Here is a 57,671-nt window from a genome sequence, read left to right as displayed (position 1 = left end):
CGCTCTGCATCATCATGCAATTGGTGGCCGAAACGGAAGGATTCATAACGACCTCAATCCTGGGTGGTTTATTTCCCAGCCTCCCCATGGGGGAGTGAACGTGACCGACCCCAAGATTTGTTCTTACACTTCCGGGAAGACCGCACCCGGGTTCACTTCCCGAGAGACGGCTCGCGCGGTAGCGGTCTTGTTCTATTTATGCAACGACGGGTGGAGGCCGGGCGATGGAGGGGAGACCGGGCTTTACATGAATGAGGATGATCCCATCGAATCGCCGATCGGCGTCGTGCCTCCGATCAATAACTCCTTGCTGGCTTTCGAATGCACACCCTACTCCTTTCACACCTTCCTGTCTAATAGAAGACTGGCGCGAAACTGTATCGTCATGTGGGTCCACCGCACCAAGGAAGAAACGATTTCCAGGTGGGGTTGGAATAAGGTTGTGCCATGGTAGGGACCGTCGATCCTTCGCTCCGTAGGGTTTGTATCCTGACCGGCGCGGGCGGAGAACTCGGAAACACGTTTTGTAGTCTCTTTGCAGAGCACTACAACATCGTTGCGGTTTGTCGAAATAGGGTGCCGTACGTTTCAACCCAGAAGCAGGCTTTTGTGGACCCTCTTCGCCCCATGGAGGACGTGGCCGAGAACAGCTCTAAAGTCTACGAAGTGCGGGCTGACCTAAACTCGGACAGCGATCTTGAGAGGGTGGTTGAGGCATCGCTGGCGCGATTCGGACGAATCGATCTTGTTGTCAACGCGGCAGCGGATATGGACCATCGATTTTTGGTTGAGTCAGGCAAGTCGGTCGATGCCCTCAAGCGTCAAGCCGCCGTCAACATCGAAGCGCCGCTTCGGTTGGCTTTATTGACGGCAAAGATGTTCTGGCGTGCGAGAGACCTCGAAAACAGTGCCTTAGGGCGAGGAGTCATCAACATTTCCAGCATATCGGGGATGCAGGTGTTTCCCAACATGGGACAATCTTCGTATAGCGCGAGCAAGGCCGGACTTAACTTCCTGACAATGCACCTTGCGGACGAATTTCGTGCCTTTGGGATCAAGGTCAATGCGATTGCTCCCGATGCATTTCCCTCGAGGATTGCGACAAGCAGAGTGGCCGAGGCGATCGTGCGCCTCGATTCTTCCGAAGTGACGGGCAAAATCCTGGTTATCGAGCCGAGCGGCGAGCAGTTAATATGACGGCCGGTGTTTGGGATTACTTGTGGATGATGTCCACTCCCCAAATGTCGACCGAGGATGGGACCCATCCGTAGGTTTCTCGAATTTTGCTCAGCAGGCACTCTGTGCTTTCAAAGACGAGCTGCTTGGTTAGATCTTTTGGTTGACTTGCAAAGCTAACGCCGCCTTTGTGGTGAACGAATGCGTCCATCGCGACGGCCAACCGCAATCCGTGAGTCCGTATTCGCCATGAAAGTTCGAGATCGTCACTGCCAAGAAAGAGGTCTTCGTCCAATAAGCCTATCTGGTCGAGTAAGGATCGTTTTGCCATCACGCAGAGCCCTATCAGAAGCTTCGTCCAGAGCGTCGATCCGGCAAGATTCTCTCGGCAAATGTCGCTAAGGGATGCCGTCGTCAGATTTGTTCCCCGTACATAGTGCCCTACGAACTGATCGCCGGCAATATTGTCGGATAAGGGTCCCGCCAAACCCACTCCATCGAGATCGAGTCGCTTTTGCAATGCCCCCAGCCAGCCATCGGTAACGACAACATCCGGATTGACGAGGGCGAGGTATTCGCCTTTGCTCTTCGACAACCCGAGATTGCTGCCCTTGGCGAAGCCTAAATTCGATGGGCTCCTGATGAGTTGCACGCGAGGGTCCCGATTTGCGAAATTCAAGACTATCCCACAGGTGTCGTCGCCCGACGCATTGTCAACCACGATGATTTCGTCCTGGTCTCCAATCGTGGCCAGCAAAGAAGCCAAGCAAGGCGCAATGGTGCTGGCCGAATTGTAGGCCACAACGATGATGGAAGAAAGGCCCTGCACACCTTCTCCTAGAACGCCGGACGTGGCAAAGTCTATTCTCGGAAGAACTTTTTTGGCCTCATAAATCAGTTGATATGTGTTGAGATTTCGGCGAGAGCTTTCGGCATCGGCCCCCAGCGCCTCGGCTGCGCTGGTGAGGACAGCAATGACTTCTGGATTGGTAATCGCCAATCGGTCCTCGGCGACAATTCCATAGCCGGAGGCAAAAAGCAGGTTGAGAACTGTGGGCGGCGCAAACCCGTGTGGGCCCAGGTCACTCTCGTGCCCATGGCCGCCAGATAGCAATCCGACCACGAAAGACCAGTGACACTTGTTACTAACGCGGCACAATAAGGATCCCGAGGGCCTCAAGTGATCGTGAAGGCTTTCTAAGCAGCGGCTCGGATGCCTTAGGGCCTCAAGAATATCACTGCAGATAATACAGTCGAAATAGTCCTTTGGAAGAGGGAAGGAAGCCATGCGCTCAACATCTCCCACGATGACTCTATCGACACCATTACGACGGGCTTCCGAGGCCATCTCTTCCGATCGTTCGATCCCCCAGATTTCACGATCCGGGCGACCCTCTTTTAACCGCATGGCCAAGGCACCAGAGGCGCAGTCAACGTCTAAAATGCGCTGTGCCGAGCTTGGAACGTGTGCCGCAAGTCGTTCATCGGCTACTTCAAAGTACGAAGGTGGAATGTCTATTCTCATGACCTTATCAACGGCGTTTAGGGGTGGCGATGCAATCAAGATATTTGCAACGGTAATCCTGATAATGATGCGGATTTAGTGAACCTATTTTACACGTTTTCTGCTCGCGACAGAGGGGCGATTCTCAACGGGACGAAGTTCCTCTCACACCCAATCTGTGGGTGCCAGACGTCGTAACGGGCATGCAAGGATTGAGCAGTCCTAGTTTTCATTCACGAAGAGCGTAATCTCGCGCAGGGCTTCTTGGGTCCAGTCGTGATCGGGTATCTGAGATTGAAGATCTTGAATGAGGTTCAGCAGGCTGATTCTCGTGATGCTTGCGCGACGGGCACCAAACTCATGGGATATCCGAGCTACCACTAACGCCGAGGCCAATTTCGGCATGCTTGGGATCATGAGGACGAATCTAGCACCGGCGGCGCTGAGTTCGGCGGCAAACCCCCGGAGAGAAGCGGTATCAATCAGGTTAGAATTGCCTCGTCGAAAGTCCAAGGACGGTTCGCCCTGAACGATGATTAATTGGCAGGCGCTCGCGGGGATGTCTCTCGAACGAAGGCCCAGAGAATTCGTTTGGCCAATGTCGGCTTTGGAAGGGGACTCGTCGGGGAAAAGGAGACGAAACTCCTTAAAGGTCTGATCGCCGCGGCCAACTAAGTGCAAGATTCGATAGGACAAAGAGAAACTTGGCATCTTGGATGGCAAAACACTCACAAATGGGGTCCTTGGTGCCTTGCCCAGCGCCAGGTTGAGCTCTGGAGCCCATTGTTGAGAAGCAAATCTCGCGTCTGCGGCGCCCACGAGTATGGGCCCCGGTATTGAACTTCCCACCACTTCGCGAACGATGCGATGGGTCAAGCGAGATGACCTGACTCTGACCAATTGAGGAAAAATCGCTTCCCACGGCCAAGCCGAATGGAGGGCGTTTGCCACGATCGGCAATCCTTCCTCAGAATTCCCTGGGCCCGAAAGAGCGGTCCTTATCTGCTTTCGGAGGTTCTTTGTCGAACGCAGATTTTGTGGGGCTATCTCCATGATACTGGGAATGATCATGTTATGTTGCTCGCCGCCGACTACAATGGTCGATCCCCAGGACTCCGTAAATTCAGCTTGGGAGGTGCTCGTGATGAAGATGTCGGGGGCACGGGCCGATGCGCTCTTCGTCAGAGCTTTCCTGGTTGGTTTGGGTTGGGTCGCGGGATCCTCCACGGCGTAGCCCAGTATCTGCATCGCGCGGTAGGGATTGTCCACTCGAGCAAGATCGGCCAGAAACCGAGACGGATTCGCATGCGCATTCTTGCCCAGCATGCGCAGAACTGACGGATACTCATTTACATTGCCCAAGTGTTCGAAGACTTGGCGGAGAATGCGATGTGCCACCTGTGGCAGCCTTCGGGCCACAAGGAGGGCTTCCTCACATCCGATCTCGGCAAAGCGAACATAACCGACCAAGTCTTGCCAATAGTCTAAATCCTCGTCACCGACCCCTAAGCCAAAGCGTCTCCACACCACGTTCGCAACTTCGTCGGCCCGATAGAGATGCTTTTCCACATAGGCGCGGGAATTCCACGGTTTAGGGACCCTTATATCCTTCGCCTTTGGGTTTAGCAGATCGATTTCGAACTGGTCGAGCTCTTCATGGCGAATGGCTGGAGCTTCCTTCCGGCGATTGGAGGGCTGGTAGTGGCCATGGTAGGCTTCTGGCACCGGGGCAAATTCGGTGGAGAATCGCTCGTGCCACGAATCGCGCGGTAGAAGGTCACCGTCGATTGGCTCGCCGGTGAGAATCGAGAGCCACCGCAGGTTTTTTGTGGAGTGCGATTCTCTTCTCGATAGATTTTGTTGAAGGACTTCCAGATATCGCCTAGACCGACACGATCCAATGAATTCAAACTGCAACTTCGTGATCCAAAGCCGTTCATCCGTTTCGGCGTGACCTAAGATCCGATCGATGGAATCGCAGTATTGCATGGCTTCAACGATCCCACCATGACGACAAATGTCTCTGCCGATCGATACGTAAAGGGGAGGTACGAGCGAGGCGACCGGTAATTTTGAGTCGTGCAGACCCCAAAACGTCGTCTTTGAGAAGCGCTCACTGTCGGATAGCATGGTCGCATAAATGGCCCGATTTGATCTCATCGCGATCCATAGGGAAGCCAATCGGTCTCCTTCCATAGAGTCGGAGCTGCGGAGTATCGCATTCGACACGGCCTTATGACTCTTCGGACTAGAAGAAGAATTGGACAGTAGTAGAAAGTCCGGAATCCCCAGTGCGAGATGTAAAAGCGTTAAGGACATAAAGTCTTGCGGTGCCGTCCACAAGGAGAGGCTTGAAATTGGCTTAGCTCTCGATATTCGATCCAGAAGGCGGTCCGATTCATGCTTGGCTTCGTCGATTTGATTGGAAAGCATCAATGCGCGGACGGAGCACAACAGGGCAGGAAGCTTCAGCGGATGTGAATCTTCTATCCGATTAGCCCACGCCGCAATCCTCTTTGCTTGCTTTCGCGCGAGCGTTCCCATTCGCAAGCGCTTATCGAGTAAGGCTTCGACCGCGTTGACTTGACTGGACATCAGATGGTCATCTCCTTCGGCTGTAAGTTCAGCGAGCGGATCGATCAAAATATCAGCTGTGAGGACCCCTTCTCCTAAAACGCTTAGCGCGTTGACGGCCGTAAGGCGTAGAGACTGACGGCGGTCGGTGGGGTATTTGTCGGCAAGGTCGTGTACTTCGGTCCAAGCCGATTCGTATTCAGGCGACGAAGGATCGATCACGGCCGCGTAATCGGCCAGGACGCCGGATCGGCAACGATGGTGGGGACCCACCAGGGGCGTTCCCCCATCGTCGTCCAAGAGGTAGGCGGCGATGTTCTGTAAACCTTCTCGGTTACCCTCGCGGGTGAATTGCTCGCAGAGTTGGTCCCAGAGCCGTCCGAACGTAGGGGCTTCGAGCAGTTGAGCGGCGGCTCCGATGGTGAATTTGTCGGCATCCTGGAATCCGTCGTCGTCCATGAGCGATTGGAGATGACTGCGAAGGCGCCTTTCGGTTTGGTTCCGCTCCGTCACCATGAATTGCCTGAAGTAATGTTTCAGTCTTGTTGCCAGACGCGGAGAGATGGAGAGGGTGCCAGCTTCGGGACTGGTGTCCACCCATTCCAAATTCACAAGCTCGGCTTCGACGACATGAGCACGGGCTTCGGGCAAGGCCAACGATCCGATCAAAAATGCACGGTTGGCTTGACCGAGGACGATCAACGCGTAAACGGCCTTCTTGACGTCAGGGTCGTCGATTCGCCCCAGAATGCGGGTGTTGACGTAGGGGTCGATGTCGCTTCGATCGAGGATTTGCGCGGCCGCCTTAGGATCGTCGGTTAGCCAGGACGTATACAAATTAAGATCGAACGGATTGTATCCATTGGTTTTGGGGTCACGACACACCTCTAAAAGTCGCTTGCAGATGGCTGAATTCTTCCCAACTTTGAATTTGTCCAAGTGGCGCTTGTCGAACAGGTAGTTCATGGCCTCGACCTGATCAAACGGTTTGACTTCGTGGAGGCACAGGTAGGGTCGCACCTCGGGAAGAGCCTTTCGATCGGGAGTATTCGCCGTCCAGCGAGCGCCCCCTTGCGCCAGATACCGCCGTCCGGCAAAGAGGACGCGAACGGAAGGGACCATCCTTTGCACTGCCTCCAGAATCGCCAACATGGCTTCTACCTGCGGCAGCTTCTCGGCGCCCAAGCGCAAGCGGGCCAGTTCTTCGCACGTATCCAACACCAAGAGGACTGGCATTTGCAAGCTCTCGAGGAAGTCTTGAAAAGCGTAGAGCAAGCGGCGGAATTGGTCCGAGCGGACAAAACCGAGCGGGTCCTTGGTCGCCTCTTCGCGGCCCCGGGGACTAACATCCCAGTGTTCGAGCCCAGAAATCTCTTGGGTGGAGGCCGACTCGTAAGCCACGCGAGAGTAAGAGCTGTCGGTACTGACCAAGCCGTATCGGTCTTGCAGGTCTCGGGCGAGGGCCAACAGCAACTGTCCGGGCTCAATGACGGGAAAATCGGGGCTGAGGAGATCAAAGTCGATTCTCGCGGCCGCGTACCCTCGCGCGGGCGCCAGCTCGGTGACGACGTGGCGAACCAGCATCGTCTTGCCAAATCCACCATGGCCGATAACGTGCAGAGCCCACTCCCTGGTACCTGGGGCCAGGAGCGAATTGACAGCGTCGATCTGCTGAGCCCGGGGTAGGAAGCATGCCAGAGCCCGTCGTTCCCGAAAGTCGACCACTCGGCGGAGCTGTCTTCGCTTGAGTTGGGCGACTGCGGCTGCACATTCTCCCCCCATCAGTTCGGCGATAGGGCTGGCTGCCGCAATAAGCCTGTCATCCAGTGATTCGTCATCCGAATTGGTTATGAGACGAGACACCACATTGGACGGGGCCAATTGGGCGAGAGTAGCCCAGTCGGCCAAAACTTCAGGGATGTTGTTGGGGTTGCTTGACGCCTTGATGGCACCATTGATTTTGCTCGCTGTGTCTTGCAGCAAGTATGCGGCTAGCCGTTGTACCGCGTCGCCGCCTATGATCCGAATTGCCTCGTGGCGTCCCACGGTGTCAATACTGAGCCATTGACCGTCTTTCTCGATCTTTCCCAGTCCAAGGTAGTGGGCTTGAGCAAAGAATGTCTCGCAGTCTATGCGAGGAAACAGTGTGCCCAGGGTCTCCAAAGTCCAATAAGGGGGAATGAGAAGTCGGTGAAGGATATCCGGACCATAAACTTCGAACAGACCCGATCTGATATCTGCATAGGTTTTCTCCAGCTCTTCCTTAAACTGCAAACTCAGCGATGTACTCATTTCGCCTCCCACATGCCAAGAGCCTGTAGTAATGCGTTCTCTGTCGAACTGGTCATATACTCGGCCGCCCGAGCAACGCGGGCGGCGGCGTAAAGTCCCGGAAGTTTGAGATTTATCAAATCGTGACGGATATGTACGCGAAAGTTATCGCGGACATCATCCGCATCTCCACTAGTATCTGTAAAGAACTTCTCAGTCAATGCGAAAACCTTGTCTGCGTCCTTGAATTTGCAACTGGGTCGATGAAATGGGTTCATCAAGATGCGTTCGTACGCCAAGATGTCTGCATCATCGGCCATTGCGAAGGGTCCAATTTCCACGAAATCACACTTTTCCCCAAACGCAGCACGGTAAACCTTGGCGAGTTCACTCATATCCGATGTCGAAAAGAAAGGAATCGGATTGGTGCCGATTATGGCCCAACCGTTGAGATGGACAGTGCCATTCTCCAGGAAAAGTGTCTGAAGAAATTCCTCCGGCATCTTGTGGAGATCGTCGATGAAGACAATAGGCTTGGATGTCGGTGGCAACAGTCCCTTTTCAATGGCTAGTTCTAATATCCGCTGCAATTCAAATTCAAAGACGGCAGCTACCTTGCGGATCTCCTGACCGCGGTTGCGAAACACGCTTTTCGTTCCGGGCGGTGGCGGTATCTCGTTAATGTTCTGTCTGCTGGCTTGTACCATATATTCGAGTTCGACTTCCTCTCCTATTCCCAAGTCAGCGACGGCAAAGTTTAGTGCCTGTAGAAATGCCCCTGCAATGCGCAGCGATGTGGTATCGGACGCCCCGGTCACAAAGTCTGGCGAAATTCCAATGGCTAAGTGTCCTTCTCGAACAGCTTGTCGGGCAAGCTCGCGCAAGATACGTGACTTACCCATATTAGTGCCTCCAAAGATGTGGAGGCTAGGCAACGCTTTCCCATTCAGCACGTTGGCATAGGCGGCCCAAACATTTTCTCTTAGGCAAAGGTGAGGTTCGAAACGATCTGTTTCGACAAAACGGTCGATTCTCTTTTGCAACCGTTCTTCCTCCTCGGTGACTTGGGCGGAGCCGATCGTGAAGTTCACCGGAACGGATGGGGCGCAAAAGAGGCCGGGGTAGATCCACTCGCCCGATGCGTTGACTTCATTGAAAACTTTCTGTCTGGCCATGCCCGTCACCTCGACGATCGGTTCTCCGTTCACCAGTGCGGTCATGAGGCTTCGGGTGAAGGTGCGGGTGGCCAAATCCGTGATCTTTCCCGCCATCGCCGCCACGATGGGGATGCCACCCTTTACCAACTGAGCCGCAAACGAGGCGGTTTCCCCCGCGCCAAATGGCTGGGTATTTCCAGTTTGGCACGCGCTGAGGATCATCATCGTGGGCAGAATGCCCTTCAGCTCGGCGATGAGTTGTTCGGGCGTAACCCTCATGAAGTCGCTCCCCGGGGTTGGGTCGCGTAGTTGGATCGACGCTCCAGCCGCGCCGAATTCGCCGTGTCCGGCGAAATGGATGACGTGGGGCTCGAGTTCCTTGGCGGCGGCCACGAGTTCGTCCAGGCTGGCGTGCACCACCAACCTGGTTCGAAAGGGGCGCTTGCCCAGGGTGAAGTTACGGGCGATGCAATAAAACTCGGTGCCCGCCTTCACGGCGGGATCGTCGATGGGCGTTCCGGAAACGAAGAGGACTTTGATCGGCCGCTCGAAGGGAACGGGGGCCGGAGCCTCGCTACGAACCAGCCGAGTCACGGTTGCGCCAAGCTGAGCCAGGGTCTTGCTTCCGACCTTGGCACTCAAGACCAATTCCCACGGGATGGCGGCGAGGGGATCGTCGAAATCCATTTCGATGGCGAGATCGACACGAGGTCCAGGGCCGGTGCCAAATACGTCCGCTTGCTGGCCGGGATCGATCAGGACGTTCAGCAGGTGCTGGGCGAGATCGGAACGGTCACCCGAGCCGGACTTCAGTAATTCGAACAGAGAGTCCTTGGCGTCACTCGTAAGGGCTTCGACCGAAGGAAGCATTTCGCCCTTGGACCACTCCTCCTGAATGGTACGGGGGGCAATGGCCCCGCCCGCGACCTTCAGCTCGATATTGTTCTCGACGTGGTGGACCTCGATCTTGATACGTTTCATGCGTCTCGACTCCACAGGTCGTTTGGAATCTCATCAAACGCCTTTTCGATCGGGCTAAACGCGTCCATGTCGACCTTTACCACGGCGCGGACCCCTGATGGAACATTATCCATCACTCGCCGCTCAAGATTCCTTCGGAGGGTTTCCGCGTCGTCGTCTTTGGTGACGTCTTCGACGGCTACTCTGGCTTGGTGAAACAGTTGGCGAATGGTTGCAACCGACGGCTTGGAGAGAGGCTGCTTGTCGTCCCAAAGGGGCTTGGCGAGTGCGTGGCTGGAAAACTCGGCTCGGTCCAGGCCGAAGTGCTTCAGGCACGGGTTCTGCTGACCGACGACATAGTCGACGATTTTGTCGGCTCCATCTAGCTGCTCACCGAGGGCGGCAGGGCAGTATTCAGGTTCGTCCATGAGGGGCAATTTCGCCGTTCCGAGGCCCAACTTCGTGCTGAGACGGTTGGCCAATTGGATTCGAACGATGGCGGGTGGATATTTGGCGTCACCTTTTTGCATATCGTCGGCTTCGCCAAAGACGAAGTCGAAGAGCGTATAGGCCGCGGCGGGTCCGATGCAATGCACCGAATACAGGTCGGCGAACACTTCTTGGCCTCGGTTGTTCCAGTCGGCGCCGGCGAGATCCGTCAGCTCGGCCTGGAACGTTTGCACCATGGACTGGCCGTTCTCATCCGCCCAAATGTGCTGGATTTCGTGGCCGACCTCGTGGGCGACGAGGCACAATTGCCAGGGGGAGGCGACTACCGTTGGCGGAAGGTACAGGATGGCCATGGGCAGGCTCTTGAGAACCTGGTTGACGCGATCTTGCAACTCGGCGGGCAGACTGGCGTTGACGAAATTGCGAGTCATGTCGCTCGGGCGAATGCACGGAGCCACATTGGCGATGGTGGCGAGCGGGGCAGAGCGTCTGGTCCCGGCCCGTTCGGCAAAGGGATAGAAGCAGGCCCACACCAGTTCATCGGCCAATTTGAGGGTTGTCGAGGCGTCGCCCGACGTTCGCTGCTCGAAGGCCACGCGGAAGGGGTCCCAAATGGCCCGAATCCACAGTAGATATCGCTCCTCGGCTACGGCGGCCTTGAAGACTTGCCCGGCGGGCTTGTCCGCTACTATCCGCTCCTGAATTTGATCGACGGCGACCTCAAGCGAACGACCTAAGGCGGCCAGTTGGGTTTGGTATTGCTGGCGGACGTCGCTCACCATGGCCGACTCGAGCCAAGATTGGATCTCGTCTTTCAGCGCCTTCACCTGACGAAGCAGTTCGCGGTGCCTTTGTGCGGCCACGCTTGCTGAGTCAGTTCCACCCATAGGAATTCATGATAGATAGTTTTGGCCTTCCCCGTCAACAATCAGCAAAAATGATCTCGACATTATCAGCCTTCTTGATATAGAATCGGGCACGTGGCGACGCATAACGTTTATGTTCGGGGTGGAAAATTCGAAAAATTTCAGGAGGGTTATTCTGGTCTCAATCAGGCTATTTCTGATTGGGCAAAGGGTAGCGAGGCTCCTTTAGTAGTGCATTTTCACGGTGGATTGGTGAATAGGTCGGCGGGAGAAGGCATTGCCAAAAAGTTAGCGCCTATTTATGGAGAAAAAGGGGCGTCATCGCTCTTTTTTGTGTGGCAATCCGGCTGGGATGAAGCGATCAAATACAATTTAGACGAAGCGATTAGGTCCCTGATTTCCGAGATTGGAACCGACACGGTCAAGGGTGTCCTGAAGAAAGGGCTCAAAGTGGCGGCCGACCACTTAGGAATCTATGTACCCGATGGCATACTAGGCTATTACCAAGAAAAAGTTTCGGACTCCGAAATCGATTCAGAGATCGACGCCCGATTTGCGGCTTTGGAGGATGGTCCTTTGGGGTTTGCAGTGGAGGTTCCGAGCCACGAACCTTTTGAAGAAGCATCGAAAATGGCCGACCGCAAGGCGGATGTAGATGAGGACTTTGTCGCCAGGCTCCAGCAAGAACTCGAGGCCGACCCAGAAGTAGCGGCGCTCGAAGACGATGGGACCTTGGGGTTTGCCCTAAGCTTGAAGGCGGCGGTCGCCATTGCCAAGATCGTGTATCGAACCATCAAGCGGTTTGTTCAGGAGCGAGATCATGGCCTGTATCTCACCGTTCTGGAAGAGACGCTGGTGGAATTGGGCGTGGCGAAAATTGGGCAGATTCTGGAGTGGGATTTGATGAAGCAGGACGCGGCCGACGCGTTTGGCCCGGAGGCGGCAAGCTACCCGGGAACGGCGCTGCTGCAGGCGATCAAGGATGTTGGCATGACCCAAAAGCGACGGGTTATTCTGGTTGGCCACAGCACCGGTGCGGTCTATATCTGCCGACTTCTCCAGGCTTGTCAGGGGGCTATTCCCGACTCGATTCAGTTCGATATCCTCTTTTTGGCGCCGGCGTGCACGTTTCGGCTCATGGACGAGACGTTCTCGGTCGCGGGTGGCCGCATCCGGAGCTTGGGAATCTTTGGTATGTCGGACGAAGTCGAATGCGCCGACCGCGTCGTGCCGCCCATTTACACGCGGTCGTTGCTCTATTTGGTGAGCGGAATTTTGGAGCCGGAGCGAGATATGCCGTTGCTAGGTATGCAGCGTTTCCACCAGTCGACGGCTTATAAGCATGACCCGGCGGTGATGAGTGTGCGCGAACGGCTGGCGCCTTACTGGAAGGTATGGTCCGTGACGGGGGGTACGGCCGCCGCCGGGCAACAGTCGGCCTCGAGATCGCACGGTGATTTTGACGACGACCCGGAAACGCTGGAGAGCTTAGCTCACTGGATCAACGCAACGGCGTGAGGCAGTTGGGAGAAGGTTTGCGCGAATTTGAATGGGTGAAACCGCGATTTCGCTTTGCAAGAGACCGGAGAGGGACCTTATGCCGTCAGAAAGCTGAGGGCTAACAGCTAAAGGCTTTCTGCCTTTGTCCTCATTAATGCCCACCTTTCCAGAAGGCAAAGCCGGTGGCAATCGAAGGTTTGCTCGCGAAAGCAGTCGCCCACTCGTCTGGTCTTTCTTCGGGAAAAGCCTTTTGGTCTATTCAATCAAGACTATGGAAGTAATTTTCCGATTTGGAGTGGAGTCGGCCTTTTGGTGTTCGGAGTGGACATTCAGTTGAGGCTTGCTTTCAGGTCCTGTACATTTGTTCATTCGGCTGAACTATCCCGCGTGATAAGACGTCAAAGATATTGGAGGAGGCTCCTAATGGTTCGGTGAGGAATTTGGACATATTTGGCATAATCTGATAATATAGTTGGAACGTGGACAGATAATGAGGCGTATTGAAGGTTTTGCCCATAAGCTATCGAAGGGTTCGAAGTTTTCGAAGCTTCTGGCCTCTGCCCTTATGATTGTTTCGACGCTATGCGCTGAAGCAAGATTCATGATTCCCGGTAGTTCTCCAGATGGCGCCGCGATCGAAGGGCGGAATGCCCCGGATGTGGCAAAGAATCGACGCAAGCTTTTTGGGCGCAACACGAAGGCGGGTAGCCAGCCTGAAAATGCTTTGGGCGACAACGCGTTGGCAAATCCATTTTCGTCAGAATCGGCTCTGACTCAGCAGAAATTTAAGTTTAAGCAGCCAAAGGGCAATCCTGCGGAGGAACTGCCGGTTTATCCGTTGAATGTGGCGGCTCTGCCAGAGAAACTGGACGAGATCGAAGTTGATGAGGACGATCGATTCTTGTATCGAGCTACCGAATTTACCCACCCTGAGCCCGACGATGATTTTGTCGCCTATGTTCGTGCAAAAGTGCCGGATGTAGATAAAGCGATGGAAGCCTATAATAAATTTTGCTTAAGTGAGTAAAATCCCTTTCTGTGGGGATGGACGGATACGATTTCGAAGAAGAGGTCGACGTTGAGGATGGCAAAATTGGCAAGTTGTACCTTTGGGACTTAAAATGCCTCTTGTGTTTTTTTCGCAAAGACGATACTTACCAGGAATTTCGCGATCGATCGCGTACTGGCAAGCGGGCGTTGACGCTTGAGACTCTTCTCTTCTTTCTTGGAATAGTTTCTTCTCAAGAGAAAACTGCCGAAGAGTGCTTAGAGATGATTCTGAGGCTCAATTTCACGATTGTCAAGTTTAGCTACTTCGATTTTAAGCGGTCGGCCTCGCTGATCGATCGGCTCCATCGAAGAAACCTCGTCGCAAAGCCGCACGAAATCGCGAACGCTGCCGTGGCTCTGAACACGGGGATGAAAATCCTAGTCGTTGATCCAAAGGACTGTATTTACTTGTCCATGTTCGACGATGGCGATCAAGACCTTGCCTAGCGCGTTGAAAAGAATATGGCGAATGACGGCCGTTACGAGAGCATCCGAGCAACGATTAGTAAGGAGTTAGGCCGACTCGTTTCTCTTAGTAAAGAAGACCTCGAAGACTTAGCCTCTGCCTGCCTCCTTGAATACTACAAGTATTCGACTTCGGGAAATCCGGCCCATCTTCAGTTGGCCGAGCGAATCGCGTTAGAGCAGGGACTTCGGCAAGGTTGGCTTCGAAACCGCGTGAACAGTTTTTTGAGGGCTCGTTATCGTCGCAAAGAATTAGCAGACATTGTATCGATGGAAGATATTCTCAGTGACATCCCCGATCAACATGGGCTTGTCCTGCTGGGGGAGAGCGATCTTACGGTCGCAATTCAAGAAATTGTTCGGAAGCTAGACGCGAAATACCAAGATGTCTTTGAGGTCATGCTGAACTCGGCGATGACGGGTAGACCCGAAAAGTATTGGGCGGAAAAGCGTGGTTTTAAGCCGAGCCGCTTCAGCCAACTCAAGCGTGAACTGCTGAAAATCATCCGAGAGCGGCTTGCCTCGTGAGTCCAAGTCGGGTCTAAAACTCGGCGAAACGGCAAAAAACTTGGAAAACTTTCTGAAATGTTAAATTTGGCGGCGCTTCGGGTTGATATATAGAGTGTGAGGAACGATATGAAGCCTACAACAGCGACCACTACTGAAAGTCTCCAGCAGCAAGAGCTGGACTCTCAAGCACTCAAATTTAGAGAATTACCTAACGGGGTAAGTCTCTCCGGCGAAGGGGTGGAGGAAGAATTGGCTTGGCTTTGTACGGCGATCCTGGCGAAGGTCCGCCTTAATGCGACACTAACCGAAAAGGCGAATGCCTTACTGGATCGTATTCAGACGGAGCCCATATTTAGGGCAAGTTTCGAGAACAAATTGGCTTTGCTCGAAAGAGAGAATCGATTTGGATTTGCAGAGCTCGACGCCGAGGACGCAAGTGAAATTCGTCGCTTTATTTCACATCTGTGAATCGTTGTTCCCCGGCTTTGGCCGGGGAATAAATCTAAGAAACCCGATGCTTCTTTGAACATTCGGCAAAGCTCTTTCGGATGATTGCACGAAAACCTTCTTCTGGATTTTCCATCATCGCTTGGCAAGAGGCTTCGCTCTTCATGAGCACACCGAATACTTGTCGGAAGAACTCAAATTCCATGCAATGAATGACCTCATTCGAAAGCGTCCTCTGTTTGACATATTTTGCAAATTCTTCGAGTCCCTTTCGCAGCAAGGCATCGATAAGTTTTCGCTCGAACGGATCGACGGTCTCCAAGGCTTCAAAAAGAGCTTTCGAGTTTAATGTCTCACGACTAACGCCTTTAGTTCGAAATCTTTCGATGATGGCTTTGTATTTTATTATGAGGAATTCGACAAACTTCGCAAGCATTCGGGAAGTGTATCGATTCGAAACAATTATGTCAACCTTCAAAGCCCCCATTTACTAACACAATTATCAGCGCACTGCACTCAAGAAAGGAGGGTGCAGTAAGTTCCACAAAGTGGCTATGTTTTCCGTCGAATATTTGATGCAGGCATGACGATCGAAGGTCTTGGATTCAGCTTCATGCTCGGCGGACCTGGAGAAGGATGTGACGCGGTATCCGTTCCAGCCGCTCGTCGTCATTCATGCCGATAGGGGCGGTTTGCTTGCCTAAATCTTGCTTGACAAATAAGGTAGCGATTTTCGAAGTTGTTCTCGCTGTGCTTCCGGTATCGATTCAGGAAGAGTTAAGTATCGGAGAGAAGGAAGGCTAGCCAAGACAGAGAAGTTTGAGACTTGCGTATTGTATAAGTAAAGTGCAGTTAGGTTGGGCAGTCCAGCCAAGGGAGAGAGATCAAAGACTTGTGTGTTCGCCAGGCCGAGACTCGTGAGAGAGGTCAGACCCACTAATGGAGTGAGGTCCGAGATTTGTGTAGACTTCAGGTACAGTTCGCTGAGGGAAGACAAGTCCGTCAGGAGACACAAGCCACTGTTGTCCAAGTGTGAATATTCAAACGATAACTGTTCGACCTTGGCTCGATGCTCCTTCGAAATCGCTTCTCCATCCTTTAGACCTAGGCTCCGACGGATTGCCTTGTCGACAATCGCCTCCTGATATCGCCGTTCATCGATTCCTATTCCCCGGCTCTCGATCAGGAATTCGCGGGAAGCCTGTCGGAGCTCATCGTTCTCAAACCACGTCCGCCCGATAGCCCTCTTTTCGAATAGATCCAGATAGTCTCCCGCTCGAAACATCAACAATATCTCAGATATGATGGCCGCTATCGAGGGTTCCAGCTCAAGCTCAGGAGCTTCGTACCAGGTTTCGTCGATGATGGAGAGAATTTGGCGTCGTAAGTCCCCACGCACCGTCAGTGCCTTGATCTGCTCCAGTGAAAGCAGGTCTTTCAACAACCGGTTGACGGCCATGCACGCGGCGACCTCCTCCGGACTATAGTTGCCCTTCTTACCCTCGGTGTCTGGTAAAGCAGCAAAGATTTTGGTGTCGACGATGAGGTCGTTGATTCGCCGTTTGGCTTGCCGCGGGCTCGTCTCCGCACTCTTTACGAGGAGGGGAATGAGGCTTTCCGGCAACAGCCATTCGTCCTCGCTGGTGTTGATCACACTTCGAACGAACTCTTCGAATTTCGTCGGGCTCTCGGGGAGGTAAAGCGTTAGTTGCACCAGCTTTTCGAGGTACTTCTTGCCGATTTTTGGGTCGTCGTCGAGGCCGCAATCCTTTTCGTACCGCTTCTGCAGATACTTCTCGAGAATGACGTTGTCGAGGGCGAGCACAAAGACGAAGCCGGGGACCCACAGCAGGTGCTTGATGCTTTCCAAAATGAGGACGGCCTTGTCGGGATGGCATCGGTCCAGGTCGTCGATGAAGACGATGATTTGGTCATCGGGCATGTACGCCTTCTTTGCGTCGGTGAGGATTGCGCGAAGGCCGGTACCGCCCGAATCTGGCGCGGCTTTGACTTCGTCATCGAGGACCTTTTTGGCCGCGCTCGCCTGGTCCAGACTTTCTTTGGCGGTTTTCCCCACCTGCGTGACGGTATCGGCAATGCCAGGTGCCGCGATCGCCAGGGCTGGTGCGCCAAGGGCGATCGCGCCGGCTCCGATCGTCACCATCGTGAGGATTTTTTTAAGGCTGTTGAGGCGTTTATGCTTGTCGGAAGACTCGGTGGAGTCGAGCCTGCGGTCGATGGCGCGGAGGATGTCGGCGATGATGGGCTGAAGCGGGTCGGGGTGCCGCTCGTGCTCCCACGCATTGACGATGAAGGCGTGCGTGTTGGCTATCTCGGCCGCGAGGGCGCAGGCCCCTTGGAGGACGGAGGTTTTGCCGCGGCCCCACGGCGCAAACACGCCAATAGTGAAGGGCCCCTTGGTGCCGGTCGCGACTCCGGCGACGACGTGCGCCCACACGTCCATGCCTAACCCCAGACCCTCTTGCTGGCTAATGGCCTCATCGCTGATCAGTTTTATGGGGCTCACCCTGCCGTCTTCGTCGAGGAGTACTGGTTCTTCTGGCATGGCCTTAAGGGATAAATTCTATCATGGTTTTTGCGGTTTCTGCTATGTTGTTAGGGTTTGATTCTGGGTTGGCTTCGATTGGCTTCTGTCGACTTATCCTCCTTGCGGCTTTATTGCGTTCAGCTTCCCCATGACTCCTGTCTTGTGGTGTCTTTCGTGCGGAGGTGAGTTGAGCTGGACTCAGCTACCCAGTCATCGAAGCAGGCTTCGATTGTCGAAAGCTCAAGCAGGCTTGAGCACTCCCAAAGGGCTGAACTCCAGAGTGCGGAGTGGAAAGTGCAAAATGCAGAGTGGAAAGTACGGAGTGCGGAGTGGAAAGTGCGAAGTGCAGAAAGCTAAATGCTAGAGGCTTTCGGCTCTCGGCTAATCTTCCTCCCTGAAGGCGAGCTCAAACGAAGACCTCTTCTTCGTCGTCCATGCCGCAGGAGGTGTTGAGCATCCGGGTGTGGGCGCAGGCTTCTTCGCACGTGAGGTTGTCGAGGTAGGTTTCGTCGCAGTACAGGATTCGGTATTTGTTGCGGCCGTCGCGGAAGGCGTAGATGGCCGAGAAGGCGACGGCGAAGGGGCCGGACATCAGTAGCCTCGGACCTCGTGCAGATTGGCGATCGCCTCTTCGTGGGCACGGCTGGCGATTTCGATATTGACGGATCGGAGCTGGCGCGAGAGCTCGGCCCAGGTGCGGCGCTCTTGGTTATCGACCTCGTCGGCCGATTCGAATTCGTCGTCGATGGTTGGGCGGGTTGCGAGGAATTGGCGGTAGGCGGCTTTTTCGCGGCGGTCGAGGTCGGCGCGGAGGGATTCGAGCTTGTCGTCGGACAGCTTTTTGATGAGGTCGAGGCGGATCGCCTTGGCTTCCTCGATCGTGTCTACAGTCATGTTGTTACCTCTTTGTGGTGCATGCTTTTTGTGGGGCCGCCATAATGGCGGGGTCGTCCCGATGCTCGGGACTCCTCGGACTTCTGTTGGGTCGGTCTTTTACCCAGCCAGCTGGGCTGGGCTGAGTAAGAACGGGCCTTCAGCCCTGCGCTGGTCGGTGCTCGTGGGGGGGCGTGTGTGGCCATGGTTTGGTTGGCTATCTTTGGGGCTTGTGGCAATCTTCGCTGCGACCCGCTTCGGGGTCGAAAAATGAATGGTTGTCCACCCCGGGTGCAAGCACCCGGGGCTAAGGTCTGTGACCGCTTCGCGGTCATGCGACGTCCCTTCGCCAAGGAATGGTTGGTCGGCGGAGTCGGCCCTCCCCACCGGTTTGCTTCGCGCACCGACTCCACATGAATCCTGCCTTTGTGGCAGGCTCCATTGCGGACCCTCTCCGTGGAGTAGCGTGGTTATTCGGCTTGGATAAAGGTTGTCGTCTATCTTCGTCCCGACTTCGTCACCCTCCATTGCTTGGAACCTCCCGTCGCCGAGAGGCATCTGGATTGGTTGGCTTGATTTCGATTTCGGACTAGCCACGCTACTCCCTGGGGGGAGTCGCTGAACGTAGTGAAGCGGTGGGGAGGATTCATTGTTGGGCAAGAGTTGGATTTTCGGATCTCTTCTCATGGGGCAAAGTGGTTTGGGTGTTGGCGAATGATGTGTCGGCTCCGTTGAAAGTGAGGCTGTCACCTATCCCCCGTCTCGATGGCGCTCTGCTCCTCGCTGCGACCCGCTTCGGGGTCGAAAAATGAATGGTTGTCCGCCCCGGGTGCTTGCACCCGGGGCTAAGGTCTGTGACCGCTTCGCGGTCATGCGACGTCCCTGCGCCAAGGAATATCCCGAGTTGGTTGGCTTGATTTCGATTTCGGACTAGCCACGCTACTCCACATGAATCCTGCCTTTGTGGCAGGCTCCATTGCGGACCCTCCCCGTGGAGTAGCGCGGTTATTCGGAATTCAGGGTTGATGCGGTGCATTACGGCAGCCTTTGATTCTGATGACGACCTTAAGATGCCCCTTGAGGAAGGGGCCGGTGAAATCCGAGGTGCGAGGATTGAACCGGGGGATAGATGACGGCTTCGTCTTTGGGCCAAGCGCTTACCAGTGCCACGACTTAGATTTGGTGGGCAGGATGCCCACCCTCCCAGTGGGCTGAACTCCTTTGATCGTTATTGACAGCGGATTTTCCCCTCCCGTCTCCTGACACAAGTCAGGAGACACCCTCCCCAGATTTCCTTCGGAGAATCTGGAGAGGGAATCACGATCCCAGTTATCGAAGCAGGCTTCGATTGTCGAAAGCTCAAGCAGGCTTGAGCACTCCCAAAGGGGCTGAACTCTTTTGGGCGTCCCAGAATCCTCCCCACCGTTTCGCTCTGCTCAACGACTCCACATGAATCCTCCCCACGGCTTCACTGCGGCCCCTCCCGCTTTCGCTTCGCAAGAAATCGGAGAGGGAAATCGCGCTCTCAGCTGGCCGACTAACTCTAAGATGCCCCTTAGCAAAGGGGCCGGTGAATGAAATGAACCGGGGGATAGATGACGGCTTCGTCTTTGGGCCAAGCGCTTACCAGTGCCACGACTTAGATTTGGTGGGCGGTCCCGATTCGCTTCGCTCATTTCCCTCGCCATGCTCGGCGGGAACTTCGTGACGCTCACCGCTCCCATTGAGCCGACCTCCTTTGATCGTTATTGACAGCGGATTTTCCCCTCCCGTCTCCTGACACGAGTCAGGAGACACCCTCCCCAGATTTCCTTCGGAGAATCTGGAGAGGGAATCACGATCCCAGTTATCGAAGCAGGCTTCGATTGTCGAAAGCTCAAGCAGGCTTGAGCACTCCCAAAGGGGCTGAACTCCAGAGTGCACAGTGCACAGTGCAGAGCCCTTGCCCTAGCAAAGCGCGCCCTAGCGAAGCGAGCCCTTTGCCCTTTTCATCATGAAACCACTCATTTTCGACGGTTACCGCGGCGACCACGTGCGCTCTTTTTGGGACATGAAGCGGGCGGGCATCCAGCTTGCCATCTTCAAGGCCTCGCAGGGGCTGGGTTACATCGACCGCCTGTTCGCTCCGATTCAGGGGATGGACGCTTATCCCGATCGGGCGGCGAGCACCGGAATGCGGGTCGGCGGATACCATTTTGGCGGTGCCGGGAGCGGCGTAATCCAGGCCAAAAACTACCTGGCTTTGCTAAAGCCGGGTTGGCTGATGGTGCTGGACATCGAACGGTATCCGAAGTCGCAGATGACGGTGGCGCAGGCCGAAGATTTCGTGCGAACCGTGCTGGCGCAGACCGGGCGGACGCCGGTTTTGTACTACGGCGAATGGCTGTTGGAGATGGAGGATAAATGCCTGATCGGGCCGAGTTCGCCGCTGCGAAAATGCCCGGCGTGGGTGTCGCGTTATGGCGACCAAGAGCCGCGCGTGATCCGCGGCCACGACCTGAATATGTGGCAGTACACGGGCGACGGCGAGGGTCTGGAGCCGCATCGGATTTCGGGGTGCGACAACGACGCCGACCTCTCGGTTTGGGTGGGCGACCCGGCCGATATTCCGCTGTTTGTGGATAAGCACAGTTTTCCGGGGGTTAACCATGCCTAATCCGCCGGAGCATCAGCCGTCATACGACTTTTTCAACTCCATTTGGGCGTGGGTTTCGGCGCTGGTGGCGGGCATTTTCCATGTCGGCGTCACGTCGCAGAAGTTTCGCCAGGTGGAGGAAAAGGTGGACCGGCTCGAATCGGTTCACGAGGACATCGCCGTGATCAAATCCGATCTCGGCTGGATCAAGGAAAAGCTCAAGTGAATTGGAAAATCCTCGGCGTCGGCGCGCTGGGCGGTGCGCTCACCGCGGCCCGCGTCGACTACTCGTCGTTCAAGACGTGGAAGTCCTTCAAGGACGCCTACGCCTATGATTGGGGCCTGGCCTCGTGGCGATGGTTCCAGGGCGCGGTGATCGGCGCCGTGACCGCCGGAGGGCTCACTCAACTGTTATGAAGCGAATTTTGATGATCGTGATGGCGGTCTTGGCGACCGCGTCGACGTTTGCGAAAGGCGGGCTCGACCTTGCTTTTCGACCGGTTTCGGTTCAGCCGGTGTTGCCGCAGACCTACAATTTTGAGGCGATTTATGACCGGGAGACTCGCTCGGCCGCGGTCGGGGTGTCGGCGTTTTGGAAGACGTTTTCGGGCGTCGGGCCGAAGAAGCGCTCGATCGATGTGTTCTGGTTTGGCGGGGTGGATAAGGCCGGCGTTCCGGTCGGGGCGTTCACGGGCAAGATTCCGGTGACGGTGGCGGACCAGTTGACGTTTTACGTGTCTCCGGCGTTTGAGATCAAGCAGGGTCACAAGGGCGGATTGACGCTGTTCGCGGGTTTTACGCTGAAGTAGGGGTTGTGGGTTTGGTCGCCTATCCCCCGGTTCGCTAGCTCACCGACCCCTTCTACAAGGGGTATCTGGGTTGGTCCGTTGACGGAGTCCGCCTACCCCATCGTGAAGTAGCGTGGTTAGTCGGAAGTCGAGGGTGGGTCGGTTTTCATTTTGACGACAACTCTAAGATGCCCCTTAGGAAAGGGGCCGGTGAAATCCGAGGTATGAGGATTGAACCGGGGGATAGATGATAGCTTCGTCTTTGGGGCAAGCGCTTGCCAGTGCTACGACTAGCTTTGGTTTCTTGGTGGGCAAGATGCCCACCTTCCCAGTGGGCTGACCTCCTTTGATCGGTATTGACAGCGGATTTTCCCCTCCCGTCTCCTGACACGAGTCAGGAGACACCCTCCCCGACTTTCACTTCGCGAGAAGTCGGAGAGGGAATTCGCGATCCCAGTCATCGAAGCAGGCTTCGATTGTCTAAAGCTCAAGCAGGCTTGAGCACTCCCAAAGAGAGAGCAGAGTGCAGAGTGCAAAGCCCTCGCCCTAGCATGGCGAGCCCTTTGCCTTCTTAACTCAATAAGCAGAAGGCAGAAAGCAGAAGGCCCCCGCAACGCGAGCCCATCCAATCTAGTGCGATGAGTGATTATGAGTCGTGGCTAGCGACCAACTTTCCGCGAATCGTGAGCTACCCGATGTCGGCCAGGCATCACCGATTGTGGGAATGGTTCGACAGCCTCAAGTTGGGTGCGTACCAGCCGGCGCAGGTCGAGCCGTGGCCGCGGGGCGGGGCAAAGTCGACCACCAGCGAGCTCGGCATCGTCTACATCGGTTGCAAGGCCGAGTTGCCGCGGCGCTTTGTCCTCTATGTCAGCGAGACGCAGGACCAGGCGGACAAGCATGTCGCCGCGATCGCCACGCTGTTCGAGGCCATTGGCCAGCAGCGCTCGCTTTCGATCTACGGACACTCGAAGGGTTGGAAGCGAAACCAGCTTCGGACGGCGGCGGGCTTCAACGTCGAGAGTCTAGGGCTCGACACTGCGGCGCGCGGTATCAAGCTCGACGAGTTTCGGCCCGACCTCATCATTTTCGACGACATCGACAACCAGGAAGACAACGCGCGGACGACGCGGAAAAAGATTCGAGCGATCACGACTTCGATCATCCCGGCGGGCTCTCGAGACTGCTGCATCTTGTTCCTCCAGAACCTGATCATCGAGAACGGGATCATGTCCCAACTCGTCGATGGCCGAGCCGACTTTCTGCTCGATCGAATCGTGGGTCAGCCGGAACCGGCGGTGCGCAACCTGGTGGTCGAGACCTTCGAGCGCGAGGACGGGCGAAACGTCCACCGGATCGTCAGCGGCGAGCCGACCTGGGCGGGCCAAGACCTGCAGTCGTGCGAAGAGCTGATCAATAAGATCGGGCTTCGGGCGTTTCTGCGCGAGTCTCAGCACGAGGTCGCGGGGGCGGACGGCGTCTTCTTCAAGCCGTCACAGTTGGTGACGGTCGACGAATTCGGGTTACCGACCTTCGAAGAAATCGTCGTGGCGTTCGACATCGGCGCGACGGAGGGCGGCGGCGACTACACGGTCGGGGTGGCCATCGGCCGGGAACGAAACGGCGTCGTGACGGTCCTCGATCTCATCCGAGGTCAGTGGGGATCGGACAATTACGACCCGCGAATTATCCAATTTTGCCTCGCGGTGAGGGATCATCCGGGGTTTCGGACAAACCGTCTGCGAATCCGGATTCCTCAGGACCCGGGTGCGGCGGGAAAGCTGTGGGCCGACGACATGGTCAAGCGAATCCGTGTGAACGGATTGACCGATGTCGAAGCCTATCAGTTGACCAAAAAGAAATCGGTCCGCGCCAGAACGTGGCAACGACTGATGAACGAGGGCAACGCCCGAATGGTGAAAGGAGCCTGGAATGCCCCATTTCGAGACGAACACCAAGACTTCCGCGAAGACGAAAGCCATCGCCACGACGACCAAGTCGATGCGGCCAGCGACGCCATTAATACCATGATCTTCCCCAATAGTTGGATGGACGACGCCAACCTGCTCGATAGATTGACCAAAAAGGGGTAGTTGGTCAATTTGATTGCCATATAAGCAATGGAGTGCTCTCTTGTTGTTGCTGATCATGTCAAAAGGTTGCTGAAGGCCGGGAATAGGTGAAATGAGTCCTGTTTCGGCTGCGTTCGGCAGACTTGGCCATTTCTAGGACGGCAAAGCTCGGGCCTCGCCCCTACGCAGCTAAGGGTGTTCTGAGATAGTTAGTTCGGTAGCGAAGGAAAGATGGGACACGAAGAAAGATCTCAGTGATATAATTGCCTAGTGAGTGGACTTGTTCAACCAGCGGTATTTGCCGTCTACACCTTTACGGCCGGGCCCGCACATAGGAAAGACGACGAATTATCAACGGTCAATGGGAAGGACTTCTTTGTCACGCTTTCCGATATTCTTCGAAGCAGTATTGGGTCGGTGGCTGGAGATCGAACGTTTACGGATCTAGTTGAAGTAGCTACTATTCCCAACGATAGATATATCTACGGGTTCATTGAGCATGGTTTTCACGGGGAACGTCGGCGTGTGGTTAATATCGATAGCCACGCTAACAACAAGAACATTGAGAGGAATGAGTCAGCGCTAGATTCTTACTTCTTTAGTTTCTATATTCCAAAGAAGGGCACGCAGGGGGCAATGATGCTCCAGCAACGTGGGATCGTCTGCAATACAAGTTTCATTCTAGGAAGAGTTAAAAAGCCATTGCTTAAGGATGGTTTGATATTCAGGCCGTTGCGAGTTGCCCCACTTGATCTACCCGATAAAATTAAGCAATCTAACCTTAAAAAGATAACCTTCACAAAGCGAATTCGCGACGGTTTTGGTTTTGGGAATCTTGCTGAACTTGGAAGCATGAAAGAGATTTCAAGGATTACGGTTAGTGTCGAGCCACATGCTAAGGGTACGCTCAATAGCTTTCTAGGGATGTTAAAGAGTAAGAAAGAAGGAGTGTCTTTTTCATCTGTTTCGGAATTTGTGCCGGATACAGCTAGGTTCACAATGGACATGAATGGTAAGCAAGTGACCGTGCTGAGTGACATTGAAGCGGTTGGAAAACCAACATTTGAGGGCCAGATAGAGATGGACGACAACGGCTTCAAACTGCAATCGTTGCTCGATTATGCGAAGACGATCTCTGAAGCTACCTTGAGTTTATGAAAGCACTTCGATTTCTGGATAATGTCATCTTGCGTCTGCTAAGAGATCAGTACCGTTCCATGGAGCTGTACGTGACATTCACGGCGCATTTCATGCCACTTGTTGCGCTGGCACCACTTTTATGGGGCTTCAATCTGTCTGAAACCCAGATATCGACAATCATTACGGCCGTCTCAATTTACTCTGCCCTTATGCTTGGAATGCTCGTACCTGCTAGTGATCAGGAACGCAGGATTAGAGATGAAATTACGAGACTAACTCAAAATGGTACCGAGACTACCGATGCGAAAGTTGAGATACGGTACCTCACGGATCAAAAGAAATCTTCTCACGGGAACCTAGTTTGTATTTGTTTCTGTATTCTCGTATCTCTTTTTGACGTTGCATTGTGGGTTGGCTGCCTGTGCATGGTGCCTAAGCAGCCGAGTATGGGTACAGTTGCCTCACCTCCAACAGCTGCCTTTCGCATAATGGAATGCTTGTCAATCTACTTCTTTGTATTTCTGCTAATAATGCTCCTGTTTATCGTAAGGTCTGTGTACGAATCACTAAAGAATGAAAATTCTTGAATAGGTTGACAAGGCGCCCGATGATTAACTAGCTATTTTGCTGGCCGGTTAACCCGAATCAAAATTTAGTTTTAGTCTAGCTTAGATCGCTCGTCACCCCGCTAAAGATGTCTTCTATTTAGGCAATGGCCTGAATGGCTGGAGCATCAAGGAACACGATTACAGCGCACCTGAGCGAAGGTAAGGCCTGTCACTGTGTACCGATTGTAGGAAGGCGCGAATATCAGAGACCATGTCCGCGTTTCCGAGGAGAGGGTTGAAGCTCTTCTGTAACTCAAACTTACCCACCATCCAAAAAGCCATGAAAATGCCCCTTGTTTCCCGACGATACCTAGAAGAACAGGAGAGACTTCGACGGGCCGATGTTGGCCGAATCGAGGCTCTCGAAGCGACCAATGGGCAGATCAATGGCCAGCTTCAGGGAATGTACGATCTCGTCCAAAAGCTGACCGATCAGCCGCAGGCCTACCGATGGGACAATATGTGGACGTGGGCGACGCCCCACTCCACCAAGCGACGCCCGATGGCGGTCGCGTCCCTGGAACTCTTGAGAAATTTTGCCGATCGGTACGACGTTTTGCGCTCGTGCATCAACCATCTGAAGCGGGAGGCGGCGGCGGTTCCGTTCGAGGTGATTCCGAAAGACGTGAATGACCACAGCGCGGAAACCCGAAACCGATGCGCGGAGGCGGCGGCATTTTTTGGCCGTCACGGCGGACTCGGCGGGTTTGGAAAACGCCCGCGGCACTTTCAAAACGAGATTTTCGAAGACGCCTTGGTCATCGGCAACTACGCGGTTTACATCGAGTTCACCCGCGGCGGCACGCCGTACACGACGTTGGCGATCGACGCGGCGACGATTCGTCCCAAGGTCAACAGCTACGGGTGGCAGGATTCGGATAACGCCTTCGAACAGCAAGTGATGGGCGTTCCGGTGCGGACCTTCAGCGCGAAGGAACTGCTGTGGGACGGCTTGTGGCCGGTCACCAACTCGCCTTATTTCAAGTCGCCGGTCGAATACCTGCTGAGTGTGGTGATGTCGGCGCTGAAGGCGGACGAGTGGAACCGCTCTTGGCTGACGGAGGGCAACCATCCGAACATGCTGATCGGCGCGCCGGAGACGTGGACACCGGAGCAAATCGAGCGGTACCAAGCCTATTTCGATTCGATTTTGGCGGGGAACACACAGGAGCGTCAGAAGGCTCGAATCGTGCCGAGCGGCACTTCGAAGCTGCTGGATCAGTCGCGTAAGGACGCCGATTTTCAGGAATTCGAGCGGTGGCTGATGGCCAGGACGTGCTCGATGATGGGGGTTCATCCGGCGTCGATTGGGTACGCCAGCGAGCAGTACAAGTATTCGCAGGAAGCGATGATGGACGCCACGTCGATGTTCGGCGTCGGCTCGATTTTGGCTCTGCGGAAGGAGCTGTTCGACGACCTTTTGGAGATGCTCGGGTTTGCCGACTTGGAAATGGCGAACCGGCCAAACATGGAGGAGCGGGCGGACGCCAAGGCGGAGCGCCTGACCAAGGAATGCGGCGGGCCGTATAAGACCATCAACGAGGCGCGAAGCGAAATCGGCCTGCTTCCGATGGAGGATGGCGACGAACTGCGCGAGGCACCCGGAGGTGCGTCGCCCTCGTCCGATCCGTTCGAGTTTGAAGACGACCAGGACGATTCTCGGCGGCTGGAAGACCTTCGCAAGTGGCAAGCGAAGGCGATTGCGAGGCTGAAGGGCGACCGTCCGGCGCAGTGCGAATTTCAATCCCTCTTCATCGAGGAATCCGAAAATGCCGCCATCTTTGAATCGCTCGGGAGGTGCGCTACGACTGACGAAGTCGTGGCGGTCTTTCGCGGCTACGAAGATCAGCTAAGGGGGCCCGATGGCCGCTGGATTCCGATGGGGCCGGTGGTCCAGTTCATCGAGGACTCGGCGAAGCACAAGAACACGACCAAGTATCTGCAGGTGACCACGATTGGGAGGCTCGCGGCGAAGCGCATCGAGGCTCAATCGGGGGTCAATTTGCTCGGCTGGAAGGTCTCTCTCAGCGCCGACGACATTCGGCACTCGCTGAAGAGGCACGGCCCGAACTCGATAATGGCCAAGAACGGCCAGGTGCCGATTAGTCAGTCGACGTTCATCGACGCGATTCGGGCGATCAATCACCCGGACGATTCGAGGATGGAGCCGGGGGAGAAAGAAGGGGCGCCGAACTTGCTGCACATCCACAAAAAGCTGTCGGCGAAGGAGTTGGTGTCGGTGAGTGTGACGAGCATCGGCCGACGGTCGGTTGCGATCAAAACGATCTATATGAGATAGCTGTCCAGCCCGCCTCGTGCTGAGAAAATCTCCCCTTGGGCATACGTCCGAAACGACTGACCGGCCCAGCTATCTTGGTTCAATTATACGATATTTTGAGTCTGGGGGGCTGGGTCCTCCCCGTTATCGAAGCAGGCTTCGATGACGGCCGAACTCCTTTGACCATCGACGAATCCTCCCCACCGCTTCGCCATGTCTTGGCTCAGCGACTCCCCCTAGGGAGTAGCATGGCTATTCGGAAATCGGGGGTGGGGTGATGAACATTTCAGCTTTCAAAATTGGGACCTTTACAAAATGGCGAATTGGTATGAACTCAATTCGAGCCTAGTAACTACGCTGCTCCCTAGGGAGGGTCCGCAATGGAGCCTGCCACAAAGGCAGGATTCATGTGGAGTCGGTGCGCGAAGCAAACCGGAGGGGAGGAGGCTGAACACATGTCCTCCTCGTCAGCGAAGCAGGCTTCGATTGTCGAAAGCTCAAGCAGGCTTGAGCACTCCCAAAGGGGCAGACCTCCTTTGATGGGTAGAAACAGCGGATTTTCCCCTCCCGTCTCCTGACACAAGTCAGGAGACACCCTCCCCGACTTTCACTTCGCGAGAAGTCGGAGAGGGAAATCGCGATCCCCTTTCATCGAAGCAGGCTTCGATTGCTGAAAGCTCAAGCAGGCTTGAGCACTCCCAAAGGGGCTGACCTCCTTTGATCATCGACGAATCCTCCCCACGGCTTCACTGCGTTCAGCCACTCCACATGCAACACAACAATTTGAACCTCAACAATAGGAAAACCATGAAAACGAAAGTCAACCCGCTGTACCTGTATTGCCCGATCGAGCGGGTAGACGACGACAAGCGAGAAATCACGGCCTATGCGTTCACGCAAGAAGTGGTCGACGGCGAGGGTGGTAAGCGCCTGAAGCGGTCGGCGATGGAAGCGGCAACGCCCGACTACATGCTGTGGGCGAACGTCCGCCGCATGCACCAGCCCGACGCCGTTGCGGTGGCGACGAGCGTGGATTGGGACCAAAAGGGCGCTCTGATGGTGGTGCGAGTCGAGGACGACGACGCCTGGAGCAAGGTGAAGGCCGGTGTCTACAAGGGACTAAGCGTAGGGGTTCGCCCGACGATGATGCGCGGCAAGGACGTGGAGTCTTGCGTATGGTTCGAGACGTCGCTCGTGGACCGGCCCAAGGATCCCGGCACCAAGTTTTTGGCCCTGCGGGCCGACGGCGTCGAGGATGAAGACTGCGAGATCGAGGAGGACGACGGAGCCGAATTGGTTCGCGGCGCCTTTGCCGATTACGTTCAGGAATACGAGGGCTCGCGCCTGCAATCTTTCGCCATTGACGCCCTGCAGTCGGTTCTTTGGGACATCCAAAACAGCCAGGCGGCCAAGAAGAGCCAACTGGTCCAGGAGGCATGTTCGGAGCTGGCCAACTATCTTTGTCCGATCATCGACCGGGGCGAGTTCTCGGACCCGCACATGGCGCGGCTCGACGACAAGGACCAAACGATTTCCCGTCTGACGCAAGAGGCGGGAGAAATAGCCGAGACGATCGAGCGAGTAGAAGGCGAGAACGCCGTTCTAAGGGCTGAGGTCGAAAAGCTGAAGCAGACTCCACCGCAAAAGCCGGTCTTTCGGGGCGGTTTTGTGGCTGTGGATAAGCAGTTCGCCAGCCAATTTCGGTCGGACCACGAGGCAGTCTTTGAGGAAAAAGAGAAGGAGCTGCAGCGACTTCGCACCGCTCCGCTCGAGGCCGACGACCCGGAAGGCATGCGGCGATCGAAAGAAATCTCAACGCTCAAGCTGGAACTCCAGCGACTCTAAAGCACTATGTTAACTCTTCCACATACGGGCCTTATGGACCCGTCCCAAATCGGTTTTGGGATGGGATTTGGTGGAAACTTGCCCGTCTCCACATCTCTGATGTCTCGGTTCGAGGGTGTCAACCCCGATCTCCAAAAGAACGTCGACGCATTCCTGCGCGGCGATTTTGCCGGAGACACGAACCAACTGATGCTCTCCTTTTCGAAGGCGCTCGGCGACCTTCAGCGCGGTATCACCGTCGGCACCAGTTCGCTTCCGATTCGAGAAAACCTCGAGGCCGAAGCGAAGGTCCTGGTTCCGGTTGAAACTCCGTTCCGAAATCGACTTCCGCGAGTGCCCGGCGCGGGTACGGCGGCCTCGTGGCGCGTGGTCACTTCGCTTGGCGGCGGTTGGGGAAGCTCCTACGACCAGCCCGGTGGCGGCAGCGCGGCGCAGATGTTCTTTGCCGAGACCGGCGCTCCGGCCAACGAAACCACGGCCTACGCCTCTCGGTCGGCTTCTTACAAGCTGGCGGGTGAGATTCGGTCGGTGACCGGCCTCGCTCAGGCGGCAGGCATGACCTTCCAGGACAACTTTGCCACCGAGCGAACCAACGGCATCCGAAACATGATGCTGAAGGAAGAATTCGCGCTGATCAACGGCGACTCGACGGCCACGGCCGTCCCGTTCGGCGACGGCACCAACGCCTACGCCTACGACGGCGTGATCAACCTGATCGCGACCGCCAACGGAACGCCGAGCGCGAACATCCAGACCTCGGTCGGAGCTTTGACGCTTGCTCACATCGACGCGCAGTTGACGCGGCAGTGGAAGCAGGGCGCGAAGGGCATGTACATGCTCCTCAACGCGCAGGAAGTCCAGAGCATCAAGAACCTGGCGATGGCGTCGACCTCGGTCCACCGCGTGATCCTCAGCGATCAGGGTAGCGCCACGGTCGGCATTCGGGTTCAGGGCTACACCCATCCGATCACGGGCGAAATCGTTCCGATCTTCGCTTCGCGATTTGTGCCGGCGGGAACCATGCTGTTCCTGGCCGACAGCGGCCCCCAGTACGACCCGGTTCTTCAGGTCGACGTTTTGCCGACGGTTCAACTGCCGGAGTACTCGATGAACGACCCGATCCAGGGTTACGTCGCGCAGGAGATCATGCCGACGGCCGCGTCGCCGCTCGTGTACGGCTTCATCATCTTCGTGATGAGCGTTCTGAAGCTGAAGATCGCGACCTGCGTGTGCAAATCGACGGGAGTAACCGCCGTCTAAGACCATCCCTCCTTCGGGAGGGAAACCCAAAAGCTATGGAACAAGATCAATTTTTTCACGACGTCGAAACGTCCGAATCGAAGCGCCAGTTTGAAGAGGGGCTGCGGAAGTTTAAGGGCGACGGCCAGCCTTTCGTCCGCATTCCGGGCGTGCAAAAGGTCAATCGCGTTTTTGTGGGCACCCAAGAGGTTCCCGAATTTCGGCACGACACCGTGCTGACCGACCCCGGCGGCACCCAGACCTCGGTGACCGAGATTCCCCTGTGGAAATATGCCATCGGGTCGGACGGCGTCCCGATCCTTCTGCGATCGAAGGTCTCGCACGACGGCATTTGGCAGGACGGCGCCGACATCTATATCGATGGCGACTTCGACGACGCTTCGCCCGTGACATCGGGTCAGCGCGCGGCGGCCACACGAGCCGTGACGGCAGCCGAGAAGGCCCTGGCGGACGCCAAGACCGACGCCGAGCGGGCAAGCGCCCAGCTTGCGCTGGACCAAGCCAAAGCGGCCAAGGGAGCCTTAGGCTAAGACGACCATGTCCCACTCTGCATTTCCTACCCAGGCCGAAGTCGAGGCATTTCTGACCAGTGTTAGCGCGTCGTTTGGGTCGTACGACTGCAGTGGGGACCTTGCGGCGGCCATCGGAATCGTCGAGCGCGAAACCGGCTGGCTGCCGTTCCTGATGGACGCGGCCGACGTCACACGGACGTTCGATCCGCCGATGCTGTCGGTCCAGGGCTTTGCCAGTCCCAACAACGGCCTGATGGTGCCGCTCCGAGCGGGCTTGCTGTCGGTCACGTCGGTGGTGGTCGATTCGACGCCGCTGGTGCAAAACCAAGACTTCTGGCTAGAGCCGAGCTACCGCCTGCCGTGGAGCTGGATCAAGTTTCGGACCACGTATATTGCGCCGCCGCAGTCGCTGGCGATCACCGGGAAGTGGGGCTATTCGGCCACCGTGCCCGACGATCTTTGGACCGCAGTGCGGGACTACGCGGCGTACCATGCGCTCTCGAACCTGCAGGCGTCCACCCTGGCGAGCCCGCTGGATAGCTGGACCGAGGCGGACATCAAAGAGAACTATGGCAAGAAGGACACGGTGGACCTTTTGGAATCCAAGCTGAAGCAATTGACGATGGCCTGTAAGGCTTATCGACGGAACGTCTGACCATGAGCTACACGCTATCGCCACGCCAGGTTTCGATGTTTACGGAGCTGGTCAGCATTTTGGAACCGAACGAAGGCGGAGGAATTTCGTACACGGGCAAGACGTATTCGGTGGTCGAGACGGACATCCGGATGATGTACTGGCCGACCGATAACTTCGACACCCACCAGGACGCGACGCAGTTGAAGGAAACGAATATTTTCACCTCCGACCGGTGGCATGCGCACTCCTCGCAGACGAACATCAAGTCGGATAACGTGATCTACGTTCAGACGGGCGTTCGGGCCCCGACGGGATCGTTTCATACCATGAGCGGGGCGGCTAAGCCTCTGGCTCGACGGGCGTTGACTCAGCAGGTTTACACCGCGCCGGCGCTCGATATCGATCCTTCGCAGATCACGAGCGGGGTGCTTCCGTGAGCGTTTTTCAGACCGACGTGCGCGACGAAATCGCGGCTCTGGTGGCCAGCACCCTCTCCGTCGATGAGAGCACGATTTACAACTCGATTACGGCCGCGCGGCTGAACCTGCTGAAGAAGATCAAATCGGGCGGCATTGCGCTGCCGATCTACATCGTCGAGGCGGGCGAGTTCAATCCTGACGACGAGTGGGGGGCCGATTCGCAATCGTACCGATGCCCGGTTCAGATCATTGCTGTCATCTCATCCAAGGTGGCCGACGCTCAGGCCGTCGCGCAGACGAACCTGGAGGCGGTTCGGCAGGCGATCGACGCCCCGGGGGCCTCGACGACCAGCTTTCAGTCCGTGGAGTTCGGGCTGATCACGAGCGGCGTGACGGACGACAACCTGATGGCGCTGGTGCAAGGCCAGCTCGATACGGTGGCGGCAACGCTGACGTGGAAGCCGGGTCTGCTGTGCGGATCCAGTGTGTAGACGTCGAGTCAGACCATTTTTGCGGCGGCGTAAGACCCGTCGAACCCCGAATCTTTGCCGCGATGGCGAAGGTCGGAATCAACAGTTTGGACCGTTCGGTCCAGAGAGCAATCAAGAGGTAACTATGGCAGACATCAAAGTTATTGAACCTGTGCCGGAAACCGGCGGGTTCATTGGAAAATCGTTCCTCCATGCCCTTCCTGAAAATCAGCCAAAGACTACCGAGGCGGGGGAAGGCAACGACCAGGCAGAACCTAACAAGGAAGACTCTTAAATGGCAAGCGTACTCAGATACCTTCGTGGCCGCGACACAACGGTCCTCACCATTACCGCGCAGGATGTGTCTGTCGCCGGTGTGCTGTCCGACACTGTGGGAGGCAGCGGCTCTCTCATCGGCGGTCGTCTCGACGGTTGCCGAATTGGTGGGCACAACGTCACCGACATGATCATGGCGGTGGACGACACGGTTGAAAACAACGTTCCGCTCTACACGTCGTTCAACATCGAAGTCTCGGAAATCCTGACCCAGAAGACAGGAACGGGCGGCATCGCGTTGGGCGATGCCGCAAACTACGAACCGCTTCTGCCTTACCTCTTTTGGAAGGCCCCTTCTGGCACTTCGACCTATACCTACTTCAAGATCACGATCACCAAGGGTGGGAAGACTTATACCGTCTACGGAGTCAAGGACAGCATCACGGACGGGGTTTCTGGACAAGGAAAGCAGGTCGTCACGATGACGCTCAAGCCGGTGAACCCGAACTTCGACGGTACCTCCCTTTACGTGAATTACCAATAATCTATATGCCGATTATCAACCCAAGCCTACTCAGCCCTATCGAATACAAGTCTGAACGGTACGAATTCATCGACCCGAAGCAGTCCCAGCCGTGGGTGATGTTTCTTCGCTCTCCCGACGATCTCGAACTGGGCGCGGCATCCGACATCGAGCAGGAAATGACGGCGAGATTCGTCACCGGAGGTTGGACCGACGACCGAGGACGTCTGTGGAAAGACCGCGACGTCTTTAAGGACGTCTGCGGCGTTGAGCGCACCTTGTCGAAGGAGGTTATTTGGTTTTCTTGCCGACTCTACGTCATGCAAGATGTCGATAACCCAAGCGACGCCTACACGCCCGAGCAGATCGCGGGCATGATTCCGTACTATCCGACCGCGATGACGGAGATTAGGAATGTGTTTGTGGATCTTTTGAACTCCCCAAAAGACGGAACTCCCAGTACCGCGCCCTCGTAAACCTCTGCCTGAACGATGGGGCCGGGAATCATCCGGTCCCCATCCAGCATACGGCTAACTGCCTGTCCTACATCGCCGAATCGCTTTGGCGAATGTCGAATGGCAAGCCACTCGACGAACCCCCCAAGCCCATTGCCGAGAAATGGCTTCTCGACATGATCGACCGGCGAGGTGAGGTTGAGGAAGACGACCCTGAACCAGAGGTCGACGTGCCGACGTACTTCCTCGAAGACTTTGGAACCGTTGTCAATGAGCACCAATAAAGGCTATCAAATTTCCATCTCGATGCCCGGAGAAAAAGAGACTTTGGCCGCACTCGAGAGTGTTGCGGCCAAGATCGAGGATGTGGCGCGGCGAGCCGCTTCGGCCATCGCGGGCATTCAGGCGAAGACGCCTGCGAACCCGTGGGCCCGTCTGGATGCGGCGAACGACTCGCTGAGTCAAATGCGGGCGCAAGGATCAAGCGAGGACGAACTTCGGGTCTTTCGGCTGGAGCAGGTGCGCGCCCAGAGGGCGGCCTCTCGGGCCGATAAGGACCTTGCCGGTCCCGAGGACCCGCTGAAGAAAATGATCATGCAGACCCAACTCAAAATTGGGTCCTGGCAACCGAAGGTCGGCGACCTGGTCAAGAGCGGACTGATCAACGAGGGCAAAGTGGACGGCTTCATCTCGAAGCTGGGGCAAAACCCGGCGATGATGGCGACCGTCACCCGACTTGCGATGGCCATTCCGGTCGTCGGCGCCGCGGCTGCGGCGGCCGGGAGCTTTGCCGTGTCTTCTTACAATACGTTTATGGAGAACACCCGCAGTTATGGGAATGCGGCGTGGCGTGCGGGAGGATTTGGCTCGCTTGGACCGGCTACCGGTCTCGGGAGCTTTGCCGGTATGAACCCCGGACAGACGGCGGACGCAGCGAATTCGCTTTCGCAGGCCCTCCAGAAGGGCGGATATGGGGCGGCATGGATGCGCCAACGCGGTGTGATCGACATGGGCGACCTTCGCACGCCGGACAAGTTTCCGAACCTTGTGAAGGCGCTCGATCTGCTACGTGCCGAAAAAGACGAGGCGACGGCGGCGACCGTGGCGCGCCAGCTTGGCCTTTCGGATTGGATGAGCATTCGGTACCTCAATGACGATCAATACGACGCGATGAAGAAATCGACGATGGTTCAGTCATCCGAGTTTATGCAGGCGATGGGAGCCAAGCAACAGGCAAACATGGCTCAGCTTGGGAATGGTTGGGACGCGATGAAGACCTCCGTGGGGTTCGCGATATCGTCGATGTTGACGGGTGACTTCAGGCCGATCGGAGCGTCGATCAGGGGATACTTTGGCGACTACGCAGGCGCCGCCAAAATGATGAATGAGTCGGTTGGAACCGGGAAAAACAAGGATGTCAAGAAGGCAATCGACGAGAATACCGACGCCATCGTTGCAAATACCCGCACGATTAAGGAGGGCATGGACCTGCAGGGCGGCGCAACCGGAGCAAGAAAGGCAACCATGCTCGCCCTCAAGGGAATGCAGTTCGATGAACTCAGCCAGGGATATGCTCAGTCGATTGGAGCGTTTAAGTTCTAACCCCCCTTATCGACCCATGCGGCCCCGCTCTTATCAACCGTAACCTTAACTTCGCCGGATTTGATTTTATTGAATTCATCCCCGGCGGATTCTCTCATTTTCTGGCGAAGTTGCTCGGAAAGTTGCGCTTGTTCCATTTCTTGACGAACGACATGCGCCGCGGCCAAATCCTTTCGGTCTTCGGCTGAGAGTTTAGTCTCTTCATTCATGCGTTTGGCATCATGCCAGAACCAAAATGACACTAGCAAACTGCCAAACACGGCGACAGCTATAGAGAGTCGTAATAGGAAGGTTTTGGTATTCATAGCCCGATTCTAGCAGGATTTTGAGAATTTATTAAAAAACCTGGCATTTGGTCTTATCCAGGCCCAGGTATTTCCGAGGCGTTCTTTCTTTAGCCAGTGCCACGGCCGAAAAACCTGTCCCTCAACCAGTCCAGAAACCGCGTGGATAGTCGGTACTAGTCTTTACCACGCACAGAACCACCTTAGCACACCATGAGTAACGGAATCACGCCAGATCGGACCACGGTCGTCACTCTCGACGCGCCAGACGTGTTCGTGAAGGAGCCGAGTATCTTCATTGAGCTTGCGCACGACAAGATCGCATCGATGCCATCGCACAATTACTTTGGCGCAAACTTTCTTGACGTACTTTCAAACGTTGCTTCAAATATCTCCTTTCTCCCCGGCAAAGGGTGGCAGATTGCAAGTCAGGCGCAAGTTGGGGATCGGGGGGTCGAATATTCAAGCTGGGGTTCGGCTGCTATCGAACTCGCTTCGCTTTACATAACAATTCAGGCCCGTAAAACTTACCGGTCCAATAACGATCTACCGGGCGTTTCAACGGGCACCAATCAGGCCAGTACCGGGCGCATTCGCTACCAAATGGAGGTTGCGGCTGGTGATTCGTTTGATGTCGGGCTCGATGCAGACGAAGCAGCTTTCCCACCTCCTGGGATTAATAGTGTTCAACCTCTTAGGAGGCGAGCGGTCAGTGCCAACGACTTATTCCCGACCGATACAATCATCTACAGCTTGGAGGCAAAAGGTGTTGACAAGATGTCGGCAATTTCCCGCATCTACTTCACTAACGTTCCTGGCAGCACTGAAACGGACGGAACGAAACGCGGCACGGGCCAATATGCGCTTACTCTGTTCGGAAATGGGTTCGCTCTCCTGCATGAAAGGCTTCTAGACCCCGCCACTGGGACTTACTCTTGGACAAACCGATTCAAGTTTGATTTCTTCATTGAGCCGTTCCCTTTCGGAATTCATCACACGTTCGTCATATGGTCGGATGCCGTTTATGCTGACGGGGTGTATGCGGGCTCAAAGATCATTTTTCAATGTCTAAACACTGGGGCTAATACCGACTGGGCGAACTGGCAAACGAAAACTGAGATCGATCCGACAAACAACGCAAGATTCCCTACCTATTGGGTGCCGAACGCTGGAGCATACGAGGCTATGCCCGAGAAGTTCCGGCTCGATGAGCGCATTGATGTCCGATCTCTTTGGTTTGTAGAAAGGCCGATGTACTATTCGTCGGCTTTTCTGATTACGCATGTCGTTGATGTTGGTTACCCGATTTCGTCTACCAATTCGCTCGTTGTTGAATGGTTTGGCGACAAGCCCGAAGGTACCGATGTAACGATTACCTGCTACGATGCAGAGACTAATACTGAACTGAATCCTACGTTCCCACAGACCAACTATTCCAGTTATGGGTACCGAACATTTGACCCCACCAATGGGCGGGTGGCGGATACTTCCTCTAAGAAGTACACTCGGCGAAAATACTACGCGATCATTTATCTCACGTCATCCGACAACCTCAAGACCCCCACGATTTCTCGGGTGAGGTTTTACCGGGCACCAGTTCTTAGCCAGACAACTACGACGCCATTCGAGCTTTCGACGGTCAACAGTATATCGCTTACGGGGCAGGATTCAGACCCGACACACGAGACGGGCCTAATTCAATGCACTGATTTTAAGGGCGAGCTTTCTACGCTCGATACGCGTTCAGGAATGGCAATTAAGGTCGAGGTTAAATACGACCCAGCGGACGACACCAAGGTTTCGAGCCTCTTTAACGGCTACGTCGTCCAAGCCAACAGAACCATTAAGGGAGGAACGACCGGAGCGGATTGGCCGGTTGACAACTGGTCTCAATACTCCATCACCTGTACGGGGGAATGGCAGAGACTCATGCAGGCGACGGCGAGCCAGCGATGGGACTTCACCATCGACGCCAGCACTACTTCGGATAGTAAGCGTTTGCCTTGGAAGATCACCGATATCATTCGTATTCTTCTTGGTGACTCTTACCTCGATGAGAACATCATCATTCCGGAACCGGCCTACCCTGTTCGTCTCTTCGGGCCCAGCAACGACACCCAACTTCTTGTCGTTGAGATGTTTACTCCGATTTACCCAGTCATCGCCAAGCTCGCCATGCTTTATTTGGGTGGGTGGCTTGTTTGGGATGGAAACGCATCGAACGCGACGGGTACGCCCTATAAAATGGGGGCATGGAGACTCTTAGTTCCACCAAGACCAGTGGATGGAGCATGGGTGAATCTTGCTCACTTCAAATCAACCCCATCACTTGCTTCTAGCACGGGAGTGAGGCTTCGAATGGGGTTGCCTTACCAAGAAGTTGAAACCGGGATTGGCGGCCAGGAGATTCAAACTTGCTGGATTCAAAAAGGGAGCTATCTAAGCTATGTCGTGCCGCCGGAAGCAAATGCAGTTTGGGTTTCAGGTACCGGGGTGAATGCAAGTACCGTGCCTTTGGCAATCGCATTCCAGGAACTTCAACAAGTCGCCATGCAATTTAAGGCGGCCGAGTTCTACCCGGACCAGCCTATCACGCCAGACCCAACGAACCCGGTTTACACGAACGGACGACCGGTTTGGATTTATTACGGGGATAACGAGCTCTGGAGCCAAGAAGCGGTCAATTTCTACACTCGCCGCATCTTTGATCTTGCTTGCCAGGCCCAGCAGCGGGTTAAGTTTACGGCACCCATGCTCCTAATCACGGACAAAGCGGATACGGACGCCGGGTACCAAAGGCAACCGAGGCCGCTTCGGTATGGTGATCCGGTACTCATTAACGGAGTCCAGCACATCATCGCCAACGTGAATCCAGATTGGACAGCCACTAGGGGCGGCACACGAAACATGCTTGCCAATTATGAAGCCTTTTTGCCAACAGACCTTGACCACTGGAAAACAGGAGGAACGATTCAATGAAAAGCCTATTCACTAGACGAAATGCCGTTAGAGACGTGACCAACCAGCAATTGGCGCTCCCTCCTGGATTTCGGAAAATCTTCTTAAGCCAATCGGTTGAAATGAGCGTCCAGAAACGGGCGCAGGGCGGATCGGGCTTAAATGCTCCAATCCAAGACAACGACCCCACTTCGCCGACCTTCGGAGAATTCTTCTTCATGGTCGGTTACGACTAGCCAATTGAGCCTCTATGCGATTCCTGCGACATCGGGTGGACTTTCGGTCCATTTTCACCCCGGCAAACCAACCGACGATTCGGTTTAGCCGCAGAAGAATGCCGCAATGAGAGACAAAACAGTGACGGTCACCACGTAGTTGTCTCGTTGCCAACTAACATAGGGTGAATACTTAAAAAATCTGCGCGCAAAGAAGATGGCGGCGAGTACGACAAGGTAGCACCACCACGTGTCACCAAGAAAATAGCCAAATCCTTCACCTTGCCGAGAGGGGTAAACCCTTGACCAGACACTCAGAACGTGTAGCTCCCAGCCTAAGTACCCACAAGGTGCAATGATGGCGATCGCTAAAACGCTCATGGCGATTTTCCATTCAGAACGATCGGAAGGGAACTTCATTGCCCGCGGATCCGAAGGGTCGATTGCAGAAATGGGCCTGACCTGTGGCTGTAGTTTAGGCGCTTGCCCGCTCTTCACTATTTGCGCAACGACTGCAGGGGAAGCTCCATCTAAAAACTGAGAATGCAACCACGCGCGGTCGATAGCGCCGACCGAAGTTCCGGCGCGTTCCACCATACGCATCCAGGTCTTAAAATCCATTGCATTCGATTTTAACCGGATTCCGCCCAAAACCTCCAAGTTCTAACCCTCGTAAAAAAACGGCGCCAACTCACCGAGCGTTTTCGTTCTTTTCGACGTGCTTTCGTCTTGAGCCAATCCTAGAAATCGAGAATCCTGTCACCAAACCCGTCAAGGGATCGGACGAAGACGAACCGTACCAAAAACAGGTAGTGGCAATGCACCCGACGATGTTGGGAGCGTTTTCCGTTTAGTGGAAACTCATGTTGTTTGAAGTTTGCGTAATCTCGATTTTGCCTTGATCCGAGATGCCAACAACCTGTAAATGACGGCATCCATCTCGTATGATGGCGGGGTCAATGGGGAAGCTGCTCCCAGTATTCAGCGAGAATGCCTTCTCTCCATGTTGCACCGATTCATAGTCAGGGCTGTCGGCGCAATCCAGTAGGTCGCCAAGGTAGATATTCGTTAGTTCAATAGTGGATGTATTCTTGAAATAGCAGTCTGGATTGACCCCGTCGTACCCATCTGTTGAACCTGACTTGCATTCGATTTCTCCAACGATTTGGGGCCTTGTAAGGGCATAGGCCAGAAATAGGCCCCCTACTAATAAGATCATGCCGGAAATCCAAATCACGATCGAATGCCGCTTGCCCTGATCCACGTTTGGATTCTAGCAGGATTGCCCAGGACCAAATCCTGGGGGAATCGATAGATCTTCGATGGTTCGCGACGAGCCATTCATACGACCTCGCCAACGTTTCTTCACGGTCGGATACGACTAATCAATTGAGCTTTTATGCGATTCCTGCGACATCGGTTGGACTTTCGGTCCAACAACCCCGGCGTGGTGATCTTGCGCATCCGGGGCGATGCCCAGATGGTCGAGGAACTGAAGACCAAGGTTTTTCCGCTGATCCGCCGGATTTTTGAGGACGCGAAGGCGAGAGAGCGGGGGGAAGCCCCCAAAAAGAAGCCCTGCGGGTGTGGCGGCGAATGATCCATAAGAACGAACCGGCGACCGATTACGAGCTGCTTTTGCCGTTCTCGGGAAGCGAAACTGGCCTAGCCACGGCGGGTCTGACCTACACACCTTATCTTCGGACGCTGTTGACCGAGCAGTGGGGCGACACCGGGACCGGGCTCAATATTGCGGGCGAGATTGTCAGCAATTTAGGCAGCTCGTCGCACAACGTTACGCTCGATAGTCCGGTTGGATCCTACGCTAGCGGGTCGGTGGCGGGGCTGCTTTCGTCGGCCTATCTGCGAATTTACATCACGGATTACCAACTCGTCGTCGGTTCGGATTGCTCGTATACGGTCAGTTGGTCGGCGATCGATGCTTACCTGAGCGTGAACGGAGGCGGCGAGAGCCACGTGGTGAGCTGGGGCAGCTATTCGCATTCCGAGGGTGCGGGAGCCTACGACGAGCGCGAGAACGCCACCATCGCCCAGCCGATCTTTGCCGAGCCGACGTGGTCGCCAACTTGGGATTGTTCGTCAGCTTTAGTGCCAGACACCGACGTGGAAGCGAGGTTCAATCAAGGCGGCTATCGGTACAAAGACGCGTTGGGTAGCTGGGTGTACGATCCGGTCACCTTCGACACCGGAACTGCAGGTGGTAGCAGTTGTGATTGCTACTATGATCTTCCTTCTATCGGCGCGACCGTCGATCAATGGTCCTATACCGTTGACGCGGCCATCAAACTTAGGTGGCGAACCTACGACGAAGCGGTCTCGACGTTTGACTGCCCTTGTTTGGACAGTCCGGCCAGCATGCACGGCACGACTTACCGTCGGCATCGAGAGGGAAGATATGAGTCGGCCGGCCCGATCTACATCAAAGACAAGCGGATCAATCTGGGGCAGGAGCAGGTCGGAACATCTTGGAGGTGTTCCGATACTGACGGTATTGTTAGTAGCTCGGACACAGAATATACGACTCCGTCGGTGTGGGAGTGCAAGTCCACGCGGTCAGTCGAAGTTGTCAGCGACAATGTTTTTTGCGTTCATGTCATTGGCGGAAACCCTTGCATCTTTGGTTTCGTGGACCCAAGCTGTTACCCGACGGGCACCAGCTATCACTGCACCTATCTGGGGACACGCGCGGTCAGCTATACGACCAAGCCACCTTGCGAGGCTCCGACGCTTCATGGCGTCTGGAACCTGTCAACTCGGGATCATCGGTTCCTTATCAGTTTCGTGGATGGCGAAGGGGCAAAGGTGCGATGGTGGACCTACACTTTGCCACGAGGGGATACTGGGCTCGCGACGGTTTCGGCTGATGCGCAATGCGAGCAGTGCCGTGTTTACGATGACAACCGCCTGCGCATTTATGCGGTCATTGGCAAGAACTCATCGGGAACGCTTCATTGCTACCGGTCTTGGTCGGACGATGGCGGCAAGACCTGGGCGGATTTAGAAGATATGGGAATCACGAATGGACGCTTCCCCACAGGGAGCAGCAGCCCTCTTGGCGACAGGCTAGAGGCGGCTTTCGTCTACGATTCGGGCACATCGGGGCCAGGGACGATCAAGGTTTTGTACCGCTCGGCGGGCGATACCTCGTTCAGTGGTCCGGCTACCTGTAAAGACAGCTCTGGAGCCAATCTCAGCTTCGACGATACTTCGTTTCATATCCACTTTGGCCAAGATACGGCGCAGCGCATCATCTTGTCCGCTCTCATCCATGGCGAGACCTCGCCATCGTCCTGGTTCTCAACCGATGCCCTTAGCGGGGGCATGACCTTCACCCGCTTCAGCTAAATCTATGTCCGCAGTAACTCCGACCGCTGCCGCGCAGCTCTTTTCTGCCGTGCCTGTCCCTATGACGCCGAGCGCAACGCCGGACATCGCGACTGTCGCGGTCGACGGCACATCGACGACGACCCGAGCCAAGACGATCAGCTCCGGGCTATTGGGCAACTACCTTGCCGCTTATTTTAATGACCACGCGGCGCGGCTGTGCATCCAGAGCCGTGGCGGAGCCCCGGCGGGCATCGTGAAGGGCTTCGATCTTTCTGGCGACACCACCAGCCTGACCCTGACGATTGCGGCCGGCCAGGCGTTTGCCCCCGACCTCGTCGAATCCATCGCTCAGACCAAGACGATGAGCTTGAGCGAGACGGCCGACGTCTGGCTCCTCGCCAATGGCACGGTCTCTAGCGGGGCGACGCCCTATACTCCGGTAACTTATGCAATCTATCTCGGCTCGGTGACGACCGATGGAACGGGGATCACCGCTATCGACTTCACCGGCGTTCTATACCTAGACGGCGGCCTGCCTTGGCGGGCATCGAGCGATCCGTTCAAACCGTCGGATTCGCCCACCAGTGAGTTCATGTTCGTGGCCAAAACTCTCTCGGCAAGGTGGCTATGGGATGGCTCGAAGTACCTGCATTTGGAGGACCGAAAGGCGACGGTTACCCTGACCGACGGCGCGACGATCGACACGAATGTCAGCCTGGGCGACATTTTCACGGTGACGCTTGGCGGAAATCGAACCCTCAATCTGCCGCTCAATCCCCGAGAGGGTCAGCGGTGCGCGTGGCTGTTCCAGCAGGACGCGACGGGCTCTCGCACGCTCACGCTCGATGCGGCCTTTAAGGTGCCGACCGGCATCACGGTGACGCTTTCGACCGCGGCGTCGGCTATCGACCTGCTCGAGGCGCGATATTCGTCGTTCGTATCCGGCTGGATCGTGACCAATTTCCAAAAAGGCTATTAGACATGAACCTGATCTCTTCGACCAAAACTGAATCTTCGTCTCTCGGCACGTCGGCGACAAAAGTGTGGGCATCCAATAGCTCTCGCGTTGGAATCCGCATCCATGCTTCGTCCGGCAATTCTGCCAATCTCCTTGTGACCGCAGTACCGGCTGGGGCTTCAGCACCGACGCTCTCTGTCGCGACCGCCATGTACGAACTCTCGCCGGGCCAAACGCTCGATGGCGGCAATGAATTTAACGGTAGCGTCGACTTGTACGTCGCGATGACGACTGGCTCTGGGGCGTACAACGCGTACGAGGTCCAGAACTGATGAGCCGCGTATCCGGGCCGGATCAGACATCCGGGAACGTCAGCGGGCCGACTCTTTACACGCCTCCATCAGGGCTCAGTGGGGCCGGACTTTCAATGATTCGTGGCATCATGAAAAACGCGAAGGCCGGAGCTGAGTCGGTCGTCATTGTGGCGCTTGGTGACTCGAAGACCGAGACGGCGAACCCTAATGCTACGATTGCCCCGTCTCGCATGGCATGGACGGCAATTGTTAACGAAGAACTATCCACTTACACTGGGCATCAGGTTTTTGATGTTCCCTTCAGCTATAACAGCGGTGGTGGCGTCGCGCTAATGCCCTCAATGACCAAGACCGGAACGGACAGCCCTGGAAATGTTGGCACCGATACAATGCGACAGCGCGTGATTTCCTCGGGCGGTTCACTGGCCTATTACTTCCCGACCGGTCTAGACCATCTAGGTTTCACTCTTTGCTCAGCTCCTGGTGTGTCGGGTTCGTTCGGGTGCTCCGTTTACACGGGCGACGTGACCAGTACAATTCCTACCTATGGCACGACCACCAACCGGGTCGCGCACCTTGCAACTGACCCGACGAAATACGCGAGTTCTTACTCGTGGGACGGGGGGTGGGGGCAAACCGCCAATATTACGATGGACGCAAATGGCGTGCAGTTCGGGAAGGCGAATAATATCTTCTTTGTTCCTTCGGGCTTTGAGGCTATGAGTGCTGGCGTTTCTTCCGGAGCCGGCTGTACGGTCGTCTTCTATGCCGGAAATACGCCGGTAGGATGTGGTCGGTTCGTCGGCAAGGTTGGCGGAACAACCTTCAACGATAAATATGCAGTCTGTGTGAATGAAGGTCACTACGGCGAGGCTCGGGACATGTATGTTGACGGTACCTCGTCACCGACCTCGACGTACTATGGCAACACTTACGGGCTATTCCGGTTCTGGAACAACGCGCTTCGATGGCTCAAAAAGTACCAACCATGGCAACGGAACCCGTCTAGCCCTACAACGGTCGATCTTGGACGGAACATGGCTGGCGACAATGCCATCGTTACCTATAGTGAATATACAAATGTGGGCTCAACGGTGGATACCTTCGGGTGGTCGTCCACTCACCCAGATTCGGGAGAAATTGCGGCGGCGGTCGGGAGAGTTCAATCGCTCGTTCAACAGGCGGCCACCGAGGGTGTTCCGTTCGTGTTCTTCGAGCTTACGCCGATCACGGAATACTCGGCCTACAACGACTATATGGAGGCGATGAAAGCGATGATCGAAGCCGAGCCAAACGGCGTTTGGGCCAGCTATCCGACGTTTCTTGCCGACCAATACGGTGTCTCCGTTGCGACGATGAGGACACGGACCGGCTACAAGAAATACCTGTCTTCGGCCCGCGTTGTTTCCGCCGACACTTCCGACCTCCACGCTTCAGCTCAGGAAACGCAGGCGTTAGGCCGTTTCTTCGCGTTCTGTCTCACGTACCAAGGATAAGTCGTGAAACGACTTCCATTTGTTCTTTTTGTCGTCCTTAGAGCGCTTGGTTGGGCCCGCACCTTGACCATGCCTCAATTCGACTCTCTAGCCCGGATTTATAGCGTTTGCCCGCGTCGTCCTCCCCTCCAAGGTCGCCCAATATTTCCCAGCCGTCGTCGATGCGACGACCTTGCGTCCCACCCATCCTCGCTCCAGCATCACCCTCACGGCATCGTCCAGGGAGCTAACTTTCAAATAGGCCATTCAACATGACAACCATCGAAGCAACAAAAGTCTCAAACGTCTCGCTGACGACGACTCCGACCAAGATTTGGGCGTCATCTTCAGCCAGGGTCGGTATCGAAGTCCACGCCGACAGTTCCAATGCTGGAATCCTCTGCCTTGCCCGTGTGCCAGTTGGCACCACCGCGCCGATTCGACCGGACACCGAGCTTTCGGCCAGTCAAACCTTCGAGGGCGACGCCCGATGGAATACCTCCTACGACGTGTACTGGTGGATGTCGTCGGGAACCGGCGTCGGCGACGCCAAGGAAATTCAGAACTGATGAGCCGCGTATCCGGGCCAAACCAAACGTCCGGGAGCGTCAGCGGGCCCACGCGCAAGGGTTCCGAATATCCCGCTGGTTTCGCTTATCCGGCTTTCCTGAATGCCTTCGATACATCGCCTCGTTGCATTTGGGCTTCTCAGGGTGAATACCTCGCTGACGACACCGGAGCTACGACCACAAAGCAGTATTTTTCGACTCGAGTCAAGGCCCGAATTGCTGGCGGACGGTGGCTTGCGCTTGCGCCCGTCTACTTTGGTGGCAAGCAGTACGCGACCAGAAGCCCAGTAGGGAACAGCACGCCAAAATGCACCATTGCCTTTGCTTTAGAACTTGCGAATGGAACCTTGAGCCCGGCAGATTATACGTGTCCAAATACTGGCGGAAGCGTTCAAACGGGAACATTTGGCGGGACGACGGACGGGATTTTACGTCCCGGAGACTTGCTCGTTGGTGACTTCATCTACGCTTCTGCGTTCGGCCTCGACTACTTCGAGTGGACCGACCGCGCCTTGTGGCCCTGGATTCGTACGGCCTACAGTAAGGGCTCTGCAACGGATTCGTTGGGGGTTGTAACGATATCCGAATACAACTATCCGTGGAACAATCAGTACGCCGAAGCGTCGAGCTACTCGGCGGCAAAAACGCTTATCGCCACGAGCGGTATTTCGAGCTATAACAGCGGCGTTGACCACTGGGGGTCGGGCGATACGTCGCTCCCGTCCTGTCTTGGATTCATCGGTATCCCGATGGATGGTCAAAAAGCGATGGTGTTCTTTGGAACGTCGATCCTCGACGGCGATGGGGCGGTCAGCAAGCAATGGGGCGGCGTAAACCCTGCCAACAATTCCCCAGCGAACTACGACCAACTTGGCTTCCCGTCCGCCTATGCTCAATCTCTGACCACGCAGGTGGCGGTCCTCAACTTCGGAGTGGGTGCGTCGGCCGCAATGAACCTTTGGGCGATGTCCGGAACGAGTCCCGACTGGATTACCAACACCGAGGATGTGGCGCTCCAAAAGGCGACGATCTCGAAGCTCCTGAAGTGGTTCGACATCACGACCGTCTATGACCCGAATAACGATACTGAATCGACGCTGATCGGCTGCTACTACAACTTTTCTTCCACGGCGCGGGCGTCGAATCCTAAGATCAAGGTCTACGGAATCAAGGTGCCGAACGGCGGCGTGAAGGAGGATGGGACGACAACCGCCTACAGCTCGGGCGGCCTCGATGCGAAGTATGCAGACATGGACACCGCTCTGTCCAATGGTTGGATCCACGGTATTTGGGACCTTCAAGAGGGAACCAAGGTTTTCCCAGACCTGGGAACCCAATACAGCGGAACCACAACCAGCAGCGGAAGCATGACGACCCTCAACGATTCGGGGGCCACGTGGCAACGAAATCAATGGACCAACTCTTTCGTCAACATCGGCGGTACCAAGAAGCTGATTTCATCCAATACTCGTACGCAGCTCACCTTCGCCACGTTTGCCTCTTCTGTCCTGTCGGGTACAGCCTATTCGATTGAAGGGAACACGAGCGGCGATCAGTTGCACCCCAACACCGTAGGCCAAGCCTATCTTGGCGCCTTACTGAAGCAGAGGATCGACGCTACCGAGTCCATTCCCTACTTCACAAGGACCCAGTGACTAAGAACCCAGTGACTTAGGATAACGAGAAAAGGAACCCAACCAAGAAACGCAATAACTGCGACCAATGAGCCGAAAATGAGCAACATTCCAAGCATTTGGGGACGGGTTTCACCAACAAATCCAAACGCTCTATCCATGAAACGCTTCACCTTTCTCCTCGTCCTCGTCCTTGCTGCGGTGGGATCGGCATCCCAAACGCCGAGTTCTGTTTCTAGCTTGCGAGCTCCGGTCGGGGGGAACCTCGGCGTTATCCGGCCCGCTCACGTCGCCCAAGATTTTCCTGCCGTTGTCGATGCGGCATCGTTCATCGCCTCCGGCGGCGAGGTACGCGTGAATCCGGCGTTGCACGAATGCGACTGGGACCCTGCGCAGCCGTTCGATTATCGAAGCGTCGATGCCTTCGTTTCGGTTATCCGGACGCACAAGTTCCGGTCCATCTGGCCGGTGGCGCTGTGCCCGCATCCTTCGTCGCTGTGGCATGCCGGGGCGGACTGGTGGATGCCGGACGCATCCGTCTGGCCAAAGCTGATCGAGGTCGAAAAGCAGTATGTCCAGCACGTCGAGGACGCCCTGCGATCGAGCGGTTGCGAGTTGCCGACGTGGGAGATTTGGAACGAGCCGGACGGCCTGGCGCTCAATCCTCCGATGCCAGTCAAGCCGGGTGGGTCGAGCTCGACGCAGTTCGGCGAATGGGACCCTCGGCTGCATAAGCTCCTAAAGCTCGAGACGACGATGCTCCGCTCGCTAGGTATCCCGACGAGCCGGATTGCCACCCCCGCGCTGTCCGCTTTTCGGGAATCTCGCGAGGCGCCAGCCCTGCTTTCGGCTATCCCGCCGAAGGAATCGGATTGGCTGTCGGACTGCGGCGTGGTCCAGATTCACGCCCTCTTCACCGCGTCGTATGCGACCAGTTTCGACCAGGCAAAGACTGGCTTCTCGTCGTGCCTCGACCGCATCGATTTCCTGGTGTCGCACATGCCGGGCTATGCGGGCAAGCCGGTTCTCGCCTCCGAGGTGTACGTCACGCCGTACGGATGTGGTCGCCTTCCGCTCGATGCCGACCTCACGCCGTACCGACGCTTGACGGTCGACCTGATGCGATCAAAGCGGTGGCGCATCTGCGTGTGGGGACTTTTGCCCGACTCGCCGAGCATCACCGACCCCGGATCGCGGTTTGGTCCCTGGGGCCCATCGATCATGGCCATCGAGAATCGCGTAGCGAAGTGATTTTTTGACGCTTGCTAAGGACCAACTACAACTCGCCCCTCTCTGGAGGGGCGGCTTTTTTGTGCCTGCGCCCTAAATAAATCGCGAGGTCCTAGGAGGACTCCCAAGCTGTCTTTGACTTAACGCTTCGCGGTACTTCTGTAGAGCCTGTTCGCGTCCACTGATGCTCGACATATCAACGGAAAATTCAAATGGCACCGAAGCGTCCTTGGCAACGATCAAGCCGCGAAATTCGTGTTTACCCTCGAGATTGTTTGTGTGAAACTTGATAGAGACAAAGCGAATCCCAGACTTTGGAAAGAGCTTAAGATCGGGACTCGAATGCACGATCACCGAGCCATCGATCATCATGTTGTCATCATCCAAAGAAGTCTGTCCAGTCTTCCTGGCAAGGTTGCCATCTGTCGAGAACCGAGTACCATTCGGGCACGAAGTTAGCACGACCGCAAATTCGGATACGAGCACTTGACCGACATTGAGGATCGTATATTCGATGGTGACTCGATAAGATGGATCGGGGCTCTTTGTGCTAAGGCCTTCAAAGATGACGTCGGTTTTTGTGGTTCGAAGTTCAAGCTCTGGTCGGGCGGTGGCCAACATCAGGGCTCTGACCAAGCCATGATCCATTGCGATCGCACTCTCCCCGTTGCGCCAGTAGTAACGTTTATCGCCATTAAACGTGCACATAACCGGTTTAACCTTGGCGGGAGGCACATACGTAACTGCAAATCCGACCCCGTTTTCCAACGGAACCGCAGTGGTTTCGATTTCGGTTGCTGGTTCGACGATGTTGAGAGAAACGTCATTGATTACGTCCCGAACTTTCTCACAGTGAGGAAACGGCCAAGCGGCCATCGGCTGGTTCTTCCTGCACTCTACACCCCAAACAATAATGCCGCCAGCTTGATTGGCGAAAGCGCTGACATTCTCCGCGAGATGAACTCGAAGGTCCTTTGGGAAGGAACCATCTTGCACAGTCATCCCCTTGTCGTTGAGTTGCTTGAACTCCAGATTCGCCGATTCGCCAATGTTGTTGGCGACCGCCTTCATGATCTCACTTGCCGCATCAGGTCCCATGAATCGCCGTCGAAGTTCAGACAGGTCCGCAATCATTATTCTCCTATCAGCTTACGACACTTCTCTTGTCAAGGTTCGTTATCCCGTTCCAATCGATGTACCTCCCTGCTTGGCACGAGGAATTTGGCATGGCCGTCACGGTCCTACCCATGAGAACCTAAGATTTTAGGCCCTGTTGTTCGTCACGGTCAGTGGAAACTATCCTACACTTCGCTGTTACCAAATCCGGCACACTCAAATTTGAAACCTGATAGAATAGTCTAGGCGACATCCTGTCGTGGATTTGAATTCGATTTGTAGGAATTGAGATGGGTAGACCGCGTTTTTCGCCGTTTGTTTATGGTGCTTTAGGCGCTTTGACATTTCTGGTTGGAGTGCACGGATGGCCATACGCTAAGCAGGCTTACGAGTCGATCAAGGAAGAACTACAGAGCCATTCGGTGCCAGAGCAAGAAAAGGCTGTGCCAGAAAAATCCGACTCGCGTCCGATTAGTTCGAAGCCTTTGAGTTCGAACGATACTAAACCATCAGCTCCGTTAAAGGGATCCGAGGCAAGTAAGAAAGTAAATCTCGGAGGCAACGCAAATTCCGACCAAAAGACAACCCGTGATATTGTTGTCTCACTAGTCGGCGACAAAAAGAATACAGGTGAATCGCCTTTAGGTGTAAACGCTGGCGCATACGCCGGGGACGGTGCAAATTCACATCAAATGACACCAAATAACTGGCTTATCTACCGTACATCCAGGGATGAAGGATCTGGCGGAAGTGGGGCCTATGTCGAGGGAAGTATTACTTATTTTGATGTCTCAAAAGTTCCTATCTATATCATATGGAGCGACAATAATCGGCTTTATGATCAGTGGACCGAGACTGGAGTAGATATAGATAGTCGTATCTACGATCCACCGCGACGACAGGTGCCTAATAGTTGGAGTTTGGTGCCAAGCTCATTACCTCAAAGTCCAAACTGGCTAATCTCGTACAATGCTATCGCACCCACCGTATTAAGCAGTCCCGAAAACGTGGTCCCGATTGCGGGCCAGGTTGCCCTGGTCCTTATGTCTGTTCTCGGGCTGGGCTACGAGTTCTTTGCCCTGGCCACTAAGCGGACTCTGATTTCCAACACAGTTTGGATGGCCGTTGCAGGGTATGCGCCGATTGCTTGGTTTGGCGGGATGGTCACGATCTTCGACGTCTACCAGATCATGAGCTATCCCAAGCCGCCCTACGTTCTGTTCATGCTGGTGGGCTGGCTGATCGTGTTGACGCATTTCTTCTGGCAAGCAAATCAGGTTTATGTCAAGCAGGCACGCGACGATACCCGAGCAGTGGTCGAAGTAGGCGAGAACTTAGCATTGGCGCAAGAGGAAATGGAACCCTCCAAGCCGTGATTAAGACCAAGACTGTTTTGGTGCTAGGGGCAGGAGCGAGCATCCCGTATGGATTCCCATCTGGAAAGAGCCTCGTAGAGCATATCCTTGAATTAGATCCTTACACATACATCAACAGGGGCGTAGACACCGACACCAAAGGATTGCAGAATCTTCAGTCTCGATTACGAAAATCTGGAAGTGACTCAATAGACCTCTTCATAGAGAAGAATCCAACTTTTGCCGAAATCGCAAAGATCGCAATTGTGGTCGCTATCACTCGCTGCGAAGAAGAGAGCGTCCGCAGATTTGAGAGTGGGGAGAGCAATTGGTATCAGTACCTTTGGTCTAGGATGACGGAAGGTGCAGCTTCCCATCCCGACGTGCTCGAAAACGACCTTGCGGTGATAACCTTCAACTACGATACGTCTCTAGAAAACTTCCTATATTCAAGATATCTCCATGCATATGAATCGTGTAAGCCAACAGATGCCAATTTATTGCTTGATCAAATTCCGGTCCTGCACGTGTTCGGTACGACCGGCGGGCATCCTATTGCGGGGGGTAGATTATTCGGTGAGGGCCCTTATGTTGGCCAATCAAGGGATATATTTGCCACCTCCGAGAGTTTGCTGACGATTAGTGAGGCAAAAAGAGTGGATTCTGGCCATCTCTCAAGGATCCAAGAGAAATTGAACTCTGCCGAACGGCTAGTAATTCTCGGGTTCGGATATCACCGTGAGAATCTTGACTTGCTGGGACTCACCGGCTCAGTCCATGGAGGCGTACCAGCGCGGTATTTTAGCGCTTTCAATGAACCCGCGTCTCGGCTTAACAAACTAATGTCCGTTCTTCGAGATAAGAGTCGAAACTTTTCAAATGTATGGCCGATTCGAGATCTTCCCGAAGGGGTCAATTTGAGAAGCCTTGATTGTCTTAACTTTTTGATTGAAACAAGTGCATTGATCGAATGATCCCTGTCGGACGGGTGTTTTCCAGCGTCACTTGGTACAGCAACACTCAAAAATGATCCCGATTTGTGTCGGGGGGAATTGAACCCCCAGCCAAACGGCTGTGAGCCGTCCATTCTGTTCAAATCACGCGAGAATGACTCCCTGGGCCAGCAAACCGAATGCAGTTGCTAGGCATCTTCTTAGGCAATGAATCTCCAACTCTCGTTTTTCCGTGGCCCGCAGGCTCCTAACGTATAACGATCATCGAGCAAAGGGGCAATCCAACGCCACACTTCAACGTCCGGTGTGGACCCCTCGAATGCCCGCATCACCGCTCGTGATGCGACCTGTTCCGCGCGAATAAATTCGCGCAGTCCCAAAGGCCCCGGCTAATCCTGGGCCCATTTGGTCACTCGTCCGCGAAAGTTTCCGACCACTTCGCCGCACGGCATCGTCGCGTTAAACAGGCCGCTGGGAATGTTGATCATCTCATCGGGGTCCGAACACCAATCTCCGTCGTTGGCTGGGTTCGCAGGAAACAGAAGGTGAACAGGGATGAATGTAACGAGCCGAGCGTAGCCGACTTTGAACTGGACCATCTTGGCGTGGCCATCGAAAAAGACGTTGTTGAAGCGGCCGCCGTGGACCAATTCATGGTTGGTCGTGCCCGCCCATGTCGTCAGTCCGGTATTCATCGAGTTGGTGTACCAGGTGCGGTCGTGGGTGTCCGAGAATGCAAACATGCTGGCTGGTGCCACCACCACGCTCTCGTTTCTGCCGATAGCGCCCTGCCAATCGTTATCCACCTGGTAGCGATCCATGAGCCCGCCCTCAAAATCTCCATTTCGAAACATCTGAAGCGGCCCCCAGTTGAATCCATAGCCGATACACCGAGACGTGTCGCCGTTGCCAGGATCGCCGTTGCATCCCGTCTGAGTTCGATCGGGGCAATAGAACAAGTCCTGATTCTTGGTGTAAGGCATGATATGGTTCCAGACATCGTAATAGATGCCGGTATTCGAGTCTTGGTAGGCGCTGGGAACAACGCCATCGACGTCGGTCATGTAGAGCATCAGCGCCATGCCCTGTTGCTTAGAGTTGCTGAGGCAGGCGGTACGCTTCGCGCTCTCCTTGGCTTGGGCGAAAACGGGGAACAGAATAGCGGCGAGAATCGCAATGATGGCGATGACAACTAACAGCTCGATAAGAGTAAATGCACGACGAATCATTAAGAAGACAGGATAACCACGTCGCCGAGCGAGTCTTTGGGGCCTAGGAAATATCGCGGCGGCATATTGGACCACTCAGCCAATACCCGGTCAAATCTTGTCGAACTTTTTTGGCCTTTGGCGCATCGAATCCCGAGAAACGTCCCTGCATCTCTTGCCGAACGGCGCGCGACCGTATAATCGAAGAAGCACCCCATGCCCAAGCCCGCCGAATCGGAAGAGTCCCTGAAGGAGTACGGCTCCACCATGCGCCAAAACCGGCTTCTGCTCGGCCTTAGCTTGCGCGATGCTGCCGAGAAGGCGGGGGTCAGCAAGAACACGATCATTCGCATGGAAGCGGGCCTACCGGTGAATTGGTCGACTCACGTGAAAGTTTCGCGAGCTTATGGGCGGGTGCCGGCATCTCCGCAGAACCGTCAAACCAAGGTGGTGTCTGGACAGTTTTACTGCAAGCAGCCGCTGGAGACGCGCGCTTGGCTGCCGGTACGCATTGGCAAGGATGGAGCGGCCGAGGTGTTCAAAAACTCGGAGCAAATCGACCAGCAAGAGCGCAACCGGATGGGTTGGTACCATCTGGCGACGCACTTCATTTCGCCGCTCCGGTGCCGCCGGGAAGGGTCTCGATACATTGCGATGATCACCGAGATTTTTGCTCCGACTGACGTTTCCGAGGACGTGTCGGGTGAGCGGTTCGTGTTGGGCCTTCGCGGTTCGGTGCTGGTGCATGTCGGATCAGAGACGTTCGAGTTGAGTGAGGGAGAGGCGGCGACGATCGACTCGACCCAGCCGACCGGATTCGAACCGCTAACTCCGATCTCTATTGGCGCGGAGGCCCCCCTGCTTCTCCACGTCGTCCTGCCCTAGATGTGGGGCGATCTGGTGCGCCTCACGACGATGGCTTAGCCATATTTCGATCCTGCCCAGAGAATAGCTTGGCGCGAACAGAGGGGATGACAAAGCTCGGGCCGTTTTTTGAACGGCTTATAATAAGTCTGGGGAATGGTCGAAATACCTTGCGGAACCGTCACCTTTGTATTCACTGATATCGAGCGACTCGTCGGCGGGGCCTAAGAATCCAGCAGTCGCCTCTCAAACAGGTCGTAGCGTCCCTTTTGGCTTTCTTCTTTCAATGCCCACGCTCTAATTAAGTCAAGGTCAATCTTCGGTCGTATGGCGTGAGCCACGGCAACAGCCTGATCCAATGCGCTGAAGTCAGAGTGAGTAGGAGCAAGGAAGTGAGTTAAGCGATCTCGCACGCAATCAGTTGGAGAGAGAATGTCCAGTCGATATCCTGTATCGGGATTAACCAACCTTGTGGGAGCAATGTCATAGTCTCCTCCGATTGCCAGTGGACCGGGAGGAAACTCAAGAGTCCAGGAAAAGTTGGGATGCTTGTACTGCCTGTGTTTCTCATAGAAGCCAAGATTTGTCAAAAGTGGTGAGAGCCCATCGTAATATTCGAGAATGAAGTCGAGGTCGTGGGATTGATACGCCTCGGGAGCATAGATGACCGCCGCTCCGCCACCGCTAAGGACTGCCTTCGCCCCATCGGCAATAAAGGTTTCTCCAACGCAAAACGCAAGATCGGAGATTGAAATTCCAGGTTCTAGCTTCACAGTTCCTTCCCCATCCTGCGCGGGCGTCGTCGCTTTTTGGCGAGCATCTTCTGGAGAACGACGTCCTCGGTTCCCAGCTTTCGCAACAACTCTTTCAATTCCTCTGCCGCAAAATAGTTTGGATTAAGCGTAATCACGCGGGCGCCGCCAAACATCCTGGTCACCACCACGCCCACAGTTTCAAAACCGGCCACCGCCTCCTGAATTCGGCTGACGCTACGCCCCAGGAGCTGGGCCAGCTCGCTCGCATACGTCTCATTCAGCAGATAGATCGCGAGGAGAACTCTTGTCTTCGCCTCACTGCCAAACAGCCCCGGTTCTTTCGTTCCGTTCTCCATACGGCTATTATTACCCGAAAAACGGTAAGCATTACCCGATAATCGGTAGATGGTGGTCAGCCGCTTATAATGAATCTGGGGAATGGTCGAAATACCTTGCGGAACCGTCACCTTTGTATTCACTGATATCGAGGGGAGCACCCGCCTTTGGCAAGAATCGCCAGAGGCGATGAAAGTCGCGCTTGAGCTTCACGACGTTCTGCTCCGCAAAACCATCGAGCAGCACGGCGGCTATGTTTTCAAGACCGTCGGCGATGCCTCGAATGCCTGCATCACCGCCTGCGACGCCCTCGAAGCGATCCCTTCATTCTCAAGAATCGGGAATTCGGCTCTGAGCTTGCCGCTCACCGCTCCTTGATTCTGCCGAATCGAGCGGATCATGCGGTCGAGGTCGTGCGAGGACCCCTCGATGACTTCGTTCAGCGCCTTTCGGGCGTTGGTGTGGCCAAGCAGGTAGCGGGCCTCCTCCACCATTTCGGTTTCGATACCTTGGCGAACGACCCGGGCGAGGTACGCCACGTGGTTGGTCAGGTCGGGATAGCGGAGCGGGATGAGGGCGTCGTCGTAGGCGTCGAACGCGAAATTGGAGATCACGCCGTCCTCGTAGGTCACCTCTTGCCCGAACCGATACTGGCCCTGGTAGTGGGCCATAAAGGGCTTGGAGAACTGCTCCAGGACGCGGTCGTAGTCGGGCATCGCCGAATTAATCACCGACGAAACGGGAATGATGAATGGGTCGGCAATCTCTCCGTCTCGGCGGAAAACATCGTTGATCAAATATCTGGAAACCCGGCCGTTGCCGTCGGAGAGCGGATGGATGTATACGAACAGGAACGAGAGGATGGCCGCCCTCACGATCGAATTCGCGTGTCTTGTCCGAAGGTCGAGGGTGCGAAGTTCGTTGAGCAGTCGTTCGAGTTCGTTGTAATGCGGACCAATGTAGTGCACCGTCTGCCCGGCTAAACGTTGCTCTCCCACAAAAATCGGCGAGCGGCGCAGGCCATAACGGGTTGCATTCTCGCCGAGAATCGCTCTCTGGAGGTTTTCGAGGGCCTGGATATCAAAGGGATTCTCGTACCGACCGGTAAATTCAGCGATCGCCCGGGCGAACCGCTGGGTGCGGTCGGTATCGTCCTGTTCATGCTCGATGGCGAAGCTGGCCCGGCTCTCTTTGGTGGTGAGCCAGACGGCGCTTTTGAGAAGGAGGTCGGCGCCGAATTCCCGTTCGAGCTCCTGCCACTGGGCCCTAATGTCGTAGCGCATGGCCTCCTTCACCTCGTCGGTCAGGAGGACGGTCGGGGTCGCCCACGAGGTGCCCGGCAGATTATGTCGAACCCGCCAGCGCTGGTCATTAGTCGCGATCGAGCTCGTAAAGTAGCGGTCGGGCTCGAGCGCGTCGACGTATCCCCCGTTGGAAACGCCCTCGAAGTCGAGTTCCAAGCCGGTGAGGTGCTCGTAGAAAAATCCGGCCCGGCGAGCATATTTGCCCGTCGGTGCCGAACGAATCCATCCCGCAAGCTCGTTGGAATCGATGGTCCGGAAGAGTCGGTAGAAAAATTCGAGGTGGACGGCCTCGTGGCGAAACATGAATTCCAGGTGCCCAGCGATGGTGTTGGGCGGTTGGTACTGGGGAGGGAACTGATTCCTCCAGATTCCAGATTCAAAATGACGCAGGCGCGACGCGCCGATCTTGCTTTGATACCGCAAGGGTTGAACCGGCTCGATGCCGTATTCTTTTGCCAGCCATGCTCCGCCGATCAGTGCCATTTCGTTAATCTAGGTCCTAATATTGACAATTTCGGTAATGTTCTCGTAATTTTGATAACTTTCCTTATCATTTTCTCTAAAACAGTAACGTCACTGAAATGATACGCTAAAAATGAAACTAGCCTGCTATTTCGCTAAAAATCGCCTTCGGCGTGCCAAACCATGCGCAAAAAGCCAAAACCGAAAGCCGCGTGACCCGAGCGTCGGCACCGACGACTCGCAAACCGAACGGCTTATAATAAGTCTGGGGAATGGTCGAAATACCTTGCGGAACCGTCACCTTTGTATTCACTGATATCGAGGGGAGCACCCGCCTTTGGCAAGAATCGCCAGAGGCGATGAAAGTCGCGCTAGAGCTTCACGACGTTCTGCTCCGCAAAACCATCGAGCAACACGGCGGCTATGTTTTCAAGACCGTCGGCGACGCCTTCTGCGCCGCGT

Annotated in this window: 53 protein-coding genes (2 of these 53 cut by a window edge); 37 read left to right on the top strand and 16 right to left on the bottom strand. The window is 55.3% G+C overall.

Going from position 1 to position 57,671, the window contains the following annotated elements; all coding sequences use genetic code 11:
* On the top strand, positions 1 to 454 hold the 3' portion of the coding sequence (locus tag GC165_07590; protein MBI1332728.1) for a 2OG-Fe(II) oxygenase. It extends 362 nt beyond the left edge of the window; the window shows 454 of its 816 coding nt (coding positions 363-816); its start codon lies off the left edge, out of view; it ends in the stop codon at positions 452 to 454.
* Positions 448 to 1,197, top strand: a complete 750-nt coding sequence (locus tag GC165_07585) for an SDR family NAD(P)-dependent oxidoreductase (GenBank protein ID MBI1332727.1) — start codon at positions 448 to 450, stop codon at positions 1,195 to 1,197. The genes GC165_07590 and GC165_07585 overlap by 7 nt, the downstream gene beginning before the upstream one ends.
* Before the next feature lie 16 nt (positions 1,198 to 1,213).
* On the opposite strand, the gene GC165_07580 is transcribed toward GC165_07585, so the two are convergent.
* The 4 genes from GC165_07580 to GC165_07565 all read right to left on the bottom strand — a co-directional run bounded on the left by GC165_07580 (position 1,214) and on the right by GC165_07565 (position 10,979).
* On the bottom strand, positions 1,214 to 2,701 hold the full coding sequence (locus GC165_07580; GenBank protein MBI1332726.1) for a glycosyltransferase: 1,488 nt from the start codon (positions 2,699 to 2,701) through the stop codon (positions 1,214 to 1,216).
* 201 nt (positions 2,702 to 2,902) lie between these two features.
* Complete coding sequence (locus tag GC165_07575) at positions 2,903 to 7,546, bottom strand: AAA family ATPase (protein MBI1332725.1); 4,644 nt, start codon at positions 7,544 to 7,546, stop codon at positions 2,903 to 2,905.
* The gene (locus GC165_07570; GenBank protein MBI1332724.1) at positions 7,543 to 9,663 is read right to left on the bottom strand and encodes a CHAT domain-containing protein; all 2,121 of its coding nucleotides are present in this window, start codon (positions 9,661 to 9,663) and stop codon (positions 7,543 to 7,545) included. Before GC165_07570 ends, GC165_07575 begins: the two co-directional genes overlap by 4 nt.
* Complete coding sequence (locus GC165_07565) at positions 9,660 to 10,979, bottom strand: hypothetical protein (GenBank protein ID MBI1332723.1); 1,320 nt, start codon at positions 10,977 to 10,979, stop codon at positions 9,660 to 9,662. Before GC165_07565 ends, GC165_07570 begins: the two co-directional genes overlap by 4 nt.
* Before the next feature lie 210 nt (positions 10,980 to 11,189).
* Here GC165_07565 and GC165_07560 point away from each other — a divergent pair, with 210 nt between their 5' ends.
* From GC165_07560 to GC165_07540, 5 genes are all read left to right on the top strand, one after another.
* The gene (locus tag GC165_07560; protein ID MBI1332722.1) at positions 11,190 to 12,476 is read left to right on the top strand and encodes a hypothetical protein; all 1,287 of its coding nucleotides are present in this window, start codon (positions 11,190 to 11,192) and stop codon (positions 12,474 to 12,476) included.
* 472 nt (positions 12,477 to 12,948) lie between these two features.
* A complete protein-coding gene (locus GC165_07555) occupies positions 12,949 to 13,485 on the top strand; it encodes a hypothetical protein (protein MBI1332721.1) in 537 nt (178 codons plus the stop codon).
* Between the two features lie 245 nt (positions 13,486 to 13,730).
* Positions 13,731 to 13,955, top strand: coding sequence for a hypothetical protein (locus GC165_07550; protein ID MBI1332720.1), 225 nt, complete (start codon positions 13,731 to 13,733; stop codon positions 13,953 to 13,955).
* A 15-nt stretch (positions 13,956 to 13,970) separates the two neighbouring features.
* Positions 13,971 to 14,501 carry a hypothetical protein gene (locus GC165_07545; GenBank protein MBI1332719.1) on the top strand — a complete coding sequence of 177 codons (531 nt, stop codon included), beginning with the start codon at positions 13,971 to 13,973 and terminating at the stop codon, positions 14,499 to 14,501.
* Positions 14,502 to 14,609: 108 nt separating this feature from the next.
* Positions 14,610 to 14,951, top strand: a complete 342-nt coding sequence (locus GC165_07540; GenBank protein ID MBI1332718.1) for a hypothetical protein — start codon at positions 14,610 to 14,612, stop codon at positions 14,949 to 14,951.
* Positions 14,952 to 14,985: 34 nt separating this feature from the next.
* Here GC165_07540 and GC165_07535 read toward each other — a convergent pair whose 3' ends face one another.
* From GC165_07535 to GC165_07520, 4 genes are all read right to left on the bottom strand, one after another.
* Positions 14,986 to 15,366, bottom strand: coding sequence for a hypothetical protein (locus GC165_07535; GenBank protein MBI1332717.1), 381 nt, complete (start codon positions 15,364 to 15,366; stop codon positions 14,986 to 14,988).
* Positions 15,367 to 15,630: 264 nt separating this feature from the next.
* Positions 15,631 to 17,496 carry a hypothetical protein gene (locus GC165_07530; GenBank protein ID MBI1332716.1) on the bottom strand — a complete coding sequence of 622 codons (1,866 nt, stop codon included), beginning with the start codon at positions 17,494 to 17,496 and terminating at the stop codon, positions 15,631 to 15,633.
* 388 nt (positions 17,497 to 17,884) lie between these two features.
* The gene (locus GC165_07525; GenBank protein MBI1332715.1) at positions 17,885 to 18,070 is read right to left on the bottom strand and encodes a hypothetical protein; all 186 of its coding nucleotides are present in this window, start codon (positions 18,068 to 18,070) and stop codon (positions 17,885 to 17,887) included.
* Positions 18,070 to 18,372, bottom strand: a complete 303-nt coding sequence (locus tag GC165_07520; GenBank protein MBI1332714.1) for a hypothetical protein — start codon at positions 18,370 to 18,372, stop codon at positions 18,070 to 18,072. Before GC165_07520 ends, GC165_07525 begins: the two co-directional genes overlap by 1 nt.
* Before the next feature lie 1,972 nt (positions 18,373 to 20,344).
* Between GC165_07520 and GC165_07515 the strand changes: the two genes are divergently transcribed.
* The 16 genes from GC165_07515 to GC165_07440 all read left to right on the top strand — a co-directional run bounded on the left by GC165_07515 (position 20,345) and on the right by GC165_07440 (position 35,871).
* Positions 20,345 to 21,007, top strand: a complete 663-nt coding sequence (locus GC165_07515) for a hypothetical protein (GenBank protein MBI1332713.1) — start codon at positions 20,345 to 20,347, stop codon at positions 21,005 to 21,007.
* The gene (locus tag GC165_07510; protein ID MBI1332712.1) at positions 21,000 to 21,212 is read left to right on the top strand and encodes a hypothetical protein; all 213 of its coding nucleotides are present in this window, start codon (positions 21,000 to 21,002) and stop codon (positions 21,210 to 21,212) included. The genes GC165_07515 and GC165_07510 overlap by 8 nt, the downstream gene beginning before the upstream one ends.
* On the top strand, positions 21,209 to 21,403 hold the full coding sequence (locus tag GC165_07505; protein MBI1332711.1) for a hypothetical protein: 195 nt from the start codon (positions 21,209 to 21,211) through the stop codon (positions 21,401 to 21,403). Before GC165_07510 ends, GC165_07505 begins: the two co-directional genes overlap by 4 nt.
* Positions 21,400 to 21,795 (top strand): hypothetical protein, encoded by a 396-nt coding sequence (locus tag GC165_07500; protein ID MBI1332710.1) that lies wholly within the window; start codon positions 21,400 to 21,402, stop codon positions 21,793 to 21,795. Before GC165_07505 ends, GC165_07500 begins: the two co-directional genes overlap by 4 nt.
* 617 nt (positions 21,796 to 22,412) lie before the next feature.
* Positions 22,413 to 23,867, top strand: coding sequence for a phage terminase large subunit (terL, locus tag GC165_07495; protein MBI1332709.1), 1,455 nt, complete (start codon positions 22,413 to 22,415; stop codon positions 23,865 to 23,867).
* A gap of 249 nt (positions 23,868 to 24,116) precedes the next feature.
* On the top strand, positions 24,117 to 25,004 hold the full coding sequence (locus GC165_07490) for a hypothetical protein (protein MBI1332708.1): 888 nt from the start codon (positions 24,117 to 24,119) through the stop codon (positions 25,002 to 25,004).
* Between the two features lie 801 nt (positions 25,005 to 25,805).
* A complete protein-coding gene (locus GC165_07485) occupies positions 25,806 to 27,893 on the top strand; it encodes a phage portal protein (GenBank protein ID MBI1332707.1) in 2,088 nt (695 codons plus the stop codon).
* 747 nt (positions 27,894 to 28,640) lie between these two features.
* Entirely contained in the window at positions 28,641 to 29,717 is a 1,077-nt protein-coding gene (locus GC165_07480) for a hypothetical protein (GenBank protein MBI1332706.1), read from the top strand.
* 33 nt (positions 29,718 to 29,750) lie between these two features.
* Complete coding sequence (locus GC165_07475; GenBank protein ID MBI1332705.1) at positions 29,751 to 30,977, top strand: hypothetical protein; 1,227 nt, start codon at positions 29,751 to 29,753, stop codon at positions 30,975 to 30,977.
* Positions 30,978 to 31,012: 35 nt separating this feature from the next.
* Complete coding sequence (locus GC165_07470) at positions 31,013 to 31,507, top strand: hypothetical protein (GenBank protein ID MBI1332704.1); 495 nt, start codon at positions 31,013 to 31,015, stop codon at positions 31,505 to 31,507.
* 7 nt (positions 31,508 to 31,514) lie between these two features.
* A complete protein-coding gene (locus GC165_07465) occupies positions 31,515 to 32,144 on the top strand; it encodes a hypothetical protein (GenBank protein MBI1332703.1) in 630 nt (209 codons plus the stop codon).
* 2 nt (positions 32,145 to 32,146) lie between these two features.
* Positions 32,147 to 32,563 (top strand): hypothetical protein, encoded by a 417-nt coding sequence (locus GC165_07460; protein ID MBI1332702.1) that lies wholly within the window; start codon positions 32,147 to 32,149, stop codon positions 32,561 to 32,563.
* Entirely contained in the window at positions 32,560 to 33,036 is a 477-nt protein-coding gene (locus GC165_07455) for a hypothetical protein (GenBank protein ID MBI1332701.1), read from the top strand. Before GC165_07460 ends, GC165_07455 begins: the two co-directional genes overlap by 4 nt.
* Positions 33,037 to 33,310: 274 nt before the next feature.
* The gene (locus tag GC165_07450; GenBank protein MBI1332700.1) at positions 33,311 to 33,835 is read left to right on the top strand and encodes a hypothetical protein; all 525 of its coding nucleotides are present in this window, start codon (positions 33,311 to 33,313) and stop codon (positions 33,833 to 33,835) included.
* Between the two features lie 5 nt (positions 33,836 to 33,840).
* The gene (locus GC165_07445; protein MBI1332699.1) at positions 33,841 to 34,290 is read left to right on the top strand and encodes a hypothetical protein; all 450 of its coding nucleotides are present in this window, start codon (positions 33,841 to 33,843) and stop codon (positions 34,288 to 34,290) included.
* A gap of 285 nt (positions 34,291 to 34,575) precedes the next feature.
* Positions 34,576 to 35,871 (top strand): hypothetical protein, encoded by a 1,296-nt coding sequence (locus GC165_07440; GenBank protein ID MBI1332698.1) that lies wholly within the window; start codon positions 34,576 to 34,578, stop codon positions 35,869 to 35,871.
* On the opposite strand, the gene GC165_07435 is transcribed toward GC165_07440, so the two are convergent.
* On the bottom strand, positions 35,868 to 36,176 hold the full coding sequence (locus GC165_07435; GenBank protein ID MBI1332697.1) for a hypothetical protein: 309 nt from the start codon (positions 36,174 to 36,176) through the stop codon (positions 35,868 to 35,870). The two genes, GC165_07440 and GC165_07435, sit on opposite strands and share 4 nt — an antisense overlap.
* A gap of 192 nt (positions 36,177 to 36,368) precedes the next feature.
* Here GC165_07435 and GC165_07430 point away from each other — a divergent pair, with 192 nt between their 5' ends.
* Positions 36,369 to 39,134 (top strand): hypothetical protein, encoded by a 2,766-nt coding sequence (locus tag GC165_07430; protein ID MBI1332696.1) that lies wholly within the window; start codon positions 36,369 to 36,371, stop codon positions 39,132 to 39,134.
* A 299-nt stretch (positions 39,135 to 39,433) separates the two neighbouring features.
* Here GC165_07430 and GC165_07425 read toward each other — a convergent pair whose 3' ends face one another.
* Both GC165_07425 and GC165_07420 read right to left on the bottom strand, forming a co-directional pair.
* The gene (locus tag GC165_07425; GenBank protein ID MBI1332695.1) at positions 39,434 to 39,949 is read right to left on the bottom strand and encodes a hypothetical protein; all 516 of its coding nucleotides are present in this window, start codon (positions 39,947 to 39,949) and stop codon (positions 39,434 to 39,436) included.
* A 229-nt stretch (positions 39,950 to 40,178) separates the two neighbouring features.
* Positions 40,179 to 40,592 (bottom strand): hypothetical protein, encoded by a 414-nt coding sequence (locus GC165_07420; GenBank protein MBI1332694.1) that lies wholly within the window; start codon positions 40,590 to 40,592, stop codon positions 40,179 to 40,181.
* Positions 40,593 to 40,727: 135 nt separating this feature from the next.
* Here GC165_07420 and GC165_07415 point away from each other — a divergent pair, with 135 nt between their 5' ends.
* The 8 genes from GC165_07415 (at position 40,728) to GC165_07380 (ending at position 48,877) form a co-directional block, all read left to right on the top strand.
* On the top strand, positions 40,728 to 40,928 hold the full coding sequence (locus tag GC165_07415) for a hypothetical protein (protein MBI1332693.1): 201 nt from the start codon (positions 40,728 to 40,730) through the stop codon (positions 40,926 to 40,928).
* The gene (locus tag GC165_07410; GenBank protein MBI1332692.1) at positions 40,925 to 42,694 is read left to right on the top strand and encodes a hypothetical protein; all 1,770 of its coding nucleotides are present in this window, start codon (positions 40,925 to 40,927) and stop codon (positions 42,692 to 42,694) included. Before GC165_07415 ends, GC165_07410 begins: the two co-directional genes overlap by 4 nt.
* A gap of 4 nt (positions 42,695 to 42,698) precedes the next feature.
* Positions 42,699 to 43,655 carry a hypothetical protein gene (locus GC165_07405; protein MBI1332691.1) on the top strand — a complete coding sequence of 319 codons (957 nt, stop codon included), beginning with the start codon at positions 42,699 to 42,701 and terminating at the stop codon, positions 43,653 to 43,655.
* A 2-nt stretch (positions 43,656 to 43,657) separates the two neighbouring features.
* Positions 43,658 to 43,966 (top strand): hypothetical protein, encoded by a 309-nt coding sequence (locus GC165_07400; GenBank protein MBI1332690.1) that lies wholly within the window; start codon positions 43,658 to 43,660, stop codon positions 43,964 to 43,966.
* Positions 43,966 to 45,444, top strand: a complete 1,479-nt coding sequence (locus GC165_07395) for a hypothetical protein (protein MBI1332689.1) — start codon at positions 43,966 to 43,968, stop codon at positions 45,442 to 45,444. Before GC165_07400 ends, GC165_07395 begins: the two co-directional genes overlap by 1 nt.
* Positions 45,445 to 45,695: 251 nt before the next feature.
* The gene (locus tag GC165_07390) at positions 45,696 to 45,992 is read left to right on the top strand and encodes a hypothetical protein (GenBank protein MBI1332688.1); all 297 of its coding nucleotides are present in this window, start codon (positions 45,696 to 45,698) and stop codon (positions 45,990 to 45,992) included.
* Positions 45,992 to 47,647 carry a hypothetical protein gene (locus tag GC165_07385; protein ID MBI1332687.1) on the top strand — a complete coding sequence of 552 codons (1,656 nt, stop codon included), beginning with the start codon at positions 45,992 to 45,994 and terminating at the stop codon, positions 47,645 to 47,647. The genes GC165_07390 and GC165_07385 overlap by 1 nt, the downstream gene beginning before the upstream one ends.
* A 138-nt stretch (positions 47,648 to 47,785) precedes the next feature.
* Positions 47,786 to 48,877: a hypothetical protein gene (locus GC165_07380; protein MBI1332686.1), complete on the top strand. Its 1,092-nt coding sequence runs from the start codon at positions 47,786 to 47,788 to the stop codon at positions 48,875 to 48,877.
* Between the two features lie 72 nt (positions 48,878 to 48,949).
* Here the strand turns inward: GC165_07380 and GC165_07375 are convergent, their stop codons facing one another.
* Positions 48,950 to 49,990 carry a hypothetical protein gene (locus GC165_07375; GenBank protein ID MBI1332685.1) on the bottom strand — a complete coding sequence of 347 codons (1,041 nt, stop codon included), beginning with the start codon at positions 49,988 to 49,990 and terminating at the stop codon, positions 48,950 to 48,952.
* A gap of 272 nt (positions 49,991 to 50,262) precedes the next feature.
* Here GC165_07375 and GC165_07370 point away from each other — a divergent pair, with 272 nt between their 5' ends.
* A complete protein-coding gene (locus tag GC165_07370; protein MBI1332684.1) occupies positions 50,263 to 51,348 on the top strand; it encodes a hypothetical protein in 1,086 nt (361 codons plus the stop codon).
* Positions 51,345 to 52,301: a hypothetical protein gene (locus tag GC165_07365; protein ID MBI1332683.1), complete on the top strand. Its 957-nt coding sequence runs from the start codon at positions 51,345 to 51,347 to the stop codon at positions 52,299 to 52,301. Before GC165_07370 ends, GC165_07365 begins: the two co-directional genes overlap by 4 nt.
* A gap of 368 nt (positions 52,302 to 52,669) precedes the next feature.
* On the opposite strand, the gene GC165_07360 is transcribed toward GC165_07365, so the two are convergent.
* Positions 52,670 to 53,509: a prepilin-type N-terminal cleavage/methylation domain-containing protein gene (locus GC165_07360; GenBank protein ID MBI1332682.1), complete on the bottom strand. Its 840-nt coding sequence runs from the start codon at positions 53,507 to 53,509 to the stop codon at positions 52,670 to 52,672.
* Positions 53,510 to 53,755: 246 nt separating this feature from the next.
* Here GC165_07360 and GC165_07355 point away from each other — a divergent pair, with 246 nt between their 5' ends.
* Positions 53,756 to 54,373 carry a helix-turn-helix domain-containing protein gene (locus GC165_07355; protein MBI1332681.1) on the top strand — a complete coding sequence of 206 codons (618 nt, stop codon included), beginning with the start codon at positions 53,756 to 53,758 and terminating at the stop codon, positions 54,371 to 54,373.
* Between the two features lie 203 nt (positions 54,374 to 54,576).
* Here GC165_07355 and GC165_07350 read toward each other — a convergent pair whose 3' ends face one another.
* Together GC165_07350 and GC165_07345 are read right to left on the bottom strand one after the other, a co-directional pair.
* On the bottom strand, positions 54,577 to 55,125 hold the full coding sequence (locus GC165_07350; GenBank protein MBI1332680.1) for a hypothetical protein: 549 nt from the start codon (positions 55,123 to 55,125) through the stop codon (positions 54,577 to 54,579).
* Complete coding sequence (locus GC165_07345) at positions 55,122 to 55,463, bottom strand: hypothetical protein (protein ID MBI1332679.1); 342 nt, start codon at positions 55,461 to 55,463, stop codon at positions 55,122 to 55,124. Before GC165_07345 ends, GC165_07350 begins: the two co-directional genes overlap by 4 nt.
* A gap of 82 nt (positions 55,464 to 55,545) precedes the next feature.
* Here GC165_07345 and GC165_07340 point away from each other — a divergent pair, with 82 nt between their 5' ends.
* A complete protein-coding gene (locus GC165_07340; protein MBI1332678.1) occupies positions 55,546 to 55,821 on the top strand; it encodes a hypothetical protein in 276 nt (91 codons plus the stop codon).
* On the opposite strand, the gene GC165_07335 is transcribed toward GC165_07340, so the two are convergent.
* Positions 55,695 to 57,230: a cell filamentation protein Fic gene (locus tag GC165_07335; protein ID MBI1332677.1), complete on the bottom strand. Its 1,536-nt coding sequence runs from the start codon at positions 57,228 to 57,230 to the stop codon at positions 55,695 to 55,697. The two genes, GC165_07340 and GC165_07335, sit on opposite strands and share 127 nt — an antisense overlap.
* Before the next feature lie 251 nt (positions 57,231 to 57,481).
* Between GC165_07335 and GC165_07330 the strand changes: the two genes are divergently transcribed.
* Positions 57,482 to 57,671: the beginning of a tetratricopeptide repeat protein gene (locus GC165_07330; protein MBI1332676.1), read on the top strand. 2,537 nt of this gene lie beyond the right edge of the window; the window shows 190 of its 2,727 coding nt (coding positions 1-190); the start codon lies at positions 57,482 to 57,484; its stop codon lies beyond the right edge, outside the window.

The organism is Armatimonadota bacterium, assembly GCA_016125185.1.
In the GTDB taxonomy this organism is placed as follows: Bacteria; Armatimonadota; Fimbriimonadia; order Fimbriimonadales; family Fimbriimonadaceae; genus Fimbriimonas.
This window is presented reverse-complemented; position numbering and strand designations above follow the sequence as displayed.

Excerpts from the sequence above, each read along its gene's own strand:
- GC165_07585 (MBI1332727.1), top strand. The coding sequence starts at position 448 with ATGGTAGGGACCGTCGATCCTTCGCTCCGTAGGGTTTGTATCCTGACC.
- GC165_07580 (MBI1332726.1), bottom strand. The coding sequence starts at position 2,701 with ATGAGAATAGACATTCCACCTTCGTACTTTGAAGTAGCCGATGAACGA.
- GC165_07575 (MBI1332725.1), bottom strand. The coding sequence starts at position 7,546 with ATGAGTACATCGCTGAGTTTGCAGTTTAAGGAAGAGCTGGAGAAAACC.
- GC165_07570 (MBI1332724.1), bottom strand. The coding sequence starts at position 9,663 with ATGAAACGTATCAAGATCGAGGTCCACCACGTCGAGAACAATATCGAG.
- GC165_07565 (MBI1332723.1), bottom strand. The coding sequence starts at position 10,979 with ATGGGTGGAACTGACTCAGCAAGCGTGGCCGCACAAAGGCACCGCGAA.
- GC165_07555 (MBI1332721.1), top strand. The coding sequence starts at position 12,949 with ATGAGGCGTATTGAAGGTTTTGCCCATAAGCTATCGAAGGGTTCGAAG.
- GC165_07550 (MBI1332720.1), top strand. The coding sequence starts at position 13,731 with ATGATTCTGAGGCTCAATTTCACGATTGTCAAGTTTAGCTACTTCGAT.
- GC165_07545 (MBI1332719.1), top strand. The coding sequence starts at position 13,971 with ATGGCGAATGACGGCCGTTACGAGAGCATCCGAGCAACGATTAGTAAG.
- GC165_07540 (MBI1332718.1), top strand. The coding sequence starts at position 14,610 with ATGAAGCCTACAACAGCGACCACTACTGAAAGTCTCCAGCAGCAAGAG.
- GC165_07535 (MBI1332717.1), bottom strand. The coding sequence starts at position 15,366 with ATGCTTGCGAAGTTTGTCGAATTCCTCATAATAAAATACAAAGCCATC.
- GC165_07530 (MBI1332716.1), bottom strand. The coding sequence starts at position 17,496 with ATGCCAGAAGAACCAGTACTCCTCGACGAAGACGGCAGGGTGAGCCCC.
- GC165_07525 (MBI1332715.1), bottom strand. The coding sequence starts at position 18,070 with ATGTCCGGCCCCTTCGCCGTCGCCTTCTCGGCCATCTACGCCTTCCGC.
- GC165_07520 (MBI1332714.1), bottom strand. The coding sequence starts at position 18,372 with ATGACTGTAGACACGATCGAGGAAGCCAAGGCGATCCGCCTCGACCTC.
- GC165_07515 (MBI1332713.1), top strand. The coding sequence starts at position 20,345 with ATGAAACCACTCATTTTCGACGGTTACCGCGGCGACCACGTGCGCTCT.
- GC165_07510 (MBI1332712.1), top strand. The coding sequence starts at position 21,000 with ATGCCTAATCCGCCGGAGCATCAGCCGTCATACGACTTTTTCAACTCC.
- GC165_07500 (MBI1332710.1), top strand. The coding sequence starts at position 21,400 with ATGAAGCGAATTTTGATGATCGTGATGGCGGTCTTGGCGACCGCGTCG.
- terL (MBI1332709.1), top strand. The coding sequence starts at position 22,413 with ATGAGTGATTATGAGTCGTGGCTAGCGACCAACTTTCCGCGAATCGTG.
- GC165_07485 (MBI1332707.1), top strand. The coding sequence starts at position 25,806 with ATGTCCGCGTTTCCGAGGAGAGGGTTGAAGCTCTTCTGTAACTCAAAC.
- GC165_07480 (MBI1332706.1), top strand. The coding sequence starts at position 28,641 with ATGCAACACAACAATTTGAACCTCAACAATAGGAAAACCATGAAAACG.
- GC165_07475 (MBI1332705.1), top strand. The coding sequence starts at position 29,751 with ATGGACCCGTCCCAAATCGGTTTTGGGATGGGATTTGGTGGAAACTTG.
- GC165_07470 (MBI1332704.1), top strand. The coding sequence starts at position 31,013 with ATGGAACAAGATCAATTTTTTCACGACGTCGAAACGTCCGAATCGAAG.
- GC165_07465 (MBI1332703.1), top strand. The coding sequence starts at position 31,515 with ATGTCCCACTCTGCATTTCCTACCCAGGCCGAAGTCGAGGCATTTCTG.
- GC165_07460 (MBI1332702.1), top strand. The coding sequence starts at position 32,147 with ATGAGCTACACGCTATCGCCACGCCAGGTTTCGATGTTTACGGAGCTG.
- GC165_07450 (MBI1332700.1), top strand. The coding sequence starts at position 33,311 with ATGGCAAGCGTACTCAGATACCTTCGTGGCCGCGACACAACGGTCCTC.
- GC165_07445 (MBI1332699.1), top strand. The coding sequence starts at position 33,841 with ATGCCGATTATCAACCCAAGCCTACTCAGCCCTATCGAATACAAGTCT.
- GC165_07440 (MBI1332698.1), top strand. The coding sequence starts at position 34,576 with ATGCCCGGAGAAAAAGAGACTTTGGCCGCACTCGAGAGTGTTGCGGCC.
- GC165_07435 (MBI1332697.1), bottom strand. The coding sequence starts at position 36,176 with ATGAATACCAAAACCTTCCTATTACGACTCTCTATAGCTGTCGCCGTG.
- GC165_07430 (MBI1332696.1), top strand. The coding sequence starts at position 36,369 with ATGAGTAACGGAATCACGCCAGATCGGACCACGGTCGTCACTCTCGAC.
- GC165_07425 (MBI1332695.1), bottom strand. The coding sequence starts at position 39,949 with ATGGATTTTAAGACCTGGATGCGTATGGTGGAACGCGCCGGAACTTCG.
- GC165_07415 (MBI1332693.1), top strand. The coding sequence starts at position 40,728 with ATGCGATTCCTGCGACATCGGTTGGACTTTCGGTCCAACAACCCCGGC.
- GC165_07410 (MBI1332692.1), top strand. The coding sequence starts at position 40,925 with ATGATCCATAAGAACGAACCGGCGACCGATTACGAGCTGCTTTTGCCG.
- GC165_07405 (MBI1332691.1), top strand. The coding sequence starts at position 42,699 with ATGTCCGCAGTAACTCCGACCGCTGCCGCGCAGCTCTTTTCTGCCGTG.
- GC165_07400 (MBI1332690.1), top strand. The coding sequence starts at position 43,658 with ATGAACCTGATCTCTTCGACCAAAACTGAATCTTCGTCTCTCGGCACG.
- GC165_07395 (MBI1332689.1), top strand. The coding sequence starts at position 43,966 with ATGAGCCGCGTATCCGGGCCGGATCAGACATCCGGGAACGTCAGCGGG.
- GC165_07390 (MBI1332688.1), top strand. The coding sequence starts at position 45,696 with ATGACAACCATCGAAGCAACAAAAGTCTCAAACGTCTCGCTGACGACG.
- GC165_07385 (MBI1332687.1), top strand. The coding sequence starts at position 45,992 with ATGAGCCGCGTATCCGGGCCAAACCAAACGTCCGGGAGCGTCAGCGGG.
- GC165_07380 (MBI1332686.1), top strand. The coding sequence starts at position 47,786 with ATGAAACGCTTCACCTTTCTCCTCGTCCTCGTCCTTGCTGCGGTGGGA.
- GC165_07375 (MBI1332685.1), bottom strand. The coding sequence starts at position 49,990 with ATGATTGCGGACCTGTCTGAACTTCGACGGCGATTCATGGGACCTGAT.
- GC165_07370 (MBI1332684.1), top strand. The coding sequence starts at position 50,263 with ATGGGTAGACCGCGTTTTTCGCCGTTTGTTTATGGTGCTTTAGGCGCT.
- GC165_07360 (MBI1332682.1), bottom strand. The coding sequence starts at position 53,509 with ATGATTCGTCGTGCATTTACTCTTATCGAGCTGTTAGTTGTCATCGCC.
- GC165_07355 (MBI1332681.1), top strand. The coding sequence starts at position 53,756 with ATGCGCCAAAACCGGCTTCTGCTCGGCCTTAGCTTGCGCGATGCTGCC.
- GC165_07345 (MBI1332679.1), bottom strand. The coding sequence starts at position 55,463 with ATGGAGAACGGAACGAAAGAACCGGGGCTGTTTGGCAGTGAGGCGAAG.
- GC165_07340 (MBI1332678.1), top strand. The coding sequence starts at position 55,546 with ATGGTCGAAATACCTTGCGGAACCGTCACCTTTGTATTCACTGATATC.
- GC165_07335 (MBI1332677.1), bottom strand. The coding sequence starts at position 57,230 with ATGGCACTGATCGGCGGAGCATGGCTGGCAAAAGAATACGGCATCGAG.